General features: G+C 40.2%; 55 protein-coding genes (2 of these 55 cut by a window edge). 22 read left to right on the top strand and 33 right to left on the bottom strand.

Annotation, left to right across the window (positions count from 1 at the left end; translation table 11 throughout):
* Window positions 1-1,026, top strand: the 3' portion of a protein-coding gene (locus tag WC743_RS12015; RefSeq protein ID WP_373012243.1) for a PLP-dependent aminotransferase family protein. It extends 459 nt beyond the left edge of the window; only the last 1,026 of its 1,485 coding nucleotides appear in the window; its start codon lies beyond the left edge, outside the window; its stop codon occupies window positions 1,024-1,026.
* Window positions 1,027-1,078: 52 nt separating this feature from the next.
* On the opposite strand, the gene budA is transcribed toward WC743_RS12015, so the two are convergent.
* From budA to WC743_RS11965, 10 genes are all read right to left on the bottom strand, one after another.
* On the bottom strand, window positions 1,079-1,882 hold the full coding sequence (gene budA / locus WC743_RS12010) for an acetolactate decarboxylase (protein ID WP_373012242.1): 804 nt from the start codon (window positions 1,880-1,882) through the stop codon (window positions 1,079-1,081).
* A gap of 95 nt (window positions 1,883-1,977) precedes the next feature.
* Window positions 1,978-3,039, bottom strand: coding sequence for a PAS domain S-box protein (locus WC743_RS12005; protein ID WP_373012241.1), 1,062 nt, complete (start codon window positions 3,037-3,039; stop codon window positions 1,978-1,980).
* Window positions 3,040-3,194: 155 nt separating this feature from the next.
* On the bottom strand, window positions 3,195-4,109 hold the full coding sequence (locus WC743_RS12000) for a DUF4397 domain-containing protein (RefSeq protein WP_373012240.1): 915 nt from the start codon (window positions 4,107-4,109) through the stop codon (window positions 3,195-3,197).
* 14 nt (window positions 4,110-4,123) lie between these two features.
* A complete protein-coding gene (locus WC743_RS11995) occupies window positions 4,124-5,707 on the bottom strand; it encodes a SusD/RagB family nutrient-binding outer membrane lipoprotein (protein WP_373012239.1) in 1,584 nt (527 codons plus the stop codon).
* A gap of 11 nt (window positions 5,708-5,718) precedes the next feature.
* Window positions 5,719-8,778, bottom strand: a complete 3,060-nt coding sequence (locus WC743_RS11990) for a SusC/RagA family TonB-linked outer membrane protein (RefSeq protein WP_373012238.1) — start codon at window positions 8,776-8,778, stop codon at window positions 5,719-5,721.
* A gap of 317 nt (window positions 8,779-9,095) precedes the next feature.
* Window positions 9,096-9,806 carry a basic secretory protein-like protein gene (locus tag WC743_RS11985; RefSeq protein ID WP_373012237.1) on the bottom strand — a complete coding sequence of 237 codons (711 nt, stop codon included), beginning with the start codon at window positions 9,804-9,806 and terminating at the stop codon, window positions 9,096-9,098.
* A 131-nt stretch (window positions 9,807-9,937) separates the two neighbouring features.
* Window positions 9,938-10,885, bottom strand: coding sequence for a DUF5777 family beta-barrel protein (locus tag WC743_RS11980; protein WP_373012235.1), 948 nt, complete (start codon window positions 10,883-10,885; stop codon window positions 9,938-9,940).
* A gap of 24 nt (window positions 10,886-10,909) precedes the next feature.
* Window positions 10,910-11,455 (bottom strand): YceI family protein, encoded by a 546-nt coding sequence (locus tag WC743_RS11975; protein WP_373012233.1) that lies wholly within the window; start codon window positions 11,453-11,455, stop codon window positions 10,910-10,912.
* 1 nt (window position 11,456) lies between these two features.
* Window positions 11,457-12,764, bottom strand: coding sequence for a hypothetical protein (locus WC743_RS11970; protein ID WP_373012231.1), 1,308 nt, complete (start codon window positions 12,762-12,764; stop codon window positions 11,457-11,459).
* Window positions 12,761-13,405 carry an RNA polymerase sigma factor gene (locus WC743_RS11965; protein WP_373012230.1) on the bottom strand — a complete coding sequence of 215 codons (645 nt, stop codon included), beginning with the start codon at window positions 13,403-13,405 and terminating at the stop codon, window positions 12,761-12,763. The genes WC743_RS11970 and WC743_RS11965 overlap by 4 nt, the downstream gene beginning before the upstream one ends.
* A 348-nt stretch (window positions 13,406-13,753) precedes the next feature.
* Here WC743_RS11965 and WC743_RS11960 point away from each other — a divergent pair, with 348 nt between their 5' ends.
* The 8 genes from WC743_RS11960 (at window position 13,754) to WC743_RS11925 (ending at window position 23,313) form a co-directional block, all read left to right on the top strand.
* A complete protein-coding gene (locus WC743_RS11960; RefSeq protein ID WP_373012228.1) occupies window positions 13,754-14,566 on the top strand; it encodes a glycosyltransferase family 2 protein in 813 nt (270 codons plus the stop codon).
* Window positions 14,563-15,978, top strand: coding sequence for an oligosaccharide flippase family protein (locus tag WC743_RS11955; protein WP_373012227.1), 1,416 nt, complete (start codon window positions 14,563-14,565; stop codon window positions 15,976-15,978). The genes WC743_RS11960 and WC743_RS11955 overlap by 4 nt, the downstream gene beginning before the upstream one ends.
* Window positions 15,979-16,122: 144 nt before the next feature.
* A complete protein-coding gene (locus WC743_RS11950; RefSeq protein WP_373012226.1) occupies window positions 16,123-17,790 on the top strand; it encodes a hypothetical protein in 1,668 nt (555 codons plus the stop codon).
* Window positions 17,783-18,802: a glycosyltransferase gene (locus tag WC743_RS11945; RefSeq protein ID WP_373012225.1), complete on the top strand. Its 1,020-nt coding sequence runs from the start codon at window positions 17,783-17,785 to the stop codon at window positions 18,800-18,802. The genes WC743_RS11950 and WC743_RS11945 overlap by 8 nt, the downstream gene beginning before the upstream one ends.
* On the top strand, window positions 18,792-19,934 hold the full coding sequence (locus WC743_RS11940) for a glycosyltransferase family 4 protein (RefSeq protein WP_373012224.1): 1,143 nt from the start codon (window positions 18,792-18,794) through the stop codon (window positions 19,932-19,934). Before WC743_RS11945 ends, WC743_RS11940 begins: the two co-directional genes overlap by 11 nt.
* Complete coding sequence (locus WC743_RS11935; RefSeq protein ID WP_373012223.1) at window positions 19,931-21,064, top strand: DUF1972 domain-containing protein; 1,134 nt, start codon at window positions 19,931-19,933, stop codon at window positions 21,062-21,064. The genes WC743_RS11940 and WC743_RS11935 overlap by 4 nt, the downstream gene beginning before the upstream one ends.
* The gene (locus WC743_RS11930; RefSeq protein ID WP_373012222.1) at window positions 21,036-22,301 is read left to right on the top strand and encodes an O-antigen ligase family protein; all 1,266 of its coding nucleotides are present in this window, start codon (window positions 21,036-21,038) and stop codon (window positions 22,299-22,301) included. The genes WC743_RS11935 and WC743_RS11930 overlap by 29 nt, the downstream gene beginning before the upstream one ends.
* Window positions 22,302-22,332: 31 nt before the next feature.
* Window positions 22,333-23,313: a hypothetical protein gene (locus WC743_RS11925; RefSeq protein WP_373012221.1), complete on the top strand. Its 981-nt coding sequence runs from the start codon at window positions 22,333-22,335 to the stop codon at window positions 23,311-23,313.
* On the opposite strand, the gene WC743_RS11920 is transcribed toward WC743_RS11925, so the two are convergent.
* The 5 genes from WC743_RS11920 to WC743_RS11900 are packed head-to-tail and all read right to left on the bottom strand — an operon-like array spanning window position 23,314 to window position 28,910.
* The gene (locus tag WC743_RS11920; RefSeq protein ID WP_373012220.1) at window positions 23,314-24,135 is read right to left on the bottom strand and encodes a class I SAM-dependent methyltransferase; all 822 of its coding nucleotides are present in this window, start codon (window positions 24,133-24,135) and stop codon (window positions 23,314-23,316) included.
* Entirely contained in the window at window positions 24,135-25,598 is a 1,464-nt protein-coding gene (locus tag WC743_RS11915) for a radical SAM protein (RefSeq protein WP_373012218.1), read from the bottom strand. The genes WC743_RS11920 and WC743_RS11915 overlap by 1 nt, the downstream gene beginning before the upstream one ends.
* A gap of 3 nt (window positions 25,599-25,601) precedes the next feature.
* Entirely contained in the window at window positions 25,602-26,648 is a 1,047-nt protein-coding gene (locus tag WC743_RS11910; protein ID WP_373012217.1) for a radical SAM/SPASM domain-containing protein, read from the bottom strand.
* Between the two features lies 1 nt (window position 26,649).
* Entirely contained in the window at window positions 26,650-27,390 is a 741-nt protein-coding gene (locus tag WC743_RS11905; protein WP_373012216.1) for a class I SAM-dependent methyltransferase, read from the bottom strand.
* 17 nt (window positions 27,391-27,407) lie between these two features.
* On the bottom strand, window positions 27,408-28,910 hold the full coding sequence (locus WC743_RS11900; RefSeq protein WP_373012215.1) for a radical SAM protein: 1,503 nt from the start codon (window positions 28,908-28,910) through the stop codon (window positions 27,408-27,410).
* Between the two features lie 252 nt (window positions 28,911-29,162).
* Between WC743_RS11900 and WC743_RS11895 the strand changes: the two genes are divergently transcribed.
* Genes WC743_RS11895 through WC743_RS11875 form a run of 5 tightly spaced genes read left to right on the top strand, consistent with a single transcriptional unit; the run spans window position 29,163 to window position 34,127 of the window.
* The gene (locus WC743_RS11895) at window positions 29,163-29,906 is read left to right on the top strand and encodes a class I SAM-dependent methyltransferase (RefSeq protein ID WP_373012214.1); all 744 of its coding nucleotides are present in this window, start codon (window positions 29,163-29,165) and stop codon (window positions 29,904-29,906) included.
* Window positions 29,903-31,069, top strand: a complete 1,167-nt coding sequence (locus tag WC743_RS11890) for an amidohydrolase family protein (protein WP_373012213.1) — start codon at window positions 29,903-29,905, stop codon at window positions 31,067-31,069. The genes WC743_RS11895 and WC743_RS11890 overlap by 4 nt, the downstream gene beginning before the upstream one ends.
* Before the next feature lie 3 nt (window positions 31,070-31,072).
* Window positions 31,073-32,077 (top strand): polysaccharide deacetylase family protein, encoded by a 1,005-nt coding sequence (locus WC743_RS11885; RefSeq protein WP_373012212.1) that lies wholly within the window; start codon window positions 31,073-31,075, stop codon window positions 32,075-32,077.
* A complete protein-coding gene (locus tag WC743_RS11880; protein ID WP_373012211.1) occupies window positions 32,049-33,005 on the top strand; it encodes a GNAT family N-acetyltransferase in 957 nt (318 codons plus the stop codon). The genes WC743_RS11885 and WC743_RS11880 overlap by 29 nt, the downstream gene beginning before the upstream one ends.
* A gap of 18 nt (window positions 33,006-33,023) precedes the next feature.
* The gene (locus tag WC743_RS11875; RefSeq protein ID WP_373012209.1) at window positions 33,024-34,127 is read left to right on the top strand and encodes a glycosyltransferase family 4 protein; all 1,104 of its coding nucleotides are present in this window, start codon (window positions 33,024-33,026) and stop codon (window positions 34,125-34,127) included.
* On the opposite strand, the gene WC743_RS11870 is transcribed toward WC743_RS11875, so the two are convergent.
* The 10 genes from WC743_RS11870 to WC743_RS11825 all read right to left on the bottom strand — a co-directional run bounded on the left by WC743_RS11870 (window position 34,103) and on the right by WC743_RS11825 (window position 44,479).
* A complete protein-coding gene (locus WC743_RS11870) occupies window positions 34,103-35,182 on the bottom strand; it encodes a glycosyltransferase family 4 protein (protein WP_373012208.1) in 1,080 nt (359 codons plus the stop codon). The genes WC743_RS11875 and WC743_RS11870 overlap by 25 nt on opposite strands.
* Window positions 35,172-36,833, bottom strand: coding sequence for an ATP-binding cassette domain-containing protein (locus WC743_RS11865; RefSeq protein ID WP_373012207.1), 1,662 nt, complete (start codon window positions 36,831-36,833; stop codon window positions 35,172-35,174). Before WC743_RS11865 ends, WC743_RS11870 begins: the two co-directional genes overlap by 11 nt.
* Window positions 36,834-36,971: 138 nt before the next feature.
* Window positions 36,972-39,104 carry a xanthine dehydrogenase family protein molybdopterin-binding subunit gene (locus WC743_RS11860; protein ID WP_373012206.1) on the bottom strand — a complete coding sequence of 711 codons (2,133 nt, stop codon included), beginning with the start codon at window positions 39,102-39,104 and terminating at the stop codon, window positions 36,972-36,974.
* Window positions 39,105-39,140: 36 nt separating this feature from the next.
* Window positions 39,141-40,133 carry a xanthine dehydrogenase family protein subunit M gene (locus tag WC743_RS11855; protein ID WP_373012205.1) on the bottom strand — a complete coding sequence of 331 codons (993 nt, stop codon included), beginning with the start codon at window positions 40,131-40,133 and terminating at the stop codon, window positions 39,141-39,143.
* Entirely contained in the window at window positions 40,130-40,768 is a 639-nt protein-coding gene (locus WC743_RS11850; protein ID WP_373012204.1) for a (2Fe-2S)-binding protein, read from the bottom strand. The genes WC743_RS11855 and WC743_RS11850 overlap by 4 nt, the downstream gene beginning before the upstream one ends.
* A 217-nt stretch (window positions 40,769-40,985) precedes the next feature.
* A complete protein-coding gene (locus tag WC743_RS11845) occupies window positions 40,986-41,663 on the bottom strand; it encodes a 4'-phosphopantetheinyl transferase superfamily protein (protein ID WP_373012203.1) in 678 nt (225 codons plus the stop codon).
* Entirely contained in the window at window positions 41,660-41,917 is a 258-nt protein-coding gene (locus tag WC743_RS11840; RefSeq protein WP_373012201.1) for an acyl carrier protein, read from the bottom strand. The genes WC743_RS11845 and WC743_RS11840 overlap by 4 nt, the downstream gene beginning before the upstream one ends.
* A 5-nt stretch (window positions 41,918-41,922) precedes the next feature.
* Window positions 41,923-43,191, bottom strand: coding sequence for a beta-ketoacyl synthase (locus WC743_RS11835; protein WP_373012200.1), 1,269 nt, complete (start codon window positions 43,189-43,191; stop codon window positions 41,923-41,925).
* Window positions 43,184-43,648 carry a 3-hydroxyacyl-ACP dehydratase FabZ family protein gene (locus WC743_RS11830; RefSeq protein WP_373012198.1) on the bottom strand — a complete coding sequence of 155 codons (465 nt, stop codon included), beginning with the start codon at window positions 43,646-43,648 and terminating at the stop codon, window positions 43,184-43,186. Before WC743_RS11830 ends, WC743_RS11835 begins: the two co-directional genes overlap by 8 nt.
* A gap of 18 nt (window positions 43,649-43,666) precedes the next feature.
* Window positions 43,667-44,479, bottom strand: a complete 813-nt coding sequence (locus WC743_RS11825; RefSeq protein ID WP_373012197.1) for an SDR family oxidoreductase — start codon at window positions 44,477-44,479, stop codon at window positions 43,667-43,669.
* A 253-nt stretch (window positions 44,480-44,732) separates the two neighbouring features.
* Here WC743_RS11825 and WC743_RS11820 point away from each other — a divergent pair, with 253 nt between their 5' ends.
* From WC743_RS11820 to WC743_RS11785, 8 genes are read left to right on the top strand one after another with little or no spacing between them, the layout of a single operon-like run.
* Entirely contained in the window at window positions 44,733-45,233 is a 501-nt protein-coding gene (locus WC743_RS11820) for a hypothetical protein (RefSeq protein WP_373012196.1), read from the top strand.
* 35 nt (window positions 45,234-45,268) lie between these two features.
* Window positions 45,269-46,171 (top strand): hypothetical protein, encoded by a 903-nt coding sequence (locus tag WC743_RS11815; RefSeq protein WP_373012195.1) that lies wholly within the window; start codon window positions 45,269-45,271, stop codon window positions 46,169-46,171.
* Window positions 46,172-46,179: 8 nt separating this feature from the next.
* The gene (locus tag WC743_RS11810; RefSeq protein ID WP_373012193.1) at window positions 46,180-47,322 is read left to right on the top strand and encodes a beta-ketoacyl-ACP synthase III; all 1,143 of its coding nucleotides are present in this window, start codon (window positions 46,180-46,182) and stop codon (window positions 47,320-47,322) included.
* A 14-nt stretch (window positions 47,323-47,336) separates the two neighbouring features.
* Complete coding sequence (locus WC743_RS11805) at window positions 47,337-47,744, top strand: hypothetical protein (protein WP_373012192.1); 408 nt, start codon at window positions 47,337-47,339, stop codon at window positions 47,742-47,744.
* Entirely contained in the window at window positions 47,734-48,744 is a 1,011-nt protein-coding gene (locus WC743_RS11800; protein ID WP_373012191.1) for a BtrH N-terminal domain-containing protein, read from the top strand. The genes WC743_RS11805 and WC743_RS11800 overlap by 11 nt, the downstream gene beginning before the upstream one ends.
* Window positions 48,738-49,487, top strand: coding sequence for an ABC transporter ATP-binding protein (locus WC743_RS11795; protein ID WP_373012190.1), 750 nt, complete (start codon window positions 48,738-48,740; stop codon window positions 49,485-49,487). The genes WC743_RS11800 and WC743_RS11795 overlap by 7 nt, the downstream gene beginning before the upstream one ends.
* Window positions 49,487-50,764: an ABC transporter permease gene (locus tag WC743_RS11790; RefSeq protein ID WP_373012189.1), complete on the top strand. Its 1,278-nt coding sequence runs from the start codon at window positions 49,487-49,489 to the stop codon at window positions 50,762-50,764. The genes WC743_RS11795 and WC743_RS11790 overlap by 1 nt, the downstream gene beginning before the upstream one ends.
* Window positions 50,765-50,772: 8 nt before the next feature.
* On the top strand, window positions 50,773-51,036 hold the full coding sequence (locus WC743_RS11785) for a phosphopantetheine-binding protein (protein ID WP_373012188.1): 264 nt from the start codon (window positions 50,773-50,775) through the stop codon (window positions 51,034-51,036).
* Between the two features lie 4 nt (window positions 51,037-51,040).
* Here WC743_RS11785 and WC743_RS11780 read toward each other — a convergent pair whose 3' ends face one another.
* From WC743_RS11780 to hutH, 8 genes are all read right to left on the bottom strand, one after another.
* A complete protein-coding gene (locus tag WC743_RS11780; protein ID WP_373012187.1) occupies window positions 51,041-51,415 on the bottom strand; it encodes a hypothetical protein in 375 nt (124 codons plus the stop codon).
* Between the two features lie 2 nt (window positions 51,416-51,417).
* The gene (locus tag WC743_RS11775; protein ID WP_373012186.1) at window positions 51,418-52,473 is read right to left on the bottom strand and encodes a beta-ketoacyl synthase chain length factor; all 1,056 of its coding nucleotides are present in this window, start codon (window positions 52,471-52,473) and stop codon (window positions 51,418-51,420) included.
* A gap of 1 nt (window position 52,474) precedes the next feature.
* Window positions 52,475-53,680 (bottom strand): beta-ketoacyl-[acyl-carrier-protein] synthase family protein, encoded by a 1,206-nt coding sequence (locus tag WC743_RS11770; RefSeq protein ID WP_373012185.1) that lies wholly within the window; start codon window positions 53,678-53,680, stop codon window positions 52,475-52,477.
* 7 nt (window positions 53,681-53,687) lie between these two features.
* On the bottom strand, window positions 53,688-54,152 hold the full coding sequence (locus WC743_RS11765; protein WP_373012184.1) for a hypothetical protein: 465 nt from the start codon (window positions 54,150-54,152) through the stop codon (window positions 53,688-53,690).
* A gap of 179 nt (window positions 54,153-54,331) precedes the next feature.
* Window positions 54,332-55,486, bottom strand: a complete 1,155-nt coding sequence (locus WC743_RS11760; RefSeq protein ID WP_373012183.1) for a beta-ketoacyl synthase — start codon at window positions 55,484-55,486, stop codon at window positions 54,332-54,334.
* A 12-nt stretch (window positions 55,487-55,498) separates the two neighbouring features.
* Window positions 55,499-55,918 carry a 3-hydroxyacyl-ACP dehydratase gene (locus WC743_RS11755; RefSeq protein ID WP_373012182.1) on the bottom strand — a complete coding sequence of 140 codons (420 nt, stop codon included), beginning with the start codon at window positions 55,916-55,918 and terminating at the stop codon, window positions 55,499-55,501.
* Window positions 55,919-55,921: 3 nt separating this feature from the next.
* The gene (gene fabG / locus WC743_RS11750; protein WP_373012181.1) at window positions 55,922-56,650 is read right to left on the bottom strand and encodes a 3-oxoacyl-ACP reductase FabG; all 729 of its coding nucleotides are present in this window, start codon (window positions 56,648-56,650) and stop codon (window positions 55,922-55,924) included.
* Window positions 56,647-57,671, bottom strand: the 3' portion of a protein-coding gene (gene hutH / locus WC743_RS11745) for a histidine ammonia-lyase (protein ID WP_373012180.1). It continues 526 nt past the right edge of the window; the window shows 1,025 of its 1,551 coding nt (coding positions 527-1,551); its start codon lies beyond the right edge, outside the window — the gene reads right to left on this strand; the stop codon is at window positions 56,647-56,649. The genes fabG and hutH overlap by 4 nt, the downstream gene beginning before the upstream one ends.

The raw sequence follows: 57,671 nt of genomic DNA, 5'->3' as shown, positions 1-57,671 counted from the left end.
GCCGGCTATCATTTTACACAGAGATATTTAATGTACGGCCCCGAACAGGGCTCATTAAATTTGCGCACCGAACTTTCCCGCTTCCTGGGCGAAACACGGGGCCTGCAGGTTACCGCCGAGGAAGTTATTATAACCAAGGGGGCACAAATGGCTATTTACCTGGCAGCACAGATCCTTTTGTCGAAAAATGATATAGTGATAGCAGCAGACCCCGGTTACTCGGGCGCCAATGAAGTATTTTTACATGCGGGCGCTCAATTGGAACTGGTACCGGTTGATGAGCATGGTATGGATATTAACGCGGTGGAGGCGATCTGCAAAAAGAAAAAGATAAAGCTGTTATATGTGATACCTCATCATCATATGCCTACAACGGTAACTTTAAGCTCTGAAAGGCGTATGCAATTATTGGAGCTGGCTCGTAAATATCGTTTTGCCATACTGGAAGATGATTACGATTATGATTTCCACTACAGCTGTACCCCTATTTTACCGCTTGCCAGTGCAGATTATTATGGTAGTGTTATTTATGTTGGTTCGTTTGGTAAAACCATTGCGCCGGGTATCCGTATTGGTTTTATGGTTGCGCCCAAAAACTTAATTACCCAGGCAACAAGGCTACGCAGATTAATAGACCGGCAGGGTGAGCAGCTAATGGAAGAAGCCCTTGCCAACCTTTTAAAGAACGGCGATATTGGCCGCCACCTTAAAAAGGCAAATAAGATATATAACGAAAGGCGCGATGTACTTTGTAAATTGCTGCAGGATAAATTGGGCGATAGTGTAAGCTTTAAGATCCCTGATGGCGGCTTTGCTATATGGCTAAAATATTTAAATGGAGTTAACTCTACCCGGGTAGCCGAAGTAGCTGCAACCATGGGCCTTAGCATAACTGATGGCGCCGACTATTATTTTGACAATACCTACCAGCACCCATACATACGACTGGGGTTTGCATCTTTAAACATTAACGAACTTGAACAGGCGATTGATATTTTAGCCCGTGCAATAAAGAAAGTATCTTAATGCGGGTATTTCAAATGCTTATAGCTAATACCTGCATCATTATAATTTTAGCTTAATTCTTTTTTCCATTCTCAACCCGTTTAACTTCTTCACGACGATCTTTTTTAAAGTCGAAATTGTTAAAATCATTTGTTTGAGGAAGATCTACCGTAAAACTATCCATCTGGTCAATTTCAATGGTAATATCATCTGCCAACAGATCAATAATATGACCACCCTTCTGCTTATCATCAGACAGGAAATGAAAATGATAGCCGGTGATGTTTGGCCCATCCATAAACGCGGGAATGCGGTAACCAACCAGCGTACCTTTGATATTGTTAAAAGTAAAAAACTTTTGCAGCGGTAACATATCGGCAAGGGGAATATATGGCTTCTTTGTAACCGGCGGGAAGGCCCGTGTTTTTATCGTATTAAATGCTCCTTTAATACGAATAGCATATATACCATTTTGGTTGGGCATAACGCTATCCAGATAAGAGTAAAGCTTATCTTTAGTTAACTGAACTTTGGTTTTAAAGGTTTTATCAGTACGGAAAAAGTTCACTACAGAAAAGGGGGTAAGCTCAGTATCTTTTACCTCAAATGTTTTGCCGGTGTGTTGCGTTTGGTAGACCCTGCCATCCAAAACAAGCAGTTCGCCATCCAGTTTATCAGGTGCGCCTAAGCCAAAATCGCCGTGCTGCTTTAATTTACTGTATGGATAATAAGCGTCATATAATCCGCCTATAAATGCGGTGGCATGGCCGGCAGTAAAAAGAGTGTTTTGTTGAGGTAATTTCTTTTGTGCATAGCTGCCAAAACTACAAAGGCATAGTGCTGCCAACAAGCAATAATAAAATTTGTAACAGGCCATAGGTTAAGTTTGTATAAATATACACCAATATTGCTAAATGATGTATTGACTATCAGGAATCAGTCTTATAAACAGGCTGATTAAAATACACAGCGCTAATTTTTAAACGAAATGGTGAAGACAGCTCCTTCATTTGGCTTGCTGTTTAAAGAGATGTGCCCGCCCAAACTGGTAATATGGTTATAAACAAGGTACAGCCCAATACCCTTACTATCAGGATGATCATTGAATTTTTGGTTAAACCCAAACAACTTGCCTTTTACTTTATCCATATCAAAGCCCACACCATTATCGGCAATAATCAATTGCTTAATCCCTTTAACTTTAGCAGACCGGATACTAATAACCGGCGGAATACCAGGCTGCGTATATTTAATGGAATTGGTGATCAGGTTAAGAAATATACTTTCCAGGTAAGCCTTATTGAAGTTGATCTTATCAAACGCGGCAAAATCTATACTGATAGTCGCTTTTGAATCTTTAATTAGGGCACCGAGTGAGTGCAGCACCATCTTTAAGCATTTATCCAACTCAATTTCTCCGGTTTGCACAGTTAACCCCTCGTTTGCGGCAAAGGCGTCAACATAAGTATTCAGGGTGTCTTTAAGACTTTCAGTAGCGGCTTTTAAAATGTCAATAAACTCCAGCGTTTCGGTGTCCTTAATTTTAGATGTATTAAGCATCTTAAAAACCATAAGTAAATTATTAACTGGCGACCGCAGATCATGCGATGTAATATAGCTAAGCTGCTTTTGGTCGTTATTAATTTTAGTAAGGCTTTCAATTAGCTGTATACGGTCTTCTTCTATTTTCTTTTTATGAGTAATATCTTTAGCAATGGCATAAACGATTTGTTCGGCCTCTACAGGCATTGCTGTCCATGACAACCAAACTATTTCTCCATTCTTTTTTACGTATCTATTCTCATAGTTTAAAAGAGGGATATCGTTTTTAAGATTCTCGCGGTGTCTTGATGTTATGTCGCGGTCTTTATAATAAATAAACTCATTTATTGGGCGGGCATACAATTCCTCGTTACTATATCCCAACAATTGAGAAACAGCCGGATTTATCTTTTTAAAATAACCATCATAACCGGAAATGCATAACAGGTCGGGGGTTAATTCAAAAAAACGATCTAAGCTATATGTTGTCAAAATCTCTTCCAGATAATTCACGTTCTCCTATACGTTACAACATGAACTTTTGTTGCAACTATTGCCCAGCGGTAGGGATAAAGCTTCCTCTGGGTTAAAACCCGTAAGCATTGCTTACGGGTTTTTCCAAATTTAGCGATCTTATAAATTATAAATTACTTATTTGTGTAATAAGTAAGACCAGCCGGGTTAAAATAAATTTCAGGAAGTTTTGTTGCAGGATCTGTAACCGGTAGCGTAGGCCTTGCGGTAGCCTTTAGTGTTATGGTAGTACTCGGTACGGCATAATCAGAAGCAAGCCCTCTTCCCACCAGGGTATAGTATCTGCCCGGCGCTACCGGAATTGCGGCAGTAACCGTTCCAAATTTGGTTGTTGCACCAGCTAAATACATCTGAAAGACAAAGTTGGTAGTACTTGATGAATTAACATCAACCGGTATAAAATCTGTCACGTTGCTATAAGTGGTGGCGGTTGCTACAGTTTTGGTTGTTGCCGTACCACCGGTTAAGGTATAGGTAACAGATAGGTCAAGCGCTGCACCATTCGGTATCATATGCGCAAAGCGGATGTATGCCTTATTAGCAACAGGCTCAGGAAATTTATCCTCTACAATTTTAGCAGTTAACCCTGTAGTTGCCGAGCCCGGCAGGCCCATTGCAAAAACGGAATAAGCAGAACCATCAGCTGTGGCCTGACTAATATTGCCAATTACAACGCTATTAGGTATGGTTTGGGGGCTTATTAACCGGGGTGTGGGTGTTGAGGCTACAAACTGCACAGATGTGGTACCTGATGGTACATTTAAATAGTTACTGCCCGGGAATACAGATAAATAAGCAAAGCCCGTGGTTATTGATGTGACGATCCCATTATCTGTTACCGGGTAAATGGTTGAGGCAGATACCTTTTGACTGTTGACAAAACCATCAAGTGCCGGCACTCCGGGTGCAGCATGTATCAGCTTTATTTGCGTGCCTTTAACAGTATCCCCTAATTGTGTTATATTATTTTTTGTACAGCCGGCCATGATCATTAGCAGACCGAAAGCAATGAATATTGTTCTTTTCATGTTTTGTTTAATTGCTATGGTAAAATAAACCATGGTTTTGTTGTGTGATAATCAGCATTTAGCGCGCCAATAAGCTTTAAAGCCGGTACGTTCCAGATATATTCTGAATTATAACGAGGCCTTAATAAATACACCTGTTTACCGGCATTATCAGGGTAAATAGTAGTTGGTTTTACATAGCCCTGGAAAATATTAGTATCATATTGATACCTGCGTTCATCAGCCCAAACCTCCGGTGCGCCCCATACAAATAATGCAATAAACTTTTGCTGCAATATATCACTCAATTGCAAAGCTGCACCGCTTTGTTTAACACATGGCCCTGCTAAATATGCAGCCTTGGCAGTTGCGGATATATAGTTTTGCGGGCCTACTGCTGTGTTCCCAATAGGTGGGTTACTTACAAAATCAAGACTGCCGGTTATACCGTTTTTATAATAAGTATAAGCACCACTAAGGTCCCCTTTTTTATATAAGGCTTCAGCCACAAAGAACTGCACTTCGGAATAGGTCATTAATACTCCGCGTGAGTTATCATTAAAAATATATTTTGGCGTTCCGGCACCTGCTGTAGTAAGATCTGTTTTAGCGCCTGCCATAATGGGAATCAATAGATTTGCATCTGCCGCATTCGGGTCGCCCAAAGGCGCTAAAACGCCTCGGTAAACGCCATCTTTGCTTGGAGCAAGCAATAAGGGCAAGCGCGGATCTAAGGTGTTGTTAGGTGTTGCTGAACCGGTAAATATGCGCCCATCCAATAATCTTACCATAAAATCTGACTGGCGGAAACTTGGAAGATTAGCACGAGTTGGCCCCCAAAAATTTGAATCGCCAGATTGTGAGCCGGTGTTTTGCACACTGGCATTATCGGCGTTGCTTACAAATGAGCTGTCGGCATATTTCTTAACAGCATCAGCATTAAAAGTTGATTTATTACTTAAATGCAAAGCATTTTGAGCAAGTATGGCGTACACAAACTTTATCCATTTAGAACGGTCACCATAGTACATATAATCCCCTTTAGCTAACGTTGGCGAAAGCGTAAGCCCATCAGTATTTTTAGCTAAATTCAAATAGTTTAATGCTATTTGGCAATCCTTAACTACTTCGGCATAAACATAATCAGGGCTGTCATAATTAAAAGTAAGCTTTGTTGGGTCATAGGCTTCTTTAACAACCATATTGTTATACTCATCAGCACCGTTCTGCCATCCCCAGGCACGTAGCGCCCATGCAACGCCTATGTAGTCGTATTTTTTTGTAGCTGTTGCATCTTCCAGCATTAGGTTAACGTTTTGGCCAAGGCTAAAATAAACAGTCCGCCACATTTCGCCGCCCGAGTCACTACCGGGTATATACCCTTCCTGGTCCCAAACATTATTTGCTGTAGCTGCACCCCATATTTGAGCATACTGACCTATGTAACGGCTATCATACCAATTCCCACGGGCCATACCGGCCAGCATTGGCGGCAATAAAGTACTTGCATCTACACTGGTTGGCGCATTGGGGTTAGTATTTATATCAACATATTTTTTACAACTGCTTGCAAAGCTTAATGTAAGCATAGCAGTTAGCGTGTATATTATTTTTTTCATGAGTGGTATGCTTATAATTTAACTCTTAAACCAAACGAAATTGTACGTGGGCTGGCCAATGTACCGTAATCAAAACCGGCAGACCCCGAGCCCCTTGTTGAAGAGTTATTACCATTTACATCCGGGTCGGCACCAGAGTAGTTGGTAATCAGGAACACTTCTGTAGCGGTAGCGAAAACACTTGCGCCTTTAAACACTTTTTGGCGGGCAATTAAACTTTGCGGCACTGTATAGCTCAAGGTAATATCCCTCATTCTTAACCAATTAATGTTATGCTCCACAAAATCAGATTCAACTGCACTGGTATAATAAGTATTTTGATAATAAGGGGTAACCTGTATAGTATTTACAGTTGGGTTAGCCGAGTTCTCGTTACCATCTTTTAATACACCCTGGATAATGCGGGGCTGCATCCTATCCAATGTACGGGCACTTAAACCGTAACGGGTAAGGAAAAGTTCATTGCCATTAAATACGTCTCCGCCTTTACGTATATCTAACAGAAATGAAAGGTTAAACGCTTTATAGTTAAACGAGTTTCCAAAACCAATTGTAAACTTTGGCTGCCGGTCTCCTGTGGTAATAAATGTGTTATTTGAGATAGGTAAGCCGCTGCTTGGATCAACCAATACCTGGCCATTGTTATTGCGTGCATAGCTAAATGTAGCAATATTAGTTAAGCTGCTGCCCGGGAATAAACTGGCACGCGCGTTAGCGTAAATCCAGGTATCGGAATTGTAATATTCGGGCAAATCGCCCAGGTTAATTACTTTACCACGGTTAAGGGTGAAGTTTACAAAAGTATTCCAGGTAAAGTTTTGGGTTTTAACAGGTATACCCGTTAATTGGGCCTCAACACCACGATTTCTGATCTCGCCGCCATTAACAAGCTCCAGGATATAGCCCGATGCATAGCTGATGCGCGGATCAAAGATCTGGTCAGTAGCCCTGTATTGGTAAAAACTGAACTCTGCACCTAAGCGCCCATCAAAAAACTGAAGATCAGCACCAAAATCTATCTGGTAATCTTTCTCGGGCCTCAGGTTTGGATTGTTCCCGGTAACATCATATGCAAAACCGCCCCCCGTGGTAGCCTGTTGTATAACACTTGATTTGATCTTGTAAGGTGCAAACGGATCTTTACCCACACCTGCATAAGAGAACCTTATTTTACCATATGATAATACCTTACTATCCTTTAAGGCGGGCAATTGTGTAAAAATAAAACCTGCCCCTGCCGATGGATAAAAGTAAGTGTTGTTATTTGTTCCGGATAAGCGGGATGAATAATCATTCCTACCAGTGGCATTAAACGTAAACATTTCTTTGTAAACGATACCTAACCGGGCTATCTGGCCAATACGGCGGGTTTCAAAAAAGTTGCTTGAGTTACGCTGGGTAGTTGGCGTAGTGTTATTTATAGTGTTAAAATCGGGCTGTAAAAATTTCTCGCCATATGAGCCATTGATCACATCACGGTTATCATAAATCTCGGCACCCACAGCAAGAGTAGTACGGAAATCACCAAAATTCTTTTTTACTGTAGCGAAGAAAGAGCCGTTGGTTAATAGGTTATTGTCATTATAGTTATCAATAATACCACCTGATGATATACCACTGGTTGATGCAAAACTATTTAATGCCGAATTTTGATAAGATGAGCTATACTGGCTTAGAAGATTGTTACCATTTGTAGTGTAAAAATCAACTCCCACCAAAGCACGCAAATTTATCCAGCTTGCCGGGTCATAAGAAAGGTCTATATTGGCAACCATACGGTTGGTTTTATCACGACTGACGTTCTTATTCGCATCCCACAAAGGGTTGTCAAAATCAATGCTGTTATCACCCAATAATGTAGTAGGTGGTATTAATGTTCTTCTGCTGCCATCAGGATTCAGATAGTTACGTACATCATCATTAGTTGGCCATGCCAGTGTGTTAATATAGGTGCCCGAATTTCCTTTGTTGAGTTTACGGTTATCTATGTTAAAATAGTTGAAAGATGCACTACTGGTTAGTTTGGGTGAAAGCTTTGCCGTACCTGCAAAACGTAAAGATATTTTATCGTTATAAGCTACAGGCAATACGCCTCCTGTATGGCGGTAACCACCCGATATACGGTAAGTAGCCGTTTCATTACCACCCTCAAGCGCCAGGTTATGCTCTTGTGAGTACCCTGTTTGAAAGATGTTTTTGATGTTATCAAAAGTTGGCGTCCCGGCCGCGTAAGCGGGGCCAAAAGCTGTTCTTACCAAAGGGTTGGTATATCCACTGGTACCCGGCCCAAAAGTGCTTTGCACACTTGGATAACGGTAAGCATCAGAGTAACTAAAGTTATTATCATACGTAACGGCACCGTTGCCACTTTTACCTTTTTTAGTAGTAATAACAATAGCACCACCTGCTGCATCAGAGCCGTAAACGGCAGCAGCATCAGCACCTTTTAATACGGTGATATTCTCAATATCATCAGGATTAATATCGGCAATACGATTGGTAAAATCCTGCCTGCGGTTATCACCATTAGAGGTAAGTGAGCTTTGGCTTAAGGCATCGTTAGTAACACGGATACCATCTATCACAAATAAAGGCTGGTTACTGCTGCCAATTGAAGTAATACCACGCAATACTATAGATGCCGATGCACCCGGCTGGCCGCTTGTACTGGTAATTGTAGCACCGGCAACACGGCCCTGTAATGCGGTTACAAAGTTTTCCCGGTGTGTTTCTTGTACCGCCGAGCCTTTTATAACCTGTACAGATGAAGTAAGGTCACGCCGTTCCTGCTTCACACCAAAGCCCGTAACTACAGCTTCCTGCAAGTTTCTGACGCTTGATTGCAGTGTTACATCAATAACACTTTGTGAACCTATCAGGCGCTCTACTGTGGTACTGCTGATGAACGAAAAAACCAGGGTTTGCCCGGTAGCAGCATTGATGGAGTACTTTCCGTTAGCATCAGTACTTACTGCTGTGGTGGTACCTTTAATTTTTACGGTAACACCCGGTAATGGAAGGTTGTCATCGGTTGAGATCACTGTTCCGGTTATCGTTTTGGTTTGCGCCATAAGCTGCATGGCACAACAATTAACCAGAAGAAAAAATAATAGTAGAATTTTCCTCATACAAACTTGTTTTAGAATAAAAAAATAAATAAAATGTAATATCAGGAAACAATTTTTAATTAACAATTATAAATTATCAGCATATTATTTTGATATTTCCTTTATATATGAAATATTAATTGTGATTATCACTATCTACCTCAAATTCACTATAAAGCAACAATGGCTTAATGTATTTTTCTTTAAACAACAAAGCCGCTTACATATGTAAGCGGCTTTGTTGCCTTGTAAAAAATTCGTTACGAAGGTATCTACCCTATTTAAGCCGGTTTATTTTCATTGGAAACATAGGCTGCCCAAAGTTCATCAAGTGTTTTGCCGGTCAGTTTTTTCCAGCTATCATCTTTATAAGTATGGCTGCGTAGTTGACTATCAAGTTTCTGAACAATTCCCTTTTTTACATCTTTTTCTACCCATACTAAAAAACGGGCAGTAATGCGGTAGGCATTGTCATAATGATGGGTAGGCTTTAATGCAGGGAGTGTCCATTTTGCAGTTGCATTATCAACTCCATAAACATATCGTACATAGTCGGCAATACCCTCGGTAAGCCAACCGGGACCAGCATTATCACCATAATCCTGCACTATATGCATTACTTCATGTGTAACAACATCCAAATCGGTTGGTTGCTTCAACATCCATTTTGGGTTATAGCGAACAGTACCATCGGCCGTTGCCGCCACTCCTTTATAGTTAGGATCAATTATAAAAACCACCTTTCGCAGTGTTTTTTTGTTAAATGCCTTTGCCTCTTCAGGATAAACTTTAAAAAAGGCATCTTCCATACGCTGCTTAACAGCATCGCCTTGTTTTACAAAAGTGCTATCTAAATTAACAAAGATAAGGGTGTAGTTACCTTTGGTTATAGAATCACGTGATATAAACTTACCTACCGTTTTCCAATCTCCCTGCTGCGCGTTTGCATGTATGCCTATGAACAGGCTTATAATTAATATGAGTTTTTTCATTTGCTTTATAAGGCGTTTTTTGAATTTCAAAAATGCCTCTTATTATTCTTTAGTGCAAATGTGAGATAGATTTGTTACCTGACAGTTTAAAATTCTCTTTGATAGCATTAGTAGATTGAAAAAGCCGGCCATTAATATTTCTTGTCTTTTTTATCCTTGTTAAAACTGAACATCCTTGAAATGGTAAAGCCTAAACGGAACTGGCCTTTACCCCAATCAGATTGCGTGTTAGCCAGATAGCTTGATTCGCTGATTGCTTTGGCATTTGAGAATACGATGGTAAACACGTGTCCGCCGGTTTCTATCTCCAATCCTACACCCAATGGGTCATAAAAAGCATCGGCACCGGTAGCATTGTTCCTGAATGATGAGAATGGATGCGCATAATCTACCACAATAGCCATGCGCTTGTTAACCTTTAAGCGGCCTGCAACTCCCAATGCAAACATATCTTTTTCATTGCCGAATACATATGGGAACACCGAGTTATGGCGTACAAAGGTTGGCGATATTTGTAACGAAAAAGCCGATGAGAATTTACGGGCTATAATAGCCTGCCCTACATACGCAAACCTATCGCCAAAGGTTGGGAAAGCTATGTCATCAGTATAGGCCTTAACGCCGGCCTTACCCAGCAAGGTAATAGCTATAGGTGAGGAATTATCAGAAGTTTGATGTAACACTGCATATTTTAAGCCCAGATCTATTTGCTGTGCAAACTTGCTGCGGCCGAACAAAATATCAAGGTTATTGCTTACACCATATTCAAAGCCTATGTAAATATCGCTTGAGTTATCTAACCCAAAAAAGGTTTTGCCCCCACCCTGTGAACCGGCCAGATCACCAAAGCGGTGGATCACCAAAAAATTAAGATTGTTCTTTTTAACAGTTTCGGTGGTTGAACCCAAAATTAACCGGGTAGATTTAAATGTGGCTATAACGGGTTCATCTTTTGGCTCACTTTTATTCAGGGCATTCATTAATGAATCAGTTGCTGTGGTGTCTGCTGCCGGCTTGGTTTGTGCCCATAAGCTTGTGCTTATAGCAGTTATTAATAAAAATGATGCGAATTTTTTCATGATAATATATTATTAGGTTTTGGTTTACTTAGCCGCGGTATAGGTTGCCGAAACATTCATTTTAATACTTTCGGCAATGTTTTTAAATACCAGCTGGGGTATATCTATTTTATGATCAACACACTTAACCATAAACTCTGATGCCATACTAACAGCCCCATTGGCAATTGTTACCGTACCCTGAATGGTTCGTGGCCGTATTACGCCATGCACATCAAGATTACCGGTTACTGTAATAGGGTACGTGCCATTCTTTGTAATATCTATCCGCTCCTGTACTTTTCCTTTAAAGGATGCACGCGGATATTTATCACTCTCCATGTAATTTTCATTAAAATGCTCTTGCATTCTTGACTTTGCAAATTGGAAAGAGCTAATGGCTACACTGAAGGCAATATCACCTGTGGCTGCATTATAAACCGATGTTCCTGAGGTTGTTGAGGCTTTGATATCCTCAATTGGCGCACTTGAGAACAAGTCGATCTTTACGTTTTTACAGGCATAGAGATCCTGGCTTGCCTGGTTTTGGATGCTTAACCAGGCAAGTAAAATAATACCGATGTACTTCATGTTACTTTGGTTTAGAAAAAGAATTAAAATTATAATTAAACCCTACAGCAATACCCGCCGACTGGAGGCTTACCTGACTGTATCCAACCGCCGCAAGCGGGATTTTCATATATGGCTGTACACTCAAACTCATCTTTGAATTAAGTTGACGTTCAAAATTCACATTCACGTTAGCTATACTTAGCAAATAGTTTTTACTGTTTTTAACCTGATAGCTTTGCGGCCCAGCATTTGGTGTGCTGTACGTGTACTTATACTTTTCGTACAGCATAAAGTAAGATGATAACCCAGTACCAACTGATATTTTATTGCGTTGTTTCTTATAAACCTGGTAACCCACATTTATAGGTATATCAATCATCCGGCAATCTGCGGTTACACTTATTGGATCCTCCTTAAAGTTGTAAGCAGTTGTGTAATTTTGAAAGCCGGTGGCGTAAGGTTTTATTGAATATATAGCACCGGTTGATATAGTGAATTTTTTGATCCCTACAGAAAGTTGTACCCCAAAATTGCTGCCCAGCTTGCTTTCGCTTCCAAATGAATTTACGCCATTCAGATCTGACGACGCTATAACACCAATGGCAAACTGAGGGCGACCGGCAAACGACTTCGTAATTTTCTTTTTAGGTGCCTTATTTGTTTCGGGTGCTGCTGTTACCGCTTTTTCTGGGGCTGCGTTCGCTGCAATTTGCTGTGTATCATTATCCTTTGTAATAACCCCTCTCTTACCTGATGTATCCGGAGAAGCATTTTTTGTTACAGCCGGAGGATTAACTTTCGCTAAAGCAGGTGATGAATCATTTATAGTTTTGCCTTGCGCATTGCCTGCATTAGCCGGTGGGTTAAATATTAACCCGTTATTTTTACCGGGCTTGCCTGTATCTGTATTCGCTAAATTATTAAACTGCGTTTTAGGAGCAATCCCTTCCTGCGGGTTTGCGTCCCGAAGCTTTTTTGTATGTTCTTTAATTGTGTCAGGTGCTGTATTTACAGCTTCCTGCTGTTGTGAACGTGCTGTAGTATCGGGCATGGCGTTAGGCACCTGTTTTACAGCAACCTGCTGTTTTACCGGTTTATTAACAACTACCGCGGGTTTAAAAAACCACCATCCAAATATTAATAATAGCATTGCGGCAATGCTGCTTATAATAGGCAACCACATAATACGACGGGGCTTTTTATCTTTATCAAGCATTTGCTCGAGAGCATCCCAATCCTCATCGTTATAAGAAAACTGACGGGCAGGGTCTTCCAGTCGCTTTTTAAAAATGTCATCTATTTTATCTTTATCCTGCTCGTTCTTCATTTTCTTATACCATTACTAAAAAAGGCATTTTTTATATCCGAGCCGCACATAGCCACTATTGAATTATAATCCATACCCCTATTATAATTTGTATTGTTGTTAGCAGCTTCATCTGCTTTTAATATCATGTACTTTAATTTTTGTCGTGCTTTGTGCAAATTTGATTTTGATGTACCCGCGCTAATGTTCAGCATATCGCCAATTTCCTCATGTGAGTACCCGTCAATAGCAAAAAGATTAAATACCGTACGGTAAGCCTGCGGCAGCTGTTGTACCATTGCCAGCAGATCTTCGTAATTTAAATTTCTGTCAACCAGTTCGCCATCCGTTAAATGTTCGGCTTTGTCCAGGTCTTCAGTATAGGCCATTTTTAAATTGGCCCGGTAATAATCAATAGACACATTCATCATAATACGGCCAAGCCATGCTTTAAATGGCCTTTGTGTATCAAACCTGTCTATATGATTAAAAACTTTAAAAAAACCCTGGTTCATGACCTCGGCAGCTTCGCTCCGGTTACTAGCATAACGCAAGCATATCCCCATAGAAAATCCATAAAATGCTTTATATAGCATCTTTTGTGATTTTCTATCCTGTTTTACACAGCCATCAATCAGTTGATGTAGTTCTTCTTCGCCCATATGGGGTATAAAATCATTAATTTACCTACAAACCAGCCCTTTCTTTAAGCATCACGTTATTTACCTATTAAAGGTTGCCTGCCCTAACAATAAAAAATTACATATTTACCAATACTCTGTAAATCAGCATTTTAAATTTACCAACATTAGCAATCTTTAACAATGAAGTTAATTGAATTAAATATATAACACAACTCTTTGCTTAAACAGTTCCAGCTCATTAATTATCCATCGAAATTATTTTGGCCATATCTTGTATGGGAGGCAACCTTAAAGCATAATTGAACGATATACCTAATAAACGCATTTGTAAAACCGGATGTTAGATAACGCAAATACAATTCTCCAATGGTACCTGTCTCTATAGTTATTATTACCAAAAACGAAGCTGCATTAATTGCCCACTGCCTTGAGATGGCATTATTAATTACTGATGATATTGTAATAGTTGATAATGGCAGTACAGATGAAACATTAAATATTGTGAAGCAATATGGCTGCCGGTTCTATCATAAAAACTGGGGCGGGTATGGTGCCAATAAAAACAAGGGGATTGAACTGGCCCGTTATAACTGGATATTAAGTATTGATGCCGATGAAGTACCTGATATGGAACTGGTACTGGCCCTGTATGATCTTGACCTGCGTGATCCTAATATTGTTTACGACATTAAATTCAGATCGTTCTTTGGAAAGAAGCTGATACGCCATGGCAGTTGGGGGCGAGACCATCATCTCCGTTTATTTAACCGCACCCTTGTAAAATGGTCAGAACCGGAGGTACATGAAACACTGATCCTACCTGCTGATATCCAAATAAAAAAACTAACCGGAAACATTAACCATTACTCGGTGCAAAATATTAATGAATGCAATAGCAAAGCCATTCATTATGCCCGCTTAAGTGCAAAACAGTATATGATAAGCGGGAAAAAAGCTACTTTTTCTAAACTGTATTTCTCAGCCGCTTTTGGCTTTGTAAAAAACTATCTGTTCCGCTTAGGTTTTTTGGATGGGGCTGAAGGATTTAACATTGCCCTAATGATTTATAAAAACACCCGATTAAAATATGCCTACCTGAAGTTATGTGAGAAGGGCGAATTCATTGCCGATAACTCGCAGGTAAAGAGTAATAATTTAATTGTTGAATTAACCAATTGAAAAACAACCTGCTCAAAAATCTATCGGCTAATACTATACAATTAGTAATTAATCAGTTATCGGGCCTGGTTATTTTTTACATCTTATCTTCCGGGCTTGATAAAAATAGCTTTGGGCAACTTAACCTGGCCCTGGCTATATTACTGGTAGTTTTTAACTTACTAAGTTTGGGTATTGACCATGTTGCTATACGCAAAATAGCTTCAGGATATCCGTCTCATTCTATACTCTCGCTTTACCTGTTCCATGTATTAATAACCGGTATTCTGTTTTACGGTGTATTGTTGACCGGGAGCTTTTTCTTTAACCTGCAAAACGGATTGTACCCTCTCTTGCTATTAATAGGTTTAGGTAAATTAATGATCTATTTTTCAACGCCATTTAAGCAATTAGTCAGCGGATTGGAGCAGTTCAGGACCTTGGCTTTTATGCTGATCGTATCCAACGTGGTACGCGGCATAGCTTTAACGGTTCTTGTTTTACTCCACATCTTATCCCTGCAAACCACTATCATTATATTTATTGCAGGTGATATACTTGAACTGGCCTTTTGTATTTGGCTGTTTAAACGCTCTACCCAGGTACCGGTAAGTGTTAGCTATAACAAAATAGCTTATATAGCTTTACTACGCGAAGCCTTGCCACAAATGGGTGTTGCATTAATCACATCGGCGATGGCCCGGTTCGATTGGATATTTATTGGCTTTATGGTATCGGCTATTAAATTGGCTGAATATAGTTTTGCTTATAAGGTATTTGAAATGTCAACCCTGCCTTTACTCGCTATTGCCCCTATATTATTGCCCTGGTTTACCAAACTATTTAAACATACGGTTACCGATACCAGCAATCTCAACCTCCTACTCAAAGCCGAAATGATCATCGCCGCCTTAACAATATTATTACTAAACATACTTTGGGTACCGGTTATTGATGCGTTAACAGCAGGCAAATATGGCACTGTTAATGTAAATACGACATTCATCCTTACTCTTTGCATCCCCTTTTTATATCTAAATAATTTTTTGTGGACAATAAACTTCGCATTGGGCCGCACAAAAATGATCCTGACCGGGTTTATAATTACCCTAATAGTAAACGTTGGTTTGGATATTTTACTGATCCCCTTTTTTAAGAATGAGGGCGCGGCCGCGGCCTTCTTAATAGCAAGTATAGTACAGGGGATATTCTATTTATATAAAACTCAAATAGCTGGCTTTAATGGCATTTTGTTGAACTTATTTGTTTGTACAGTGTGCGCTGTACTAAGCCTCATTTTGGCAAAAACATACATTTTAAACTACTACCTATCATTAGGCATTGCAGTAATTTTATTCTTTGTACTCCTATTTCTCACCATTCAAATCCGGCTTGCTGATATTAAAGGTATTCGCAAACTACTTGCCGTATAATTATCTGTATAATCCATCTGTTGAAGGCAACCATTCCAATTTTCAGCCCGTATTGTTTTTAGAGATGAGAGGGGGAAGATTTCAATTCTGGTAACCACCGCTTTACAGCTTATTTATCCCGATAATTAAAACAATAAATAAGGTATGGCTATTAGCCTTGCAAGTTTCAATATTAAAAAGTGGAAAAATTACGCCGACTGGAAACTGTTGGTTCTGCTACTGCTATTTTTAAATGTAAAGCTCGCTATTAAGATCCCTGCTATAGCACTTGTCTACTTATTACAGTTCGATTTTAAATTTGGCTTCGGGCTAAAAAATTCAAGATTACCACTTTTTTATTTGCTTATAATCGTATTGGCACTTACAGGCTTTGTCATTAACCAGGGCTATCAAAATACCAATTACATTATTGTTTTTTTAACGGGCATATTCTTTTGGCTATTGTGTATCCTGGCCATTCACCAGGTAAAACTATCGGTTGAAAAACAAACCACCGAAACCCTGCATCGTACGCTCTTGGTGTTTTTTATAATCAATTCAATATGCTCTGCCTTAAATCTGTTAAGCATCGTTTGGGAAACCGGTGCTGTTAACCCATATCTATATCAGGGCCAATATCAAAAATACTTTATAAGTACCGGCGACTATATTAAGGGTGTAACGTTTGATACCTCTACAACCAATGCTGTTATCAATGCTATTGGCGTGATCTACTTTTTGGTAAGAAAAAAATCGGTTATGCTGTTGGTTTGCATGGCTACTTTAATACTAAGCGGAAGCAACATCCTTAACATTGTTTTATTGCTGATTATGGCAATTATGTTCGCCTTTAAAAGTACCCGCGAGCAAAAAAGCATGATAATTATTTGCTTGATGATGCTGGTTGTTTTTATGGCAAAGATCTCACCTCAAAACAACCAGTATGTTGATGAAACGCTTACCAATATATTCGAGAAATATCCTAAGCATCATATTCAGGCACAGGTAAAAGAAATCCCTATTGTTGACCGGCCCGATTCTGTACTCACCCCAGATCAGCATAAAGAAAAAATAGCAACCCTTTACCTGGATAGCCTGAGCCATGCAGCATACCTGAAAGAAAACGGAGGCAAACCCAAACCGGTTGATGAAACGATTGTAAAAACCGATGAGGGCCGGATACTGATCCCTCAGGCTAACATCCATTCGGCATCATATCAAAGCATAAAAGTTCCGTTGGCGGCGCAACACCCGCTTATCACATTTATTGATCATCATAAAAGTTTACTCCCTTTTTCTGCAAAAAACATTCCTGTGCCAACATTACCGGGTAAAGCTATAGGCTTGCTGCAAACAGGTAAATTCATGCTTCAAAATCCGGGTAAGATCTTATTGGGCGATGGTATAGGCAACTTCTCATCCAAACTGGCATTTCGCGCAACCGGGCTGGGTTTTGCAGGTGGCTTTCCGAAAAAATATACTTACATCAACCGGGAATTTATGCTTAACCACCTGGATCTGTACCTGAATTTTTTTAGTAAAAACACGGGGTATCATTCTTTAACTAACAGTCCGTTTTCTGTTTATGACCAGCTATGGGCCGAATATGGTTTACTGGGCCTACTCGCATTTGCAGTTTGTTATCTGTGGTTTTTTGCCCGCCACTATCAAAAGCTCACTTATGGAATACCAGTCCTCCTGCTTGTAATGGCCGTGTTGTTTATTGATTACTGGTTTGAACAATTATCTATCTTAATATTTTTTGAATTGATAATGCTGCTCAATATTAAAGAAACAAGTGAGAACAATTTGGAGGGCCTGCAACATGCTTAACCCAAAGATCACCGTTTTAATGCCTGCCTATAATACGGGTAAGTATATTCACGAGGCTATCAGTTCGGTGCTTGAGCAAACCTTTACTGATTTTGAATTATTGATAATAAACGATGGCTCAACGGATGATACGCTTGATGTTATTAACTCTTTTACCGACGCCCGTATCAGAGTAATTAATCAGGATAACAAAGGAATTGCAATTGCTTTAAATAATGGCTTAAACCATGCCCGCGCCCCATATATAGCCCGTTTTGATGCTGATGATGTTTGCTACCCAAACAGGCTGCAGGTGCAATATGATTTTATAACTGCGCACCCTGATTACTCAATCATAGGCTCCGCTTGTGATTATGCTGATGTGAATGGTGAGTATGTCTTCACTTACCAGCCGGCGGCGCATAGTAATAATGAAATTCAACAGTTAGGTTATAAAACCTGCCCGTTCATCCATTCGGGTGTATTTTATAAAAAAGATGTAGTATTAAACGCTGGAGGTTATAACGAACATGCCTACACCTTTGAGGATCATTTTCTTTGGGCTAATATCCTTAAACATGAAAAGGCTTGTAACCTGCAGCAGTCACTTATAAAAGTGAGGTGGAACCCCGAATCAATCACCATTGATGAAAAATGGCGCACTAATACCTTCCGTAAAATAAAATATGCCACGCTTAATAAACTGACCATTACCGAAGCCGACGGTATCAGATTAAGGCAAATAGGTAAGCAGCAGCATTCATCAAGGATAAAAGAAGGTGCTTATTATGCCTTGTTGGGTAAAAAATATTTATGGAATAATTACCAGCCAGTGAAGGCAAGAAAGAATCTGCTGAAGACTTTATCTATCAGTCCGTTTCATATAAAGAATTACTTTTTACTTGTATTATCTTTTTTGCCCGAAAAAGCGGTCCGCAGTTTTTACCACTCAACCAAACCCAATTACAAGCCAAATAAAGTAAAGCTTTCTGCACCATTATTAACCAGTGAGGGGTTAACCTATGGCAACTAATAAAATTAAAATATTTGTTGATGCCCACGTTTTTGATAAAGAATTTCAGGGTGCACAAACGTTTATCCGCGAGCTGTATACCCGGTTACTTGCAGACCACCCCGATCTGGATATTTATTTTGGTGCAAGCAATACGGCCAACATCAGCACCATATTTCCAGATCTGCCTAAGGCCAATATTCTACCTTACAAAAAAAGAGGCATAGGCCTGCTGCGTTTTGTTTTTGACATACCCGCACTCATCAAAAAACACCAATTTAATTTTGCACATTTCCAGTATGTCGCCCCAAAAAACAGTCCCGGCTGTAAGTATGTGGTTACAATGCATGATGTATTGTTTAATGATTTTAAGCAGGATTTTTCTTACCTGTACCGTATTAGCCGGAATTTACTTTTTGGCAACAGCATTAAGCGCGCGCATATTAAAACCACCGTATCAGTTTATTCACAGCAACGCATTTGCAGCTATTACAACATACCAGAGACTGACTTACACGTTATTCAAAACGGGGTAAATGATACCCTAACCCAGTTCCACAGCTCAAAAAAAGAAGCGGTTGAAATAGTAGCGCAAAAGTTTGGCGTACGAAATTTCATCCTTTATACCAGCCGGGTTGAGCCGCGGAAGAACCAATTGCTGTTATTTAACAAATACTTAAAGCTTGAACTCTATAAACGGGGAATCGCCCTGGTTTTTATTGGTAAAGAATCTATTAAAATTCCGGCCTTAACTCAATTGATAAAAGGGTTAAGTGATGAGCAAAAAAAACTATTTTATTGGATTAAGCAGGTAGACCAGCCAGATCTTGCAGCTTTTTACCGGGCATGCAGATTGTTTGTTTATCCATCAAAGGCAGAAGGATTTGGTATACCTCCGTTAGAGGCCGCTATTTGCAAAGCCCCGGTGCTGTGTTCGTCAGCAACGGCCATGCAAAGCTTTCATTTTTTTGAACCATACATGTTTGATCCGGTTAATGAAAAGGACCTGGAACGGAAACTTTCACTCATGATCCACTCCCCCCCGTCCGATTCCTTTACTGCAAAAGTGGCCAAACAGGTACAGCAGCAATACAACTGGGAAAAAAGCAGCAATATATTTTACAACCTGATACAATCAAATTATAACTCATGAAACTAAAAATAGCAATTTTAGGCACGCGGGGCATCCCTAATTATTATGGCGGCTTTGAGCATATTTCTGAATATGTATCAGAAGGGCTGGTTAAAAAAGGACACTCTGTTACAGTTTACAACTCCCATAATCATCCCTATACTGCCGATGACTGGAACGGGGTTGAAATTGTGCATTGTTACGACCCGGAATATTTGGTAGGCACAGCCGGGCAGTTTGCTTATGATTTTAACTGCCTTATGGATGCCCGCAAAAGAAATTTTGATGTATTGATTTTGATGGGCTACACCAGCAGTTCGGTATGGGGGAACCTGTACCCAAAAAACAGCGCCATTATTACCAATATGGATGGACTGGAATGGAAACGCTCTAAATATTCTAAGCCCGTTCAACGCTTTTTACGCTATGCAGAAAAGCTTGCAGTAAAACATAGTCAGTTTTATATATCAGATTCAAGGGTAATAAAACTTTATTTGAAGGATAAGTACAATATTACAAGCAGATATATTCCGTATGGTGCTGACTTATTCTCTGATCACGAAAGGGAACAGCTTGATAAAACCGAAGTATTAAAAGAGGACTACTTTTTATTAATGGCCCGTATGGAGCCCGAAAATAATATTGAGGCCATTTTAGAAGGTTTTAGCAACAGTAACTCTAAAAAAAGCTTTAAGGTTTTGGGCGATACCGGTAACCGTTTCGGCAAGTTCATCACTAATAAATTTGAGCGGGACAATCGTATTCAATTTAAGGGGGCCATTTTTGACAATTCGGCAGTGCGATCATTGCAAAATAACTCCTACCTGTACTTTCACGGGCATAGTGTGGGCGGTACCAACCCATCATTGTTAGAAGCCATGGCAAGCGAAGCGCTGATTGCCGCGCATAATAATCCTTTTAATAAATCGGTACTAAATACGGATGCCTTTTACTTTAACAATTCCACCGAAGTGCGCGATCTGGTTGAGAACGTTCAGCGCCATGACATGGAGAAAACTATGGTGAAGAACAACCTGCATAAAATTCAATTTCAGTTTAATTGGGACAGGATAATTGACGAATACGAGGAATTTATACTGGAGTGCCATCAAAAGAACGTTTATGAAAAAGTTATTCCTCATAACCGATAGTACAGCCAATAAGGTAAGCTATTTTCATGTGATGCTGTTGTTGTTAAGCTTACCTTTTGATAGGTTTTACAGCCACCTGATATTGATAAGCTTAGCCATTCATACCCTTATAAACTTAAATAAGAAGGATATAAAACCGGTATTTACGCTTACTAATTTAATGTTGCAATCGGTGTTTTTTGTGACAGTGATAGGCACACTTTATACTATCAATAAAACCCAGGCCTTTAATGAATGGTCGCGGCAGGTTGTTATACTGCTTGTTCCAATTATCTTTTGCCTGAATACGCTCGATCTTAAAAAATACAGAAATAATCTTTTACTGGTATTTGCATTGGGCTGTACCGCTACCATTTTATACTTGTATCTCCAGGTGTTCATCACCATTAAATATTATCACTTCCCGGTATCGACTGTGTTTTCATCTGCTTTTACCAACCACAATTTTTCGGAACCGATTGATATACACGCCACCTTTTTTTCTATGCAGATAGCGGTGGCGCTTGTTTACTTACTATATGCTTTAGTTAAAGAGACGGCAACAACCGCAAAAATACTTTACTTGTTTTGCAGTGCTGTACTTATGGCAGGCATTCTTCAATTAAGTTCAAAATCAGTATTTGCGGGCTTGCTGATAATTCTAAATGTGGCGTTACCCTACTTTTTGTTAACCGGTAGGGCCAGAATTAAATATATAACCGTGGCTGCTTCAATATCAGTATTGATAATAGCGGGCATTTATAGCATGGGTAATTTCAAAAAACATTACATAACCGACCTGAAAAAAGATTTGAGCAAAGCATCCGCCAATGAACTAACCGACCCGCGACTTGCCCGCTGGGAAGTTGCTTTACAGCTTGCCGCACAAGCACCTTTGATTGGGCACGGCTCAGGTTCAGAGATCCAGTTGTTAAAAGAACGCTTCTTTCAGCATAAATTTTACCGGTCATACCTGCATGGGCTAAACGCCCATAACCAGTTCATTAGTTTTTTTATAAAGACAGGAATTTGGGGCGTGCTCGTTTATCTCGTAATACTATTCTTTGGTTTCAGGATGGCCCTATCAAAGAACGATCTGCTGCTCTTCAGCTTTATGGTGATCATAACAGCTGTTTCGTTCTCTGAAAATTATCTTGATGTGGATAAGGGTGTATTCTTTTATGCCATGTTTTTTTCATTATTCATTTTTTCTTACAACTTGAAAAACAACGATTTAAATGAAAAAATAGCTACGTAAATAATTTTAACACAGGCAACCAAAAAGGCTTTTGTCTCGTCATCATTATATACAAACAGCACAAAATAAAGTATATCAAAAAACTATTCCGTTGTTAAAGATCAAAAGAAATATATTAGCCGCACTCGCCTATTTTGATATGTTTGATTATCCCTTAACATACGGCGAGATATTTTTATTCCTTGAAAATAAATACTGTCAAAGCGACTTTAACGATGCGGTTAATTGCCTGATCAGCAGCAGCACAATATTTCAGTTTGATAAATTTTATTCGCTTAAAAACGATCCTAACATTGCTACAAGGCGTAATAAAGGGAACGCAAAAGCCGCCGAGCTTATAAATAAAGCCAGGGATGTTGGTCGATTGCTTATCAAGTTTCCGTACGTACGGGGCGTGGGTATCTCCGGGTCACTATCAAAATGCTACGCGGATGATAAATCTGATATCGACCTGTTCATCATTACCGAAAAAAACCGCCTTTGGATAGCTCGTACCATAATGCATTGCTTTAAAAAGCTTACCTTTTTAATTAACAAGCAGCATCACTACTGTATGAACTATTACATTGATGAGCAACAACTGCAGATAGTTGAAAAAAATATTTATACAGCCATTGAAATTGATACACTAATACCATTAGAGGGCGACACAGTATTTGAGCAATTTTATGCAGCAAATGTTTGGACACGTGGTTTATTACCTAACAGAACATTACGCTTGTCCACTGCTAAACCATTGAGAAAACACTTGATTAAAAGCTGGATTGAAAGTTTATTTAACAATCGCACCGGTAACTGGCTCGATGATACTTTAATGAAAATAACTGCTAACAGGTGGCATAAAAAAACTTTAATGAAAAAGCTGAACATGAGGGGTACCGTAATGGGAATGGCAGCCAGCAAGCATTGCGCGAAACCCGATCCGGTGAACTTTCAAACCCGGCTCATCAACAGATATCAATACAAGTTGAACTCACTTTTCCATGAAACTGAGGATAAGATTGCCCAGTGATCAATCCTTCTTTTTTAAGCTGATGATATAATAGTCACCAATATTTCTCCAGGGCCAGGCGCTCTTCAATTTCTCCTCGGCATATACTAAACACCTGTAAGCGATAGGATGCTTTTCAGCGAAACCTTCTATATATGATGGTGGGACTATTGTACACAAACCTTCGGTATTTATTATATCAAACCCCGCCTTTAAATGTTTTTTAATATAGGTTGAATTGTAGTACCAGCATTTAAAATGCACACCTTCTACATGCGCTGCCCTGCCACCTCCGCTAAAAAATCTGCGGAAAGCTGTTCTAAACTTCCCTTTAAATAATAACAGCGTTTCCCATAAGCAAAACTTGGGTAGTATCACTAACGTGACCATTCCACCGGGATTCAGTAAGTCCGAAAATGAGTTCAGCACTTTATCCAGTTCGCCGGTACAATTTAATCCTGCAAAATTAGAGAAGATAAGGTCGTACGGGCCCTTTTTCTTCAATTGTTGCAATTGGGTGTAAGAGCATATCTCGGTACTTATCATTTGCTGCATTCCGTTTTGAACTGCTTTTTGCTTCAACTCATTTTGCATGCCTTTTGAGATATCTGTTGCATGTACTTTGAAACCTTGCCGGGCAAAAAATAGGGCATCCTCACCGGTCCCGCTGTTTAGCTCTAATATATGGTTGCCTGGTTTAAGGGATCTTAGTATATGCTCACGCACCCTTTTACGTTTGTAATTGATAATGGTATTATCAGAATACAACGCATCAAAAACACCCGACTGCCTGCTGAAGGCTGTTTCGGCAAATTGCTCGTTCAGGTTTGCGGCTGTTTCCATTATATCGCCCTTTCTAAACTGTTTAACTTTAGTTTTTCTATATAAGTGAGCGGCGTATAATAAAACACGGACAGTGCTTTTTTCAGGCTGCCTTTAGTAACAGAAAAAGGGTTAGTCACCAGCTTTACCAAACTATTTTTAGCCAGATGCTTGTGATAATTTTGGTGCACATAGCTATGCAACTGTTTATAGTAAGGTGCGGGGAAGGTATTGGTAAACATTAAAGCCATCTCGTCGGAGTCCGTCCAATTGGTTTTCTTTTTCAGTTCTGCTTTTACCTTTTCATAAAAACCTGTTCCTGGTAATGGATAGGAGACGGATATCCCAATCTCAAAGGGCAGCAATTTATTGATCATATCAATAGTTAATCTGATATCTTCTTTTGTTTCGCCCGGGTATCCAAACTGGATAAAGAAAGAAGGCTTGATATCATGTTTTTTCATCAGGCCTGTAGCGGTATGTATTTGTTGAATCGTGATGCCCTTATCCATCGCATCCAATACTTTTTGTGAACCGCTTTCCGCACCTATCCAAACGTTTTCACAACCTGATTGGGCAAGTGCTTTTACCAATTCTTCCTCGGTTAGCAAATCAGCCCGTGATTGTATTTTAAACCGTATGCCTATTTTCTCCTGCTGTAACAGCTGGGAAAATTCGAGCACCCAACCGGGCTTTAAGCCGAATATATCGTCACAGAACCAAATATGATCTATATTATAATTTTGCTTTAACAGCCTTATTTCACCAACAACATGCTGCGGACTTCGGGAATTATATCTGTTGCCATAAATAGGCTTGGCACACCAATTACATTTAAATGGGCATCCACGTGTAGTGCCAATATTAATAGAGAAATACCCGGCATGCTTTAGCCAGGTCTGTTTGTAAGTATCAATATCTACCAGATCCCATGCAGGTAAGGGCAAGCTGTCCAGATCTTTTAAAACCGGCCGGGCAAGCGTTTTTATTATCTTTTGCTCGCCCATGTAAGCCAGGCCCATTATACTATTAAAATCAGTTCCACCATTTTTAATATGGTTGGTTAATTCTAAAAGCGTGTGCTCTGCTTCACCCAATATTACAAAATCAGCTCCTTCTGCAAGGTATTCTGCGTACCGGTCGGTAGAGTCGGAACTGGAAACAATTACCGTACAACCACGTGCCCTGGCCAGCTTGCACATTTTAAATGCAGCTTCGCGCATATTTGTGAGGCACATTTTAGTGAGGTAGTTAAAGCCATCATCATATATCACAAAAAAATTGGGCTGATGTGCTTCTATTGCTGGTATCACTTCATTGGGGTCGCTTACAAACATGGTGTCAAACAAGGCTACATTGTATCCCTCCTGCCTCATCAACGCGGCTGCATATATAGTACCCAAAGGCGCATAGGGTTGCCCCAACGACCATTGCTTAGGGTCGAAACGTAAAAAGTAGGAATGCGTAAACAGTATATTGTTCATACGTTAATTCAAGTTAGTTAACGGCGACAAATTCAATGAGCATACACATTTTACACAGGTAGCATTAGTACCCATGTTTAGTTCTTTTCGGAAAGTTATCGCCTTTTCACTGTTTAAAATATCAGCAAATTCATTATCGCGGATATTGCCTATTGCCTCATGAAAAAAACACGGCCTTACGCTACCATCGGCCTCAATCACAGCAGATACCCAAGGCGCATTACATTTCTTAAACGGAAAATCATTCCGCCCATAAAATGCAGCATAATAATGATAGATATCCTGGATCTTCCCCTGCGATTCAGCGATAAAGTGGTTTGTAAAATCGGCCTTGTTTGCAATTATCCGGTTTATTCCCTCCTGCAGTTCTGCCAGTTCATTCTCTGAGGGCAATATCTCATGCTGTTTTGGTTCGCTCCAGGCGGTTTGGCGGTTAAATGCATGGCTGCTTACATCTGCAGGTAAAAAGCTTACCTGGTTTATTCCCATTCCCCTTGCTGCTTCAATAATAGCCTGCCAGTTCCTGAAATTTAACCGGTGGATAACCGTACGCGCGGTAATCCTGTAATCTGGGTTTATTGAACGGATGTACTCTACCCCGTTCTTCAATTTATTAAATGCCCCCGGAATATCACGGATGGCATCGTGCAGTGGCTGGTCGCCATCTAAGGATACGATCAGGTCATCAACATGCTCCAGGATCTGTAAAGCGTTCCGTTCTAATGACAATCCTGTTGAAAGGAGCGTGATTTTTATATGTTGCTTTTTAAGGATGCGGCATAATTGAAAGAAGTTGGCATTTAGCAAAGCTTCCCCGCCAGACATTACCACTTGTTTAGTATCAAACTTTTTAAGGGCAGTAAGCAAACCAGTAATATCATGCTCGGTTAGCTGCTTTAAATTTTTATTGTCCTTCCAAATATCACACATTACACAGCGACAGTTACAGGCGCTATGAGGCATTAAAATAACTATAGGCAGCGCATATATCCTGCTTGTTTGCAGGGTGCGGTAACGCTTGTAGGTATGATATAAGCTTTGCGATGCCATTTTATTTCTTCTTTATGCTGATCCAGTAAAACGGATTACCTTTTAGCAACTTGTTTATGATAGTATTAGGATTAGCCAGTATTTGGTGATCAAATCCTTTCAGATCGTCCAACAGGTGATGAAAATAATAAGCGGCCAATTCCGGGCAGCCCATTTTTGTATAATAAACAAGCGTACGTTCTTTAGCGCTATCTATATTTGAATGATTATAAAAGTTTGTATCTATTAAGTGAATTTCTCCACCAGCAGACAGGCAATTCAAAGCATGGTTAAGTATCTGTTTTAGCGATGGAAAGTATTGAACTGAAGCAGCGAATATGATAACATCAAAACGCAGATCTTTAAATCGTTCGGCATTAAAATCTTCACAAAAAAACTGCAGGTTATTTTTGTGAAACACTCTTTTAGCCTGATCTATTTCTACACGATTTATATCCTGCCCAATTACATTAGCGCCTTTTATTTTTGCTAATTGTGCCGATAACCAGCCATTGCCGCAACCAATCTCCAGGATATTTAAAGCACGTTTCTTTTTACTGAGATAGCCAATTAACCTATTTGCCGAGTGTTTCCTGATCTTCCATTCGTTGTAGTGTACATGCAAGGCATCAATATTTGGCAACTGCGTTACCTGTTCATCAGTATAAAGCCTTTGCTCCTGCTTCCTTAAGGTAATGTACAGCCGCTCAAAGTCCCGGATGGGACTTTCTACTGGTAATATGGCGGTATTATTTAAGGTCATGATCAAGCTGATATCAGTTAAAAACCTTGTATCTCTGGTTGCCTGTAGCGCCAAACCTTTTGCAATAGCTTTATCTCGTAAGGGTATTGATAAAGGTTTACCTTGTATCGGAAATTGGCTACCAACTTTATGGCCATCCGTTTAAGCGCATTCAACCTTATATCTGTAACTGTAGGGTAAACTCCGTTAAGTACTGTCTCAAAGTTCCTTATCTTATCAATCATTTCGGGTGTAAGCCAGGGAGTAAGCGGGTTCTTGTGCAGGTCAAAATTTTCCCATGCAGGGCTTATCCAGTCCTCCAATGTTTCAGGAAACTTAAAGCCGCTCGCTAACACTTGTTTAAATAGTTCAGATCCTTCGGTAGGCACCGGGCTATATACATAAATTACTATTTCGGTTTTAGGATTAACCACCTTTATTTTTTTAATAAAATTTATCTCAAAATCTATTTGTGCCTGCACTTGTTGCGGTGTTGGTGCAGGGGTGCCCAATACAAATGAATATTCGGGGATAATGTCAAACTTCTTCAACCGTTCCGCAAACTCTATGATCTGCTCTCCGGTTTGGGTGCCGCCTTTGTCCATTTGTTCCAAAATGGCGTTATTGCCACTCTCTGCGCCAAAGAATATGATCTTGCATCCCGATTCACGTATGGCTGCTAAAGACGAATCCTTAAATTTATGCATGGTATCAATACGCGCCATTCCCCACCAGGTCATGTTTTCGGGTTTAATAAGCCTTGCAAACTCAACCGCGCGCTTTTCAGATACGAAGAAGTTGTTATCATGAAATTCAATAGCATCAGCACCCCATTTATCCTTAATGTATTTTACATCGTTATAAACTGTTTGGGCAGATTTTGCTTTCCACCTGGCTTCATAAATTGGCACTACAGCACAAAATGAGCAGGTGAACGGGCAACCTATGCTTGAATGATAAGCCATTGTTTTTTTTCCCAGATAGGTTTTACCCAAATATTTGGTGATGGGATAAAAATTGGCCAGCTTATCATAAGGCAAAGCAGGTAACGAATCCTGGTCTATCAGATCTTCTTTAATTGTTTTGGTTATTCTGCCATCGGGCGCCTGGTAAATCAAATTTTTGATAAACTCAAATGGCGCGCCTGTTTCCAGCGCATCTATTAGTTGTGGAAAAGCGTGATCGCCAGGGCCGTTAATAATAAAATCTACATAGCCGGAAAACAGCACCGCGTTAGGTTGGTTCGAGGGAAAATATCCGCCCCATATCATTTTGGTATGAGGGAACTTTTGCTTTACAAACTTTGCTATGGTAATGGCCTGTTTTAACTGCGGGCCGGGCATTACTGTAAATCCGAGATATTTAACCTCACCCGTGTTAAGGTATTGTTCTATTTTTTTTATTGGATCGGCTTCGCAATTCCCGTCAACAATAATCCATTCATACTTGCCTTCAATAGAGGCAGCAATATTTAAAATAGAATTAGGTATCCGGTACTTATTCTCTGCGCTTTTAGGGTTAAACAATAATACTTTGCTCATGCACTTGCTTCCTTAATCTTGATCTTTAAAAATCCCCTTCATGGTGATGGATAAAACCATCACCATGTAAACCGTTTGGGAGGGGATAACCCATAAACTTACTATCAATCACAATACATCACCATCACATTAATAAATACGCCGCCAGATGCGTGGGAGTTGCCTACCATTATAAATAAAAACAGCGCTGGCAACCTTTACTAATGGCATACCGTAATTATTTATACACATCCTATTTAAACTCACTAAACCGTGATAGATATTTTTAAAAATTATGTTAAACAGCACTTCTTCCACTCGCCCATAAAGGAAAAAGGATCTGTTGAAGCTTACGATATCTGGTCGGTGAACTATGACGACCAGCCCGGTAACCTGATGCTTGATCTGGATGATACCTTGTTCTCTAATTTATTGCAAGGCTTAAATCTGGCCAAAAAGCAGGTAGCTGATATTGGCTGCGGCACAGGCAGGCACTGGAGTAAACTGTTAACGCATAAACCCAAAAGCCTCACTGGTTTTGATGTATCTGCTGGGATGCTGAAACGATTGGAACAGAAATATCCTGAAGCGCAAACCTACCAGATCATAGATAACTTATTTACTGATGTGCCCGACCAAAGCTATGATGTTATTATATCAACTTTAACCGTCGCCCACATTAAAAATATTGAAGAAGCTCTGCAGGCGTGGTGCCGTATTTTGAAACCAGGTGGCGATATTATCATTACCGATTTTCATCCCGGTACGCTGGCTTATGGTGGTAAGCGGACTTTTAAACACCATAATACACAAATAGCAGTACAAAACTATGTACACCAGTTAATAGACATTAAAGAGATCATGTCAAATAACAATTTCACATTGGTAACCCAGGAAGAAGTGAAAATTGATGAAACGGTAAAACATTATTATGCCAACCAAAATGCCATGCATGTGTATGAAAGCTATAAAGGTTTCCCCATTATTTATGGGCTGCATTTCAAAAAGATAAAATGATACTGAATAATGTATGCATAGCGGATAGTGATAAAAAGGTGAACATCAGGATAAGCAGGGGTAAAATTGCCCAGATTTCGGACGCTCCCCTTACAGATGAGAACTGCCCGCAGCTTATGTTTATTAATGCCATTATCTTTCCCGGATTGATCAATTCACATGACCATCTTGATTTTAACCTTTTCCCCAAATTAGGTAATAAAACGTACCCCAGCTACACCGAATGGGGTAAACACATTCATAAAACTTATGCAGATGAGATAGCAGCTATTCTTAAAATACCTAAAGAACTGCGGGAGCGCTGGGGCATGTATAAAAACCTGCTATGTGGTGTAACAACGGTGGTTAACCACGGTGAGCGGTCAGGCATGAGGAATGCCCTCATTAACATATTTGAAAAACCACAGAGCATTCACTCAATTCAGTTTGAGAAGGAGTGGAAGAAGAAGCTGAATAACCCCCTTCAAATTAATAAACCCGCAGTAATACATATTGGTGAAGGTACCAATGCGGCTGCCCGCAATGAAGTTAACAAACTGCTTAAATGGAACTTGCTGAACCGAAAACTGATAGGCATTCACGGCGTGGCGCTTACTCCCACACAAGCTAAATCATTTAAAGCGATAGTATGGTGCCCGCAGTCAAACTATTTTTTGTTGGATGCTACCGCAAAAGCTAATCACTTGAAAAAATTCACACAGATATTATTCGGTACCGACTCCACCCTTACCGGCAGTTGGGATATTTGGGATCATATCCGCATGGCCCGCAAAACGCAAATGCTTACCGATGAGGAACTATATCAGTCGCTAACAACAAAAGCAGCGGTTGTATGGCAACTCAATACCGGCAACATACAAGAAGGATTTGATGCCGATCTGATTATTGCCAGGGCAAAAACCAGTACCCCCGGCCTAACTTCATTTTATGATACAAGGCCCGATGATATTTTATTGGTGATGCACCGCGGCAATATCCGGCTGTTTGATGAATCTATCTATCATCAGCTTGACGGAAACAATTTGTACAACTTCAATAAAATACACATAGGCAACAGCATTAAATATGTGCAGGGCGATATAACCGGCTTAATTGCCCAAATAAAGCAGTACAAACCTGATGCGGATATCCCGGTGTATATATCATCAGAACCCGCAGCCTGATCTATGAGCATACTTAAAAAACTCTATAGCAGATCATCCCGTAAAGCGCATCATCTTTTTGGTGATGCGATGCACTTTGTGGGCACCGATAACAATATTTACAGTCAAGCCCGTGGCAGCAGGATTATGGTTTACCACGGTATTTGCCAGGATGCACCTACCCGTTTTAATACTTTATTTATTACTAAAGCAACCTTCGAAGAGCATTTAAAGGTTTATAAAAAACATTTCAATATTATTACGTTAGCTGATTTTTATGACCGGCGTTTTAGTAACGATAAGTTCAATATCTGCCTCACATTTGATGATGGCTTTGCCAATAACTACCATTACGTTTTGCCCTTATTGGAGCAATATCAACTCCCGGCAACCTTTTTTGTGACCGCCATAAACGCCGCCGGTTATGATATTTTATGGAACGATTTTTTAAGTATTGCAGGAAAATTAGGCCCTGCAGAGTTCACATTTAAAAATGAAATTTACTACAAGAACCACTATAATAAATATGTAAGCTTTAAGGGTGTTGCGCTTGCTGAACGGTTACGGCATGGCAGCTTTGATGAAAAAGCAGAATTACTTCATGTGCTGGATAAATTAACAAGTTTTCACCGGGACAAACAACATCCGGATTACTGGCTGCAAATGACCGGGGAACAGATCAAAGCATTATCCGCATCGCAGTACGCCACCATCGGCTCACATGGTTATTATCACAATGATCTTTCGCTGATTGATACGGCATCTGCCGAAAAGGAAGTGGTTCAATCAAAAAACTATTTGGAAAACTTAACCGGCAAAGAGATCAACAGTATTGCTTTTCCCTACGGTGCATATAATGCCGATGTATTGAACATTGCCCAAAAAACCGGGTACAAACAGCTGCTTGCCACAGAATTTAATATCCCGCAGGACCAGAGTGAACCAGCCTTGAGAGAACGGCTAACTATTAACCCTTTTATATCAACAACAAACCAAATGTATGCTACTATCAGGGGAGAATATTATTAATGGTTACCGGATAAAACGGCTAAATTATGACCGGCTAAAGGATATGGCGCAGCTGTATGAAGCCGTTTATGGCAAGCCATTGGCGGCTGATTATTATGCCCGCAAGTATGATACGGCTTACACTAAAGTGATGTACACAGGCTTTCTGGCGTATAATGCTAACGATCTGCCTGTTGCATATTATGGCGTTATCCCCTGTTTTATCCGGTATGATTATGAACCGGTTTTAGCCGCGCAATCTGCTGATACCATGACCCATCCCGGTCATCGCAATAAAGGGCTGTTTGTTTTACTGGCTAACCTAACTTATGATCTTTGCCGCAACAAGGGCATTAAATTACTCTTTGGTTTCCCTAATCAAAACTCACTGCCGGGCCTTGCAAACAAGCTCGGGTGGCAGGTAGTTGGCCATTTAGATCGCTTTACCATCCCTGTTACTACGGTTCCATTAGAGCGGATGGCAGCAAATTCCAGTGTACTTAAAGGCCTTTATAAAGCTTATATAAAACAGGTGTTAAAAAAATTGGTTTTACCACAGCAGGGTATCCCTAATTCAGTATTTAATGAAGAATATAATGGGGTTTACCGTGCCGATGACTACCTGCAATACAAAACTTATAACACTACCTGTACAATTAAAATTGGTGAAGCAACAGTTTGGTTTAAAATTCAAAACGGGTTTATCGTTGGTGATATAAATGGCTTTGATAATGACTTTGATAAAGTAATAAAAACGTTAACCCAACTGGCAAAAAAACTTGGGTTGCAAAAGCTGCAGTTCCAGGCGAGCCCATATACCAAACTATACGCGTTGTTGAAAAAGCGTAGTGAGCCTATCCCCGCTTTTCCTGTCCTCATAAAAGACCTTGGGTTGGGCACAGATTTAACAAACATTGAGTTCACATTTGCTGATATTGATATTTTTTAACCTATAAAGCACCTGTAAATGAGATACGTTTTTGCCAGTTATGTTTACACCAAAGAATTTAACGAGCCATTGGCCTGGTTGAAACGTATCAATGCTTACGCTGGCATTTTAGAGGCACTGGCCAAGAAAAACGAGGTGATCAGCATTGAACAGATCAACTATGAAGGGATGCTTTTAAACCAAAATGTACGATATCGGTTCGTGCGCTTTTCTGACAAAAATTCACGCTTTTTTCCGAAAAAACTTAATAATTATATAAAAGCGCAACAGCCTCAAATAGTGGTTATTCAAGGCCTGCATTTTCCACTGCAGGTTATTCAACTGCGGTTGGTTTTGGGGCGGCGGGTAAAAATAATTGTTCAAAATCATGCCGAAAAACCTTTCTCCGGATTCAAAAAAGTTTTGCAAAAAATTGCTGACCGCTGTGTGGACGCCTACCTGTTTGCATCGTACCCCATGGGGATGGAATGGGTAGCAAATGGCAACCTGGCATCGGCTGCAAAAATTCATGAGGTAATGGAAGTCTCCTCCGTTTTTTACCCTATAGACCGCAAATATGCACGAAAAAAAACAGGCGTTATTGGCGATAAAATATTTTTATGGGTGGGCCGCCTTAATGCAAATAAAGACCCGGTAACAGTGGTGAAAGCTTTTCTCAAATTCGCCGAAAAGGAACCCGGTGCCAGGCTTTATATGATATACCATACTGATGAATTATTAACGATCATACAGGCGTTGCTGGCATCTAAGCCCGAATGGGGGAAATCTGTTATTTTAATAGGCAAAATCCCTCACGCCGACCTGCTATATTGGTTCAATAGCGCTGATTTTATAGTTTCAGGTTCGCATTATGAGGGTAGTGGCGCGGCGGTTTGCGAGGCCATGTCATGTGGCTGTGTGCCCATTGTTACGGATATTCTTTCTTTCCGGATGATAACTGATAGTGGCAAATGCGGCATTTTGTATGAGCCGGGTAATGAAAAGGCTTTGCTCTCCGCCTTAAAGCAAACCTTAAAAATAAATGTTGAGGCCAAACGAAAGCTTACCCTCCAATATTTTAAAACGAATTTATCTTTTGAAGCTATAGCTCAAAAAATTCAACTAATAGCGGCTTCGTTGTAACCAAAAAGTTTCATCATGGCTTTTCCATTATAGGCAATGGGGTATGGCAGCACAGGTTTATGATCTGGCTGAGGCATATCTAGAATCGTTTCTACTTTTTGCAGCATATCATCTTCGTTAATTGCGATGTGCCAATTAGGTATGGGTGCATCCATCGGTTTTACAAAACTAACCACACTTGCACCTGCATACAGCGCTTCCAGGCATACGGCGCCAAAACCTTCATAGACTGATGTATGCAATAGCAACTTTGACCGTTGCATTAAAGCCAACGCTTCATGGTGTGGTAACTCTCCAACAAGCTTTATATTTTCTTCAAGCCCCAGCGTTTTAATAATAGCTAACAAACGCTCGCACTCTGGGCCTTTACCACAAATAACCGCTTGAATGTTGTAGCGCGACTCTTTGATAAGGCTCACCATCTTTACAAAAACATCAAATTGCTTTAACGGAATCAACGAGCCTACTCCTAAAATATCAATGCCTCTTTCCTTCGCCCCTTCGCCAAACAGGGTTGTATCTACCCCTACCGGGATAACATGTGCCGGACTTACGCCATAGTTTTTACTGTATTCTTTTACTATAAAGTCTGATAGCGCAATCAGTTCATCCGCTTTGGGTTTCATCTGTTGGGCATATTTATTACCGGCTTTAGCATCTTGCCCCAAGATCCAGCATAAATGTTTTATTCCTTTTAGCTTAGCGAACCGGCTCCCAATAAGAGCGCACTCATCCAGCCAAAAACTTAATAAACCTATTATCTGATATTGCTTGTTCAGGTTGCGCAAATACCGTACAACCTTTAACCAGGTTACTTGCCGATATATTTTGCCCTTCCCTTTACCCCCAAAAGCTACAACTTCGATCCCATTCCATAAATATCTGCCTGCAAAAAATGGATACTGAAATGTAAGTACGATTACTTTAAGCTGGGGATGCGTTTGCTGTAAAGTTCTTACAAAAACCTGCTGCGGCGGTATGCAGGTGCTATCGTTCTCATCGGCAGGAAAACCTGGGGTGAGTATAATTAACGTTTTGGGCAGATCAGTTTGCATCGGGTAAAATAATTTTATTACAAAAATTTAAGCTTGCTGTGTTGTGCGTTATAAATAGCACCATTTTACCTTGCTCCGTAAGCAGCTTCAACCGGGTAAGTATCATGTGTTCTGCTTCGGTATCCATTTCGTTGAAAGGTTCATCTAATATTAACAGGTCAAAATCATGATATAGGGCACGTGCAAGCATTATTCGTTGCCGTTGCCCGCCGCTTATGTTTTTACCATTTTCTGTGATCTGCTTGTTTATTCCGTCGGTATATTCATTAAATATACCGTCAATGCCACAAATACTTATCGCTTCAGCTAACTTCTCTGCATCATAATCATCATCTGAAAGGGTTATATTTTTAAGGATAGAATCATTTATAAAAAACGCCTGCTGCTTTACATAAGATATTTTTGGCCAGTATTGCTGCCGCTCAATGGCGTTTACAACTTTGTTATTTATTAAAACAGCTCCGCTCTGCTGTTCTAAAAACCCCAACAATAGGTTTACAATGGTGGTTTTACCTAAACCCGACTTACCTGAGATACCTGCAAAATCGCCCGCGGTAATTTCAAAACTGCAGTTATGCAAAATTTCCTGATTTTTAAATTTGAAATCTATCCGGTCGAATTTTATGGAGGAGATATATTCAGTTACTGCTGTTTTAGGCGATGCGCTTGTAACCGCCGGTAAAAGGTCTGTAAGCGTAAAATTGTAAGCCTTAATTTGGCCAGAGCTATTTAAGATCTTAACTATCCCGGGGATGATCTTATAAGAAGCGGCCATAAAAACGCCAATATTGAGCAGATCGATACCTGGTGCATTTGCCGACCAATTATTTAAAGCAATAAGGATGAAGAAACCCAGGATAGCAAACACTTCTATTAATCTTGATGGCAAACCCTGCAATGTTTGCTGGGTAGCAATATTCTTATTCAGCTTGTTTTGATAAGTGTAATAACGGTTCACAAAAAAATTGTCCTTGTTGTAAATATTACTCTCTGTAAACCCTGATAATGATTCCTGTAAATACTGAATAACTTTTGCGCTTGTGGCTTTTGTATCAGCCCTGATACTTTTCAACTTCCTTCTTACAAACCAGGCCAGTAAAATTACAGGTGGCAGCAGCAATATAAAAAGCAGTAAAAACAATGACGGATGATAAAAAAGGATAGCAACGATCGTGAAAAATATCAGCACCGTTTGTGATATTACCTGCTGTACGTTGGTTAAAATGTAAGTGCTAAACTCAATTGGCTGTTGGCTTATTTTACGGATCTGTATAGATGAATCAACATTAATATACTCAAGGTACCCCGCTTTTAGATACTGCCTGATGTTCCTGTCTGACAAACGCGAGGCCACCCGGTAAAAGAAAAAGTTTTGTGACCTGGAGATAAAATACCCCAGCCAGTTTTTTAACCCAAACAGTAAAGAAAATCCACCAATAAGCAGCAGGGAGTTCTCGTTAAAAAAACGGTCAAGGAATGAATTAGCATTTGATGCACCATTCTTTGTATAAAAATTGATCACCAGCAGCATCAATCCCAGAAAAGCAATATCCAGGATGCCAATAATCAGGTCGAGCACTATCAAAGAAGCCAGCTTTTGCCTCTCCTTCTTATCGAGTATCCTTGAAATAGCCGCGTAAATGTTATTCAAAACTTAATTGTTATAAGTATGAAAAGATTACGGTTAAAACCCCTGTTTAGTTGCCTTGGGCTAACAACAATAAAGCCACCTTACTGTGTAAAGCGGCTTTATAAATATATCGTCAATAAAAAAACAGGCGATATGGTATTATATCAGCTTATCCGGAGTAATAGGCATCTCTCTAATTCGTTTTCCGGTGGCGTTATACACCGCGTTGGCTACTGCAGGTGCAACACCAATTAATGAAATCTCTCCTATACCTTTTGTGCCGACAGGGTTAATTATGGGGTCGGGTTTATCAATAAATATTGCCTCAATTTGTGGTATATCAGCATTAACAGGTACATGATAATCGGCAAAGTTACCATTAACATACCGGCCAAAACGGTCGTCAAAAACCGCTTCTTCTGTCATGGCCATACCAATACCGCCAACAGCCCCGCCAATCATTTGGCTGCTTGCTGTTTTGTTACTTACAATTTTGCCAGAATCTACAACTGCTACTAGTTTCTTAATTTTAACAACACCTGTTAACGGATGAACATATACCTGCACAAAATGAGCGGAAAAAGAATACATGGAGTATTTTTTAGCATCCTCACCACCTTGCGATTCTTTGGTTAACTCCACAAACGGCAGGTTTAGCTGTTTTAAAACATTGGCATAATCTATTGCATCAGTACTATTTTCCGGCTTGCCTGAAAGGCTGTAAAGTTTTTGTTTAAGCGCAAGGCAAGCATCATGCACCGCAGACCCAACTGATGATACCGTTGCCGACCCTCCCTGTGTTGGAGCAGTTGGAAATGCAGAATTACCCAGTTCAAAAGTTATTCTTTCTGCCGGGATACCCAGTTTATCCGCCGCTATTAATACCATAGCTGTGGCCGTACCCGGGCCAATGTCACTTGTAGCACTCTGTATATTTATAGTACCGTTTGGAAGCAGCTTTATTTTAGCTGATGTTTTAGAGCGATATGCCCCAAAGGCACCGCATCCTATGCCGTAACCAACCAACCATTCGCCGTCTTTATTTGCACCTGGCGTTGCAGAACGCTTTTCCCAGCCTATCCGCTCGGCACCTTTTTGATAACATTCTTTAAGATGCTTGCTTGACCATGGCAGATTAAGTTCGGGATTGATATCCGCATAGTTTTTAAGCCGGAGTTCGATAGGATCTATTTTTAACAAATAAGATAACTCATCTAAGGCAGATTCTAACCCGAATGCTCCCGTTGCCTCACCCGGCCCCCGCATAGGCGCAGGCACACCAACATTGAGCGGTACAATTTTGTACCGTGTATTAACGTTTGGGCTGGCATATAAAAACCTGGAAACATTAACCGACCGCTCTGTAAACTCTTCGTAAATAGCAGACTGGGAATGAGATTCATGAGTAATACCAACCAATTTACCATCGGGCGTGGCACCTATTCCAATTTTTTGAATAGTTAAAGGGCGGTAACCAACCAGGGTGAACATTTGCTCGCGGGTAAGCGTTAATTTAACCGGGCGTTTAACCACTTGTGCCGCCTGCACTGCTGCTACCTCATGCGGCCAGGTACGTAATGATGAACCAAATGCACCGCCAACAAATCTTGAATTGATCTGCACGTTTGCCGGTTCAATATCAAAAGCAGTGGCAATAGCCCTTTGAGAGCTAACAACCCCTTGCGATTTGGTATAAAGTGTAACTTTACCATCACCATCCCAAAACGCTGTAGTTACATGTAATTCCATTGGGTTATGCATTTCTGATGGCAGCGTATACTCCTGCTCAACTTTTACAGGCGCGTTCTTATAAGCATCTGCTTCGCCACGTACATAATCTTTATGGGTTGGGTTTGCCGGACTAACACCTTTATCTATATTTTTATGAAAATTGGTTTCAAACTTCTCTGGTTGATAGGTAGCCTTAATTAAACTAGCGGCAAAGGTTGCCCTCTCAAATGTTTCGGCTACAACCAAGGCAATGGGTTGGCCGTTAAAATACACCTTGTTATCATTAAATAATTTCAATCCTTTAACCGGTTTGGCTGCGTTTGGCTGGTAACCCGGCACTTTTGGCGCGTTAAACGGAGTTATAACAGTAATTACGCCCGGTGCGCGCAAGGCCGCTTTAGTATCAATTGCTGTTACAGTCCCGCTGGTTATTGTTGCAGGGACTAACACACCGTATGTTAAATTATTTACATGATACTCGCCTGAATAGGTAGCCCCGCCTGTAACTTTTAATCTGCCGTCAACCCGGCTTAAAGAATCTCCAATTGTATCTTTCTTCATTGCAATGCCTGTTAATATTGATCGCGTTTAATTAATTTATGCAGGTACTAAACCAGAAGCTATTTTTAAAGCTTGTATAATAGCATTGGGCGCCAGTTTTAGTTTAAACTTATTATACTCATAAGCCTTTGCGCCTTGCATAGCTATTTGCGCAGCCTGTTTAAAGGTTTCTTCGTTAACAGGTTTACCCTTTAAAAATGTTTCTGCCGATGATAAGCGCCATGGTTTATGTGCTACGCCCCCCATGGCCAGCCTAACATCATGAATAGTATTACCTTGAATATTTAAAGCTGCCGCAACCGAAACTAGCGCAAAAGCATAAGATGTACGGTCGCGAATTTTCAAATAATGAATATTTTTAGTGAAAGGAGATGAAGGCAGGTCTATGGCTGTGATCAGCTCGCCCTTTTTCAAAGTATTATCAAGTTCCGGATGATCACCTGGTAAACGGTGAAAATCAGCAAATTTAATGGTTCTCGCCCCTTTTGCCCCGCTGATATGTACTGTTGCATCCAGCGCGGTTAAAGCCACATTCATATCGCTTGGGTTTACTGCAATACAGCTATCGCTTGCGCCAAATAAAGCATGCATGCGGTTATAACCTGCAATAGCACCGCAACCGCTGCCTGGTACACGCTTATTGCACGGCATAGCTGTATCAAAAAAGTATGGGCAACGTGTACGCTGCATCATGTTGCCGCCCACGGTTGCCATGTTTCTTAACTGCGGTGACGCACCCGCGTTAATTGCAAGTGACAATAACGGAAAGTTCGTTTTGATCAGGCTGCTTTCTGCTACATCGGTATTGGTAGCCAATGCGCCTATTTTTACGCCTGTTGGTGTTTTATCGATGCTTTTTAAAGGCAGGTTTGTAATATCAACCAGTTTATTGGGTACAACCAGCCCCATTTTCATCATATCAATAAGGTTGGTACCACCTGCCAAATAGTATGCATTAACCGGGTCTTTAGCTAAAGACTTGATAGCTCCGGATGCTTCTGAGGGTCTTATGTATTGGAACTGATTCATGACTGGCCTCCATTTTTAACTTCTTTTATAGCATTCACAATGTTAGGGTAAGCACCGCACCTGCAAATGTTGCCGCTCATAAACTCTCTTATCTCACCTTCAGAATTGGCGTGGCCTTCTTTTATAATAGCCACTGCCGACATAATTTGCCCGGATGTGCAGTACCCGCACTGAAAACCATCATGTTTAATAAAGGCCTCTTGCATAGGGTGCAACTGATCGCCGTTTGCCAACCCCTCAATGGTAGTTATCTTTTTCCCCTGGTTGCTTATAGCAAGGCTTAAGCAGGAGTTTACACGGATACCGTTAACATGAACGGTACACGCGCCGCATTGTCCGCGGTCGCATCCTTTTTTGGTGCCTGTTAAATGCAGTTCTTCACGCAGTACATCTAAAAGAGTAACCCTGGGTTCAACCTTAAGATTATGCTTAACGCCATTTACTTCAAGCTGGAGAGACATTTTTTCAAAAACATCGGCCAGTTTTTCGTCCCATTGGTTATCCGCGGCTTTAACGGCCACTCCGGGAGTTAATGCAATCGCTGTTAAAAAGGATGACTTCTTTAAAAAATCACGACGATTACCATTCAAAATGTTATCGCTATCTGGCTCAGTACAAGGTTTCTTTGTGGCCATATCTGAAATATTATTGGTGATACTAATGAATTACCGCTATTCTTATAATAACTAAAATCCTTTGTTGATGTTTTGCCTGTTTATAAAAGACTTATGTACACAGAGCATTAAGCTTATATTATTAGGCAAGATATGATATTGTAATCTATTTATGCTTATGCAAAACAATTGTTACGATATCCCGGGAAAAATGTGATTAGGTGATTAAATTCAATTATCACAAATCAAAATTATTTTCGGCGTTGAATGAATATGCCAAAAATTGCTCATGGTGGGATAGAGAAACAGGCAGCTGCATTTGGTTTTGGCCATCTGATATCAGCGGAATTCCATGCACACTTTTATCTACCTGTAGTTTTCTGTTATTGAAAAGACTATCCAGTTTATCTAATAAAAATATCCTCACAGCTGCCGATTGGCTTGCGGGGTCAGTATCGGCTATCGTTTTCATCCCCCAATAAACGTTCTCAAAAGATTTAGAATTATTAACTATAGAATGTATAGTATCCGGATAAGTGACTGATTGCGAATGCAGGATACTACTATCGTAACTTATCAGTCCAGTCCATGCACCTTTATTTAGCCCCCGGGCTTCCAGTTGCGATGAACCAAGGCTTTCAGTTAATGGCTGTTCAGGTTTTCGCAGATTGTTTACAATGAACCGGGTTGGGGAAAAAACAAGTTCAGGGTTAAGTCTTTGAAGATATTTATAGGCCGATTCCTTGATGGACCATAATAACCAAACATAAATTTCAAAAGATATTGCATCAGCATATGCCTGGTGGTATTGCGCTATCTCTTTTTCAGAAAGTATTTTTTTGTAGAATGCCGGCTGTTTTGTTCGTACAGTGTTTATAGCAGCAATAGATACAATATCGTTGCCGGCACTTATCATTGTTTTTGACCAAGCTTTTCGCTTATCACATCAATACAGTTACCCACGTTTACCATTTTATCGGCAGAATCATAATCAATTTCAATATCGTACTTTGCTTCCGCATCTATAATGATATCGACAAGATTTGCAGAGTTGATCTTCAGGTCTCTTATAAGATCTGTATTATCATCAATACCTTCCAGCATTTCTTTATTAGTTGTATAAGGCGAAATAACCTTTTTTAGTTCGCTTAAAATTTCTTGTCTTGTCATTATTCTTATTTGTATTTACTTAGTATTAAACAGGAGTTTACATCTCCAAAACCAAAATTTGCTTTTGCTACAATGTTAACTTCTTTTTTTATCATTTTAACGGGCAAGCTGTTTAAACTTACCAAATTTGCTATTTCGGGGTTGGGGTCTTCTAAATTAATATTAGGATGCACAAACCCGTGTACTATTTGTAATATGGAGGCTACCGTTTCAATTGACCCTGCTGCACTAAGCGAGTGGCCTATCATTGATTTTAACGAATTTGTTAACGGAAAATCATCTCCTGCCCTGTTAAGTGCCTGGGTCCAGTTTTGTATCTCCTGCCTGTCGGCATTGGTAGCTGTTAAATGCCCGCTTATTAAATCTATCTGATCTGCGCTAATTCCCGAACTTTCCATTGACTCATTAATGCACCTGATAACACCGGTTGAATTAGCAGCCGTCATGGTGCCGCCCAGCCTTTGCCCGCCAGAGTTGCTTGATCCGCCTAAAACCTCAGCATAAATATGAGCATTACGCGCTAAAGCAAAATCAAGGTCTTCTAAAACCAATGCGCCTGCGCCCGAGCCCGGTACAAACCCGCCGGCTGTAATACTCATTGGCCTCGATGCCTGTTCTGAATGATCATTAAACTTACGCGATAATACCCGCATGCTATCAAAAGCGCCATACACATAGGTATCAACATGCTCGGCGCTGCCTACCAGCATACGCTTTGCATACCCATGCTTAATATACTCATAACCCATTAGTATAGCCTGGGTGCCGGTTGCACACGCGGCAGAGTTAGTAATTACTTTATTACCTAATCCTAACCTGCCCGATATATAGGAGGTAACCCCGCTGTTCATGGCCTGTTCAACAACGCGCGAGCCTAACTTTTTTGCTTCCTTGTTATCAACCCTGGCTATAACATTCTTCATGGCTTCGGTATCGGCAATACTGTTGCCAAAAACACAACCGGTTTCCCAGCGTGGTTCATCTGTATCATATTCCATGCCCGAGTCTGCCCAGGCATCAAGCGCTGCCGATAAACCGTAACCTATATTGGTACCTTTTAAGCCATGAAAGGTAACCTCAGAAATGTAGTTTCTTAAGCTGTTCCAGTCAAAGGCAGGCATACCAGCAACCTGGCAGCTAAAATTCAATTCCCTATAGTGCGGAATAAATTTTATGCCTGATATACCATTTTGTATAGCATGTAAAAAAGCCGGAACTCCTATACCATTTGGCGATACAACACCTAAACCGGTAACTACAACACGCTTACTCATTTTTAATAGCGATTTTTTTAATTATCCCTGAAAAAGTGCCTTTAGCTACCAGCTCTCCCTCACTATCCAGCATCTCAACATAACATTTAAGCTTACCGAACCTAAAATATTGCTTTTTAGATATTACAGTAACTTTTTGACCAGGTAAAACCATTTTATAAAAAGAAACATCTGTTGATGTTAGCAGCGGAAAAAGAGAATCGTCACTATTAAAACTATGATCGGTTTCTTTGAGTATTAAAAATATGCCCAATACCACCAGGCCTATCTGGGCCATAATTTCAGTAATAATAACACCCGGTGTAACCGGATTACCTTCAAAATGATCCTCATAAAAAAATGAGTCCTGTTTTAACGTATATTCTCCCTTTACCTCATCTTCATTTAAAAAGGCAATATGATCTACAAAACGAAAAGACGATTTATATGGTAAATGGTTTAATATGTGATTGATCATTTGTGCTATACAATTAATTTAGTTGCAATGTTCTCCACCATCCACATGTATTAATGATCCGTTTATCCAAAAGGCTTCATCAGTACATAAGAGGTAAATAACATTGGCTACGTCTCCGGGCTTTGTCATTCTGCCCAAAGGGTTTCTTTTTATACCTGCTTCAATTAATTTTTCACTTCCGGGTATCTTCTTTAATGATGGCGTTTCTGTAACGCCGGCTTGTATCACATTTGTTTTTAACCCAAACGGACTAAATTCAACTGCCATATATTTTGATAAACTTTCTAATGATGCTTTTGCTATTGATATAGCGGCGTAGCTTTCCCAGTATTTATGAGCGCCTTCGCTTGTTAAACCAATTATCCTTCCATCAGCATGAAAAAGTTCTTCTTTTAGCAACAACCTTGTCCAGTCAAGCAAACTGTTTGACATAGCATAGGTAGTCATTTGTATATCTTCGATTGATAACGTGTTATAAGTATCATCCTTCATATCTTTCCCTGCAAGGGGTTTTAAATTACCCCGTGCAATACTATGCAGCAGCAGCTTTACTGAGTGTTTATCAATAAGAGGTGTAATTTTTTGTATGAATAGTTCCCTGCCGGCAGCATCAAGCGCATTTATGTTGTAGGGCAATATATCAACCAGGTGTGTTTCTGCAATATTTAAAAGTTTTTTCAGCAGGGGCTTTTCTGAAGCAGCGGGTTCACGGTAAAGCAAGGCTATGTTCATGCCATGTTTGGCAAGTTTTTCAACAGCAGCCAGGCCAAATCCGCTTGATCCGCCTAAAACAATTGCCCATAAACCTTTAAATTGTAAGTTTTTATCCATTAACACGCTTTTAAACCTTCTTAGCTTTTACCTGTCCTTTATATGTTAAAATTAACTGACAAAACGGCTTAACTAAAAATTGCAACCCCAAAGTAAGTGAAAGTATATGAAATATAATGTATAGTTTACATATATTATACAACTATTGGGCAAATAAGTTGTAGTCATTATTATTTAACAGTAATATAGTTTATAAGCATATTGTACTTTTTAGGTTGTTATGGTATTAATAATTAATTTATGTTTGATAACTATGAAAAATGTGTTTAAGTGGAAAGCAGTATTTATTGCTGTTTTGTTAATGAGTGCAGGCTTTGCAAGAGTAGGCTATGCGCAGCAAAAATTTGAAAAGGCAGCCTTTTACGCCGTTATGGATACAGGCGATGTTACGGCACTAAATGATCAGATTGAAATTGTTAAAGGTTCATCACAAACTAATAAAGAAGGCTATGAAGGTGCTTTATTAATGCGCAAAGCGGGTAAGGTGCATGGCCCCAAAAAGAAGCTTGGCCTTTTTAAAGAAGGGCGTATTAAGCTGGAAACCGCAATAATGGCCGATACAGATAATACCGAATTACGCTTTTTACGCCTTGCTATAGAGGAAAATGCCCCGAAAATAGTTAAATACCGTGGCGACATTGAAAAGGATAAATTAATTATTAAAAAGAATTTTAAAACCCTGTCACAGGCAGTACAGCATGCTATTATTGACTACTGTAAGAAATCAAAAGTATTGCATGCCGAAGATTTTTAACCCCGCTCAAGAGATAGTTTTTAACTTTGCAATGGATGAATAAAAAGATCTTAGCTATTTATTATACGCAATCGGGCCAGATGGGAGAGATCATTGATGCGTTTACTGCCCCGCTTATTGAAGCAGGTGTATCTGTTGAAAAAGTTTCAGTAAAACCTGCGGCTAATTATGATTTCCCTTGGACAGGCAAGCGCTTTTTTTCGGTTATGCCATCATGCGTTTTAGGGGTACCTGCACCGCTTGAGCCATTGAATTTAAAAGAAGCTAAATACGATCTGATAATTTTGGGTTACCAGCCCTGGTTCTTATCGCCAAGTATCCCAACTAATTCTTTGCTGCAAACAGATGAGTTTAAGGCGGTATTGAAAAACACCCCGGTTATTACTATCAGCGCAGCCCGTAACATGTGGATAAACGCCTTTGTACGTGTAAAAAAAATGCTGAATGATGCGGGTGCGAATTTGGTTGGCAATATAGCCCTGGTTGATAAACACCCTAACGCCGTAAGTTTTATAACTATTTTTTACTGGATGTTATCTGGTAAAAAAGAACGTTACCTCAATATTTTCCCTAAGCCGGGAGTTGCAGAGCAGGACATTAAAAATACTAAAACCTATGGCCAAATAGTTAATAAACATTTGGCATTAGGCAACTGGAGCGAAATGCAAAACGAATTAATAAAACAAAAAGCAGTTGAAATTAATTATACGCTCATGTTTACAGAAGCGAGGGCAAAACCAATTTTTGCAGTATGGGCGAAATTTATAGCCGGGCGTAAAAATCAAACGCCCTGGCTTTGCGTATTTAAATATTACCTTTTTATCGCGTTATTTTTGGGCGCGCCCATCCTCATCACTTTAGATGCTGTGTTTCTGAAACCATTTTCATCCAATAGGATAAAAAGAAAAAAATTGACCTATTTACAAGTTACTAATTAATATTATACATGTCTAACGTTTATATTAACCATACTGCTGCCTATTTCCCAAATGAGCCCATTTCAAATGATGAAATGGAACAGTATCTGGGCTATATTGATAACAGGCCGTCGAAATCTAAAAAGATTGTACTCCGTAACAACGGAATTATAAACAGGTATTACGCGCTTACTAAAGACCGCAAATCAACCCATACAAATGCCCAAATGACTGCCCTGGCAGTAAGGGAATTGTTTGATAATGATGCCGATAAATTAAAAGAAATTGAATTGCTTGCCTGCGGCACTTCATCTCCGGATCAAATGATGCCAAGCCACGGTGTGATGACACATGGCTGGCTGCCGGAGGCCGGTGGCATTGAAGTTGTATCGCCATCCGGGGTTTGCTGCGCTGGCATGCATGCTTTAAAATATGCTTATCTGGCCATAAAATCTGGCGAAATTAAAACGGCTGTAGCAACGGGTTCAGAAAGGTTTTCGGGGCTTTTAGTTTCAGAAGTTTTTGAAGAAGAAGCGCAAAAGCTAAAAGAAATGGAAGAGAATCCTTTCATCGCTTTTTCAAAAGATTTTTTAAGATGGATGCTATCTGACGGTGCATCGGCATTTTTAATGACCGATAAACCAAATGAGAATGGGTTATCGTTACGGGTGGAATGGATAGAAGGTGTGTCATACGCCAATGAAATGGCCACCTGTATGTACATGGGTGGCGAAAAGCAAGCCGATGGAACATTAAAAGGCTTTATGGATTACACGCCCGAAGAGATCATGACCAAATCTATCTTCAGTGTAAAACAGGATATTACTTTATTAAGTGATAACATTGTTCCGCTTGGTGGTAAAAAGATCAAAGAAATATTTGAAAAGAAAGGCCTTACCGTTGATGACATCGACTACTTTTTGCCGCATATATCAAGTAACTTTTTCAAAAGCAAGATCTATGATATGATACAGGAGTACGGTGGTGGCATCCCTTATGAAAAATGGTTTATAAATTTATATACCGTTGGCAATGTAGGCGCCGCATCTGTTTACCTGATGATTGATGAGCTGTTTAAAAGCGGAAAATTAAAAAAAGGCGAAAAAATATTGTTGCTTGTTCCTGAAAGCGCACGCTTTTCATACATGTATGCAATGCTTACTGTTTGCTAATGGAGATATAATCCATGAAAAAGGACGAAATACCACAGGACCTGAGTGCGCTTGGCAAAATAACCAAAGAGGTTTGTTATGCAACAGACAATTCCGGTAAATACACTACTGAATTAAGCACCGGTTGGGATGTTAAGATAGATGCGCTTGACCTTGCCTGGAGTGATATTGAAAAACGTATTGCCGCAGCTAAACAGAAGGTACTGAATAAGGAGGCCAGCCCTATTTATTTTTTCATGGAATACAGGTTGATGGATCTGAGCATTTTGGCAGATTATACCGGCTTTTGGCAATGGCAAATTAAAAGGCACCTAAAGCCCGAAGTGTTTAGCCAACTGTCAGACAAAAAACTACAAAAATACGCCGAGGCGTTTAACACAACTACAGAGGATCTTAAAAATATGACTGTGCATGAAGATTGAGTTTGAACACCGTCAGGCTGCACATTGTGAATCGGGCGTTACAAGTAACTTATTAAGGGTGAGCTCTAACGGTAAAATAACCGAGCCGCTTGCATTTGGTATTGGCGCGGGCCTGTTTTTTGCGCATATTCCTTTTATTAAAATAAACAACGGCCCTGCTATAGCTTTCAGGACACTGCCGGGGCATATATTTAACCGCACCTGCAAATCTTTAAATATCCCGATTATCAGGAAAAAGTTTTTCTCAAAAGAAAAGGCTGAACTGTTTTTGCAGGAATGCCTTGATAATGGCAAACCTGTGGGCTGCCAGGTTGGGGTATATTACCTTCCCTACTTCCCAAAGGAATACCGGTTTCATTTTAATGCCCACAATTTGATTGTTTATGGGCATGAGGACGATAAATACCTGATAAGCGATCCTATTATGGAAAATGCTACCACTCTTGGCCATTATGAACTGGAAAGAGTGCGTTTTGCAAAAGGGGCCCTTGCACCTAAAGGCCATATCTATTTCCCAAAAGCTGAGGCCGAAATTACCGACGACCAGATAAGACTGGCTATTAAAAAAGGCATTAAAAAGAATGTATATAATATGCTCAGCATTCCGGGGAGTTTTGCCGGGGTGAGTGGCATTAAAAATACAGGTATCAAAATAAAAAAATGGCGCGATAAGCTTGGTTTAGAGAAAGCCGGACTTTATCTTGCCCAGTTAGTACGCATGCAGGAAGAAATTGGCACAGGTGGTGGCGGGTTCCGCTACATTTACGGTGCTTTTTTGCAGGAGGCAGATGTTTACCTGCCAGGCAACCAATTGGCAGACATATCAGGTATATTTACTAAGGCCGGTGATATGTGGCGCACATCGGCAGTGCACGCGGCCGGAATTTTTAAAGGCCGTTTAGGTAGTCAGCAAGATTTTAACACAATGGGCGACTATTTAATAGAGATTGCCGAAGTGGAGAAAAAAGCTTTTGAAACGCTAAAGAAAATAAAATGGTAAGCCAGTTAGCTATCGATGTTGAAAATATAGGGTTCCGTTATCCCGGCAACGGCGAAATGTCATTCTCTCAGCTTAATCTAAAGATAGCCAGGGGTGTGCGCTTTGGTTTATTTGGCCCTAATGGTGCCGGTAAAACAACACTGATTAGCCTCATGACCGGGCTGCTTTCTGCAGATGAGGGGCATATTAAGCTTTTAGGGCAGGAAATAGTTAAACACAAAAGCGGGATAAATAAGTTATTTGGCTTTGTTCCGCAGGATTTTTCTTTTTATCACGAATTGAGCCCGGTAGAGAACCTTGAATTTTTTGGCGCCTGGAGCGGATTAGATAAACAAACCATTAAAACACGAACCGATGAACTGCTGACCATTTTGGGCTTGAATGATGTCCGGAACAAACAGGTTCAAAAATTCTCTGGTGGTATGAAGCGCCGGGTAAACCTGGCTATAGGTGTAATACACGAGCCGGATATATTATTTTTAGATGAACCCACCGTAGGGGTTGATGTACAAACAGGGCATGCAATAATTGATTACCTGCTTCAGCTAAATAAAAAAGGGACAACATTAATATATACCTCGCATCAGTTAAGCGAAGCCGAAGGCTTATGTGAGCAGGTAGCATTAATTGATGGCGGTAAAATAATTGCGCAAGACCACCTGGATGCTTTACTTAAAAGCCACAACTACGCTAATCTGGAAGAGTTGTTTTTAAATTTAACCGGGAAGGAGTACAGGAACTGATGTTTAAATTAATAGCAACCATCATAAAAGATGTCAGGATCCTGCTGCGTGATAAGGTAGGCATTTCTCTTATGTTTATTATGCCTATAATACTGGTGGTTGTGGTTACCAGCATTCAAAACAGCACCTTTCAGCTGGTTAATAAAAACAAATTGTCCATTATTATAAATAACAGTGATACCGGGCAAGCCAGCAAACAGCTTATAAAAGCTATTGATAAAATAGGCATGTTTAAGGCATCGCAAGTATCGGGCGATAAAACCGAACAGCAGATTGCCGAAGCCATGCATCAGCATGATGCTATGCTGGGGATAATTATACCTTCAAATTTTTCATCAAAAGTAACGGCGAAGTCTAAAAGTATTGCGGGCAAAGCCTTAACTAGTTTTGGCCTGCAAAGCGATACGGTTAAAAATGTTGGCGATGTTGACCCGCTTACGGTTTATTATAACCCTGTTTTACAGGACAACATCAGGCTATCTGTACAGGGGGCGTTGCGCAGCGCGATGCAATTGGTTCAAAGCCGCGAAACGCTAAGAAGCCTGTACTTCTCCATCAACGAAAAGCAGCTGCCCGAGAACCTGGAGAATGAAATGCTGAACAATAAAACAACTATTAACGAGATCCCGGTATCAAAAGACGGAACGCGTACCACACCTAATGCTACCCAGCACAATGTACCCGCCTGGACAATCTTTGCCATGTTCTTTGTTATCATGTCATTAGGTGGCAGCGTGGTTAGAGAAAAGGTTAGCGGCAGCTTTATCAGGTTAAAAACCCTGCCCACAAGTTACCTTGTAGGTTTACTTTCAAAGCAGATCACTTATCTTGCTGTAACCATGCTGCAAGCAGCCGTTATATTCTCTATCGGGATATGGCTGTTCCCATTTTTTGGGTTGCCGGCACTTAATTTACCTTCAGATATATTGGCTTTAATAATTGTAACGGTGGTTTGCGGCTGGTGTGCGGTTAGCTATGCCATGTGTGTAGGTGTATTTGCACAAACCCAGGAACAGGCAAACGGCTTTGGCGCGGTATCAATAGTGATACTGGCTTGTATTGGCGGCTTAATGGTGCCAAGCTTTGCCATGCAGGGCTTTTTTAAATCAGCAGCTAATCTGTCGCCTATGCATTGGTGCCTGCAGGCATATTACTCGCTTTTTTTGGAAGGCGGAAAACTTAAAGATGTTATAAACAATATTATACCTTTGCTTATTATTACCATACTGCTTCAATTGGTCACTTACGTTGGCTTAAAAAGAAAGAATTTAATTTAATAACCTTAATGGAAACTACCGAACTTAAAGAGCAACTAAAACGCCAGATCATACAATTTTTAAATTTAACAGACCTTACCCCCGCAGATATTAAAGACGATGAGCCCTTATTTGGTGATGGCTTAGGTTTGGATTCTATTGATTCGCTGGAGTTAATAGTGTTGTTAAAAAAGGAGTACGGTATTGATATTAAAGACCCAAGAGAAGGGCGTAAGGTATTAATAGATGTGGCTACAATGGCCGACTATATTCAAGCGAACGCGACAAAATAAGAACCTATATTTTTATATAAACCGCCTGCAATTTAAAGTAGGTAACCTCATTAGTAAGCAGTTTGGCATTTACATTTATGCTGCCTTCTTCGGTTATTTTATAGCTTATAGTAAGGTTTGCCGTTAGGTTATTAGCCGGCGTTATCATGCTGATGAATTTGATATTGGCTGCCTTTTGCAGCAAAACAGGCATGTGTAAAGCCACCTCCAAAACATCTTTAACTAATTGCAGCATACAAGCACCCGGCACAACAGGCTGGCCGGGAAAATGACCTTCAAAAATATTGCTGTTTTGATTAATGCTCAGGCTTGCCATTATCTGACCTGCATCATGCTGCAGCTCTTCAATTTTAAATATCCCGCTGTTTACTTCAGGCATAATTAAATTGATGAAACCAGCATTAAAGAATGGTACTTACTCTGGTAGTGATTATAGAATAGCACTTTTTTAGGGGCCTTATCATTTACTTTATTTTGAATGATCACAGCAGGCACCTCTCCTGTTTTTATAATATTAGCTGCCAGCCATAATCCAAATGATGACGAGGTTGGATATTCGCCACACAGGTGTTTATAGTTAGCTATAGCGGCGTCTTTGAACAGGGACTGCTCTAAACCTTTATAAATTTTATCGTTGGTAGTATCACCGTTTTTGCCGGTTATTATCAGGTCAATATCAGTTATATCTAAAGAGTTATCTTTCAAGAACGCTTCAATTGATGCCTCCAGGTTTTGGGGATTGTAAAGTGTTTTTATAGCGGTAAGTTCGGCCCAATTATCCGTTGATGGCTTATCGGTAAGCAAGAAAAATGCAGCTCCCTCCCCGCCAATCGTCCCTTTTGAATCGGTTTCAAATAACGACAGGTTTGAGAGCGGAAAACGTTTATATAAGCCCAGCCGTGTTAAAACTGTAAAGCTGGTATCAACCATTTCCTCTGTGCCGCCTACCAATATATTATCAGCCTCCTGCTCTTTCAAAAGCATTACAGCATCAAACAAGGCACTCTCAAAAGACATGCCCTTGTGTACAAACGTGTTGTTATAGCTATGACATTTAAGCATCAAGGCTATTTGCGCGGCCACCGTATTATGGGTTGATTGGATGAATGCGGTTGGTGGCAACAGTTCTTCATGCTCTTCTACAATACGGGTTAAAAACGTAATGGTATCCTCCATACAGCCAAAAGCCGTACCGGTAATGATTGCTCCGGGCATTTCGGTATTACCCATTGCCAGGCATTCTTTAGCGGCAGCCACCCCCATTTTAATTACATGGCTCATCCTCCTTATTTGTTTCGGGTCGATGAATAGTTTATAATCGGGCTCAATGGTTTTTAAACGGGTGCCGTTATATTCTATAATATCCTGTAAAAAAGGTTGTTTACCAAAGGTATTTTGGGCAGATATGCAGGCAGATGAACGGATATATGCTTTCATATTAAACCGCCGAAAATATTAATGATGTACAATTACCGCCAAAGCCAAATGAATTAGACATTATATGGTTAACCGGCTGATCTGTTAAGAATTTCTTTTCAGGTTCAAATGAAAGCTCATTCATGCGGGTTTCAAATCGCAGATTGGGGTAAATAATTTTATGCTTGATCGCCAGCGCAGAAAAAACCGCTTCGACACCACCGCTTGCACCTAAAGTATGCCCGGTAAATGATTTGGTAGAACTCATAGGCGGATATACCGGGTCAAAAACCCTTTTAACAGCTGTACCTTCTGCGCTGTCGTTGTTTGGTGTGCCCGTTCCGTGTAAATTAATATAGCTGATGTCAGACGGTTGCAATCCGCTCTTCTTTAGTGCACCCTGCATAGCCAGGTAAGAGCCTGTTCCGTCTGGGGATGATGCTGTTTGATGGTAGGCATCATTACTGTTGTTGTAGCCGCTTAATTTGCAGTACATAGGCTTGTTTAGCGTTTTAGCCACCTTATCAGATACTAAAACAACATACCCTGCACCTTCGCCGAGGTTTAAGCCTTTACGGTTCTCGTCAAAAGGTTTGCAAAACGCTTCGTCCAGTATCATTAGGGTATTAAAGCCGTTTAAGGTAAATTTAGTAAGGGCATCTGCACCGCCGGCAATAACAACATCCAAAACATCATTTCTGATAAGCCTTGCGCCATAAAATACAGCGTTGGCCGATGATGAACAAGCCGTGCTTATTGTGGTCATGAAATCGCTGATGCCCAACTTATCGGCAACCGTTTCTGTCATACTGCCACATTCATGGTCATACACGTTCTTCAACTTGCCCTTGGTATTATCGGCCAGGAACTTAACAAAAAAGTCTTCGCTCCTGTCCATCCCCCCAACGGTATTAGCCGAAACTAAACCAGTGCGTAATGCTTTAAAATTGGATATACCGGCATCTGCTAATGCCTCTTGTGCAGCCATTAAGCTTAATAACGCCGTGCGGCTGTTATGTTCTCTGAGGCCGGTTAGTTCTATCAGTTCTTTATCAGTCAGCTTCACTTCTGCTACCGGAAGTTTGCCCTGATGTATCGTATCAAGCAAGGTAATACCAGCCATGCCAGCCTTTTCATTTTTAAACGCCGCCAGATGCTCGGCCACATTGTTACCAATAGCCGATATAACGCCTAATCCTGCAATATAAACTGTTGAATCCGTACTCAATGCTGTATTAATTAATCGTATTAAATATCCTGTTCATATTATCGGGAGAAAACGCTACGTGCGCTCCTGCATTATTCTTTTCAATCAAAAACAATGCTGCTTTATAATCTTCTCCCAAAACATCAACCCAGCCGCAGATACAGGCTTGCAAAATATCTCTTTCTAAAAGATAATTTACCTGTGAATAAATAAATTCCGCGTCAAATTTATCCTGAATAAAAAAAGCATGCTCACCTTTAAAATTATTCCTGATGCAAATTTCTCCAATTACTATATTGGGTAATGTGTACACAAAAACTGAGGGACTCGGGATATCGCTGATGGTATTGTAGTATTTTAGATCGTTATCTAAACTGGAGTTGGTATTGGCTAAGATTAGTCCTGTTTCTTCAGGTTTGTACTTTCCTTTTACAAATGTATCATTTAATAGCACTTCCGCATTAAGCCAGCCCAGTTTACTTAGGTTATCCATTTTATAAAATTTAGGATAACTAAACTTAAACCCTTGATATACCGATAACAAAAAGTCCGGCAAATTAGCACCGGGGTTTTCAAACACCATTTGCTCATTCTTGCAAACTACGCCATTGCTGATCGTACAACTCCCCGTTATGTATTTATCTGTGTTCACCTTATCCTCAAAAATATTTATTATCTGCCAAATATCACAGCGGCATTACACCCGCCAAAGCCCGAAGCTGTTTTAATGAAATTGTCTGCATTGACCTCAGTATTCGATGAGCAAACATTTACTGCGTTTGTTACGCCGTTTGCCTGGTAACCGTACGTAGGTAATACAACCCCTTGTTTTAAAGATTGTATGGAGATAATGGATTCTATTAACCCGGCAGCGCCCAATGTGTGCCCATAATTGCCTTTCAGGCTGTTTAACGGAACATTTTGCAGCCCGGCAATTGTTATAGCATTAGCTTCCATTTCGTCATTAAAAACAGTTGCTGTACCATGTGCCGAAATAAAACCAATATCCGCAGCTTGCTTACCGGCATCTTTTAAAGCATTGTTTATGGCAAAAGCCAATTCTTCGCCGGTACGTGACGGCCCCGAAATATGGTTGGCATCATTACTTACCGAACCTCCTAAAACTTTAATGTTTTGATCGTATTCTTTTCTGGTTGATAAAATAACCGTCCCTGCACCTTCGCCCAGGTTCAAACCATCGCGCGATTGATCAAACGGTTTACATACTTCCTTACTCAATGCCTGGAACGACTGAAAACCTGAAACTATAAATTTGGAAATAACATCGGCACCCACAATCACCGCGTTTTCATATTGCCCTGTCCTTAATAAACGCATCCCGGTAATAATAGCCAACACGCCCGAAATACAGGCATTAGAAATTATTACCGGCTGGTTTTTAAAACCAAAATGTGCTGCAATTAATTTAGCTGAGGTCGATAAGGATATTCTATCGTTTAATTCAGGCGTTTTGTCTTCTGTTTCCAGCAAACCTATATTGCCTTTTGTGGATGAAAGGATAAGCACTGTTTCCTCGTTGCCGATAGTGATCCCACCATCCTGCAATGCGCCGTCAACAGATGCTATTAACAGGCGCTCAAAGCGGGTATATTTTTTATTAGGGTCCTGATAAAAATCTTCATCCTTATCAAATAACGAAGCAAAAATAGGTTGATTAGCGATAGCCGCATTGCTGTGTTGCTTTACTGCGGTTTCACCCGCTTTTAAGGCCGAAAAGTTATCTGCAGAGGTTTTACCCAAAGGAGATATAATGTTATCGGCAACAACATAAACATCAGGAATCGCTTTTTCGCTTGCACCACTCATACTATCCTTTTGTTATTTGCCTTCAAAAACTTTCATTTCGCAACTGGCTATTAATGTATCATTAAGCCAAACCTTGCCGGTAAGTACAGTAACGTTAAACACCTTGTCTTCTATATTTATTTCAGTCAACAGTTCATCGTCAATTTTCGGCAGCCCGTAAACTTCAAAATTTTTTACGCTGCCTATATATCCGTTTTCAACAGGCTTATTTTCTGTGTGAGCTAAATATCCTGCTCTTAATGCCGCGGTTTGTGCTATGTTCTCCATTAAACCCGCCTCCTGAAAAAAGCCATTCTTAACCATTATGTTGTCGGATTTAATAACAAAGCTGCTTCTTGTTATTGTTTCGTCAACAAGCAACAATTTACCTACCATCACAAAGGGGTGCTTTTGGGGGATAAGTGAAGTTATATCGTTAACCGGCAATTGCATACATCAGGAATATAAGCCACCGTTTACTGATAACACCTGCCCGGTGATGTATGATGCCTCCGGCGATGCAAGGAAAGCCGCGGCATGTGCAACTTCTTCGGGTTTACCGAAGCGTTTTACGGGTATTAAAGACTTCAGTTCTTTTTCATCGAGATCTTCAGTCATATCGGTTTTAATAAATCCGGGGGCTAAGGCGTTAACCGTTATTCCCTGCCTGCCAATTTCCTGTGCTAATGCTTTTGTAGCGCCAATTACACCTGCTTTAGCTGCAGAATAATTAGTTTGCCCGGCCAAGCCTTTTAAACCTGATAATGATACCACATTAACAATACGCCCACATTTGCGGGTAAGCATTCCGGTTAGTACTAAACGCGTAACATGAAAAAAGCTGTCCAGGTTAGTTTTTAGCACATTATCCCACTGGTCTTCTTCCATCCAGGCCATCAGGCTATCGTCACGAATACCTGCATTGTTTACCAGTACTTCAATATACTTTTCTTCATTATTGGTTATCCATTCACCCAATACCTGCTTTATCTGGTTTTTATCGGCCACATCAAACTGCAGCAGTTCGCCATTGCTACCGGCTTCTTTAACAAGTTCAAGGGTTTTCTCGGCTTCTGCTGTATTGCTTTTATAATTTATTAAAATATAATAGCCTAAAGCAGCCATTTTAATGCAAATAGCTCTGCCTATCCCTCTCGATCCGCCGGTAATTAATGCACATTTCATTTAGTAAAAGCGCTGATATGTTCGGTGTTTTCTAAAAACTCTTTGATCTTAGCCAGATCTTTATATTTAGGTTGGTCTTCTATGAATTTTGGGAAGATCTGCCTAACCTCGTCGTACAATGATTTTGATACTGCTGATAACCTATCCTGGCAACCTAAATAATCAATTGCCTGTAGTATGGTCATAAGGTGTATGCCCAGTACTTCAAAAGAGTTATCTATAACCCTTTTTGTCATTAACGCAGCGTTGCAGCCCATGCTTACAATATCCTGGTTATCATTATTGTTAGGAATGCTGTGCACATACATTGGGAACGACAATGTTTGATTTTCGGCCACGGTTGAGGTGGCTGTAAACTGCATACCCTGCATACCAAAATTAAACCCGAGCACACCTAAATTTACAAATGGCGGCAGCTTTTGGTTAAGCCTGCTGTTCAGCAGGTAGTTTAACTGCCTTTCGGCAAGCATGGATAGCTTGGTGATAGCAATCTTTAGCTTATCCATTTCAAGCGAAACATAATCGCCGTGGAAATTACCCCCATGAAAAATGTTTTGATTTATATGATCGATAACCGGGTTATCGTTAACGGAATTCAATTCGTTTACAACAACATTCTCGGCTTGCTCAATGGTATCATAAATAGGGCCTAATACTTGGGTTACGCAACGCAGGGAATAATACTCCTGTACTTTATCTTCAAAAATTTCCTGATCAAGATTATCGGGATTGTACAAATGCTCGGACCTGTCGCGGATCATGTTACTGTCCTTTAAAATATCGCGCATTACAGCAGCAATTTTATTTTGCCCTTTATGATGCTTTACAATATTTAATTCAAGCGAGTAATGATCATCAAATGCCTCAACAATTTCATTGATCATAGCCGAGAATAGAACCGACCAGTTCAACAGTTTTTGAGCCTGTATAATATTGATCATACCAATGCCCGTCATAGCCGATGTGCCGTTTAAAATGGCAAGGCCCTCGCGGATATGGATAGACAGTGGTTTTATATTGA

The sequence above is a fragment of the Mucilaginibacter sp. genome, from assembly GCF_041660805.1.
GTDB lineage: Bacteria > Bacteroidota > Bacteroidia > Sphingobacteriales > Sphingobacteriaceae > Mucilaginibacter.
Note: the sequence above shows the minus strand (reverse complement) of the source record. Positions and strands in the feature narration are given on the sequence as shown.

Coding starts and splice junctions, on each gene's coding strand:
- WC743_RS11905 (WP_373012216.1), bottom strand. CDS start 27,390: ATGACCTTAAATAATACCGCCATATTACCAGTAGAAAGTCCCATCCGG.
- WC743_RS11990 (WP_373012238.1), bottom strand. CDS start 8,778: ATGGCGCAAACCAAAACGATAACCGGAACAGTGATCTCAACCGATGAC.
- WC743_RS11860 (WP_373012206.1), bottom strand. CDS start 39,104: ATGAAGAAAGATACAATTGGAGATTCTTTAAGCCGGGTTGACGGCAGA.
- WC743_RS11950 (WP_373012226.1), top strand. CDS start 16,123: ATGGCTATTAGCCTTGCAAGTTTCAATATTAAAAAGTGGAAAAATTAC.
- WC743_RS11765 (WP_373012184.1), bottom strand. CDS start 54,152: ATGGATAACCTAAGTAAACTGGGCTGGCTTAATGCGGAAGTGCTATTA.
- WC743_RS11855 (WP_373012205.1), bottom strand. CDS start 40,133: ATGAATCAGTTCCAATACATAAGACCCTCAGAAGCATCCGGAGCTATC.
- WC743_RS11935 (WP_373012223.1), top strand. CDS start 19,931: ATGAAACTAAAAATAGCAATTTTAGGCACGCGGGGCATCCCTAATTAT.
- WC743_RS11965 (WP_373012230.1), bottom strand. CDS start 13,405: ATGGGCGAAGAAGAACTACATCAACTGATTGATGGCTGTGTAAAACAG.
- WC743_RS11930 (WP_373012222.1), top strand. CDS start 21,036: ATGAAAAAGTTATTCCTCATAACCGATAGTACAGCCAATAAGGTAAGC.
- WC743_RS11960 (WP_373012228.1), top strand. CDS start 13,754: ATGGTACCTGTCTCTATAGTTATTATTACCAAAAACGAAGCTGCATTA.
- WC743_RS11900 (WP_373012215.1), bottom strand. CDS start 28,910: ATGAGCAAAGTATTATTGTTTAACCCTAAAAGCGCAGAGAATAAGTAC.
- WC743_RS11875 (WP_373012209.1), top strand. CDS start 33,024: ATGAGATACGTTTTTGCCAGTTATGTTTACACCAAAGAATTTAACGAG.
- WC743_RS11975 (WP_373012233.1), bottom strand. CDS start 11,455: ATGAAGTACATCGGTATTATTTTACTTGCCTGGTTAAGCATCCAAAAC.
- WC743_RS11810 (WP_373012193.1), top strand. CDS start 46,180: ATGTCTAACGTTTATATTAACCATACTGCTGCCTATTTCCCAAATGAG.
- WC743_RS12000 (WP_373012240.1), bottom strand. CDS start 4,109: ATGAAAAGAACAATATTCATTGCTTTCGGTCTGCTAATGATCATGGCC.
- WC743_RS11870 (WP_373012208.1), bottom strand. CDS start 35,182: ATGCAAACTGATCTGCCCAAAACGTTAATTATACTCACCCCAGGTTTT.
- WC743_RS11845 (WP_373012203.1), bottom strand. CDS start 41,663: ATGATAAGTGCCGGCAACGATATTGTATCTATTGCTGCTATAAACACT.
- WC743_RS11910 (WP_373012217.1), bottom strand. CDS start 26,648: ATGGCATCGCAAAGCTTATATCATACCTACAAGCGTTACCGCACCCTG.
- fabG (WP_373012181.1), bottom strand. CDS start 56,650: ATGAAATGTGCATTAATTACCGGCGGATCGAGAGGGATAGGCAGAGCT.
- WC743_RS11755 (WP_373012182.1), bottom strand. CDS start 55,918: ATGCAATTGCCGGTTAACGATATAACTTCACTTATCCCCCAAAAGCAC.
- WC743_RS11940 (WP_373012224.1), top strand. CDS start 18,792: ATGGCAACTAATAAAATTAAAATATTTGTTGATGCCCACGTTTTTGAT.
- WC743_RS11785 (WP_373012188.1), top strand. CDS start 50,773: ATGGAAACTACCGAACTTAAAGAGCAACTAAAACGCCAGATCATACAA.
- WC743_RS11840 (WP_373012201.1), bottom strand. CDS start 41,917: ATGACAAGACAAGAAATTTTAAGCGAACTAAAAAAGGTTATTTCGCCT.
- WC743_RS11970 (WP_373012231.1), bottom strand. CDS start 12,764: ATGAAGAACGAGCAGGATAAAGATAAAATAGATGACATTTTTAAAAAG.
- WC743_RS11800 (WP_373012191.1), top strand. CDS start 47,734: ATGAAGATTGAGTTTGAACACCGTCAGGCTGCACATTGTGAATCGGGC.
- WC743_RS11790 (WP_373012189.1), top strand. CDS start 49,487: ATGTTTAAATTAATAGCAACCATCATAAAAGATGTCAGGATCCTGCTG.
- WC743_RS11985 (WP_373012237.1), bottom strand. CDS start 9,806: ATGAAAAAACTCATATTAATTATAAGCCTGTTCATAGGCATACATGCA.
- WC743_RS11775 (WP_373012186.1), bottom strand. CDS start 52,473: ATGAAAGCATATATCCGTTCATCTGCCTGCATATCTGCCCAAAATACC.
- WC743_RS11835 (WP_373012200.1), bottom strand. CDS start 43,191: ATGAGTAAGCGTGTTGTAGTTACCGGTTTAGGTGTTGTATCGCCAAAT.
- WC743_RS11880 (WP_373012211.1), top strand. CDS start 32,049: ATGCTACTATCAGGGGAGAATATTATTAATGGTTACCGGATAAAACGG.
- WC743_RS11980 (WP_373012235.1), bottom strand. CDS start 10,885: ATGAAAAAATTCGCATCATTTTTATTAATAACTGCTATAAGCACAAGC.
- WC743_RS11815 (WP_373012195.1), top strand. CDS start 45,269: ATGAATAAAAAGATCTTAGCTATTTATTATACGCAATCGGGCCAGATG.
- WC743_RS11885 (WP_373012212.1), top strand. CDS start 31,073: ATGAGCATACTTAAAAAACTCTATAGCAGATCATCCCGTAAAGCGCAT.
- WC743_RS11760 (WP_373012183.1), bottom strand. CDS start 55,486: ATGAGTGGTGCAAGCGAAAAAGCGATTCCTGATGTTTATGTTGTTGCC.
- WC743_RS11850 (WP_373012204.1), bottom strand. CDS start 40,768: ATGGCCACAAAGAAACCTTGTACTGAGCCAGATAGCGATAACATTTTG.
- WC743_RS11995 (WP_373012239.1), bottom strand. CDS start 5,707: ATGAAAAAAATAATATACACGCTAACTGCTATGCTTACATTAAGCTTT.
- WC743_RS11915 (WP_373012218.1), bottom strand. CDS start 25,598: ATGAACAATATACTGTTTACGCATTCCTACTTTTTACGTTTCGACCCT.
- WC743_RS11920 (WP_373012220.1), bottom strand. CDS start 24,135: ATGGAAACAGCCGCAAACCTGAACGAGCAATTTGCCGAAACAGCCTTC.
- WC743_RS11830 (WP_373012198.1), bottom strand. CDS start 43,648: ATGATCAATCACATATTAAACCATTTACCATATAAATCGTCTTTTCGT.
- WC743_RS11820 (WP_373012196.1), top strand. CDS start 44,733: ATGAAAAATGTGTTTAAGTGGAAAGCAGTATTTATTGCTGTTTTGTTA.
- WC743_RS11780 (WP_373012187.1), bottom strand. CDS start 51,415: ATGCCTGAAGTAAACAGCGGGATATTTAAAATTGAAGAGCTGCAGCAT.
- WC743_RS11945 (WP_373012225.1), top strand. CDS start 17,783: ATGCTTAACCCAAAGATCACCGTTTTAATGCCTGCCTATAATACGGGT.
- WC743_RS11805 (WP_373012192.1), top strand. CDS start 47,337: ATGAAAAAGGACGAAATACCACAGGACCTGAGTGCGCTTGGCAAAATA.
- WC743_RS11795 (WP_373012190.1), top strand. CDS start 48,738: ATGGTAAGCCAGTTAGCTATCGATGTTGAAAATATAGGGTTCCGTTAT.
- budA (WP_373012242.1), bottom strand. CDS start 1,882: ATGGCCTGTTACAAATTTTATTATTGCTTGTTGGCAGCACTATGCCTT.
- WC743_RS11890 (WP_373012213.1), top strand. CDS start 29,903: ATGATACTGAATAATGTATGCATAGCGGATAGTGATAAAAAGGTGAAC.
- WC743_RS11825 (WP_373012197.1), bottom strand. CDS start 44,479: ATGGATAAAAACTTACAATTTAAAGGTTTATGGGCAATTGTTTTAGGC.